The sequence below is a fragment of the Alteromonas sp. Cnat2-8 genome (assembly GCF_022348355.1).
Lineage (GTDB): Bacteria > Pseudomonadota > Gammaproteobacteria > Enterobacterales > Alteromonadaceae > Alteromonas > Alteromonas macleodii.
Genome location: NZ_JAKREX010000001.1, coordinates 1 through 57,671, shown reverse-complemented (window position 1 = coordinate 57,671; position 57,671 = coordinate 1). Strand labels below are relative to the sequence as shown.

At 44.8% G+C, this 57,671-nt stretch carries 48 protein-coding genes and 2 tRNA genes (1 of these 50 running past the window's edge); 24 read left to right on the top strand and 26 right to left on the bottom strand.

Annotation, left to right across the window (positions count from 1 at the left end; all coding sequences use genetic code 11):
* The 3 genes from MHN00_RS00245 to MHN00_RS00235 all read right to left on the bottom strand — a co-directional run.
* Positions 1-903, bottom strand: the 5' portion of a protein-coding gene (locus MHN00_RS00245; RefSeq protein ID WP_156078072.1) for a 2-dehydropantoate 2-reductase. Its footprint begins 39 nt before the window's first position; the window shows 903 of its 942 coding nt (coding positions 1-903); the start codon lies at positions 901-903; its stop codon lies off the left edge, out of view.
* A gap of 92 nt (positions 904-995) precedes the next feature.
* On the bottom strand, positions 996-1,748 hold the full coding sequence (locus MHN00_RS00240; protein WP_101563802.1) for a pseudouridine synthase: 753 nt from the start codon (positions 1,746-1,748) through the stop codon (positions 996-998).
* Entirely contained in the window at positions 1,748-2,314 is a 567-nt protein-coding gene (locus tag MHN00_RS00235) for an Hpt domain-containing protein (RefSeq protein ID WP_239299804.1), read from the bottom strand. Before MHN00_RS00235 ends, MHN00_RS00240 begins: the two co-directional genes overlap by 1 nt.
* A 337-nt stretch (positions 2,315-2,651) precedes the next feature.
* Here MHN00_RS00235 and MHN00_RS00230 point away from each other — a divergent pair, with 337 nt between their 5' ends.
* From MHN00_RS00230 to MHN00_RS20400, 6 genes are all read left to right on the top strand, one after another.
* The gene (locus MHN00_RS00230) at positions 2,652-5,537 is read left to right on the top strand and encodes a pitrilysin family protein (RefSeq protein WP_239299802.1); all 2,886 of its coding nucleotides are present in this window, start codon (positions 2,652-2,654) and stop codon (positions 5,535-5,537) included.
* A gap of 74 nt (positions 5,538-5,611) precedes the next feature.
* Positions 5,612-7,210 (top strand): glutamate--cysteine ligase, encoded by a 1,599-nt coding sequence (gene gshA / locus MHN00_RS00225; protein ID WP_131138032.1) that lies wholly within the window; start codon positions 5,612-5,614, stop codon positions 7,208-7,210.
* Positions 7,211-7,277: 67 nt separating this feature from the next.
* Positions 7,278-7,916, top strand: coding sequence for a hypothetical protein (locus MHN00_RS00220; protein WP_075176194.1), 639 nt, complete (start codon positions 7,278-7,280; stop codon positions 7,914-7,916).
* Between the two features lie 293 nt (positions 7,917-8,209).
* Positions 8,210-8,668, top strand: coding sequence for a hypothetical protein (locus tag MHN00_RS00215; RefSeq protein ID WP_014948755.1), 459 nt, complete (start codon positions 8,210-8,212; stop codon positions 8,666-8,668).
* 98 nt (positions 8,669-8,766) lie between these two features.
* The gene (locus MHN00_RS00210; protein ID WP_014948756.1) at positions 8,767-9,180 is read left to right on the top strand and encodes a hypothetical protein; all 414 of its coding nucleotides are present in this window, start codon (positions 8,767-8,769) and stop codon (positions 9,178-9,180) included.
* 178 nt (positions 9,181-9,358) lie between these two features.
* Complete coding sequence (locus MHN00_RS20400) at positions 9,359-9,484, top strand: hypothetical protein (RefSeq protein WP_012517787.1); 126 nt, start codon at positions 9,359-9,361, stop codon at positions 9,482-9,484.
* Positions 9,485-9,513: 29 nt separating this feature from the next.
* Here the strand turns inward: MHN00_RS20400 and smrB are convergent, their stop codons facing one another.
* Entirely contained in the window at positions 9,514-10,164 is a 651-nt protein-coding gene (gene smrB / locus MHN00_RS00205) for an endonuclease SmrB (protein WP_239299800.1), read from the bottom strand.
* Positions 10,165-10,316: 152 nt separating this feature from the next.
* Between smrB and prmB the strand changes: the two genes are divergently transcribed.
* The 3 genes from prmB (at position 10,317) to MHN00_RS00190 (ending at position 13,730) form a co-directional block, all read left to right on the top strand.
* The gene (gene prmB, locus MHN00_RS00200) at positions 10,317-11,252 is read left to right on the top strand and encodes a 50S ribosomal protein L3 N(5)-glutamine methyltransferase (protein ID WP_039226525.1); all 936 of its coding nucleotides are present in this window, start codon (positions 10,317-10,319) and stop codon (positions 11,250-11,252) included.
* 9 nt (positions 11,253-11,261) lie between these two features.
* Positions 11,262-12,359: a chorismate synthase gene (gene aroC / locus MHN00_RS00195; protein ID WP_014948759.1), complete on the top strand. Its 1,098-nt coding sequence runs from the start codon at positions 11,262-11,264 to the stop codon at positions 12,357-12,359.
* A 153-nt stretch (positions 12,360-12,512) separates the two neighbouring features.
* The gene (locus MHN00_RS00190; RefSeq protein ID WP_202285452.1) at positions 12,513-13,730 is read left to right on the top strand and encodes an MFS transporter; all 1,218 of its coding nucleotides are present in this window, start codon (positions 12,513-12,515) and stop codon (positions 13,728-13,730) included.
* 28 nt (positions 13,731-13,758) lie between these two features.
* Here MHN00_RS00190 and MHN00_RS00185 read toward each other — a convergent pair whose 3' ends face one another.
* The 4 genes from MHN00_RS00185 to sodB all read right to left on the bottom strand — a co-directional run bounded on the left by MHN00_RS00185 (position 13,759) and on the right by sodB (position 19,425).
* Positions 13,759-15,306, bottom strand: a complete 1,548-nt coding sequence (locus MHN00_RS00185) for a SpoVR family protein (RefSeq protein ID WP_239299798.1) — start codon at positions 15,304-15,306, stop codon at positions 13,759-13,761.
* Position 15,307: 1 nt separating this feature from the next.
* Complete coding sequence (locus MHN00_RS00180; protein ID WP_239299795.1) at positions 15,308-16,594, bottom strand: YeaH/YhbH family protein; 1,287 nt, start codon at positions 16,592-16,594, stop codon at positions 15,308-15,310.
* 85 nt (positions 16,595-16,679) lie between these two features.
* On the bottom strand, positions 16,680-18,602 hold the full coding sequence (locus MHN00_RS00175) for a PrkA family serine protein kinase (protein WP_239299792.1): 1,923 nt from the start codon (positions 18,600-18,602) through the stop codon (positions 16,680-16,682).
* A gap of 241 nt (positions 18,603-18,843) precedes the next feature.
* Positions 18,844-19,425 (bottom strand): superoxide dismutase [Fe], encoded by a 582-nt coding sequence (gene sodB, locus MHN00_RS00170; RefSeq protein WP_014948764.1) that lies wholly within the window; start codon positions 19,423-19,425, stop codon positions 18,844-18,846.
* Between the two features lie 349 nt (positions 19,426-19,774).
* On the opposite strand from sodB, the gene MHN00_RS00165 reads away from it, so the two are divergent.
* The 5 genes from MHN00_RS00165 (at position 19,775) to MHN00_RS00145 (ending at position 27,973) form a co-directional block, all read left to right on the top strand.
* On the top strand, positions 19,775-20,125 hold the full coding sequence (locus MHN00_RS00165) for a Grx4 family monothiol glutaredoxin (RefSeq protein ID WP_014948765.1): 351 nt from the start codon (positions 19,775-19,777) through the stop codon (positions 20,123-20,125).
* Positions 20,126-20,459: 334 nt separating this feature from the next.
* Positions 20,460-23,048: a TonB-dependent receptor gene (locus MHN00_RS00160; protein ID WP_039226539.1), complete on the top strand. Its 2,589-nt coding sequence runs from the start codon at positions 20,460-20,462 to the stop codon at positions 23,046-23,048.
* A gap of 82 nt (positions 23,049-23,130) precedes the next feature.
* On the top strand, positions 23,131-23,763 hold the full coding sequence (locus tag MHN00_RS00155) for an RNA polymerase sigma factor (RefSeq protein ID WP_014948766.1): 633 nt from the start codon (positions 23,131-23,133) through the stop codon (positions 23,761-23,763).
* 1 nt (position 23,764) lies between these two features.
* Positions 23,765-24,820: a FecR domain-containing protein gene (locus MHN00_RS00150; RefSeq protein WP_239299789.1), complete on the top strand. Its 1,056-nt coding sequence runs from the start codon at positions 23,765-23,767 to the stop codon at positions 24,818-24,820.
* Between the two features lie 219 nt (positions 24,821-25,039).
* Complete coding sequence (locus MHN00_RS00145; RefSeq protein WP_239300373.1) at positions 25,040-27,973, top strand: TonB-dependent receptor; 2,934 nt, start codon at positions 25,040-25,042, stop codon at positions 27,971-27,973.
* Positions 27,974-28,234: 261 nt separating this feature from the next.
* Here the strand turns inward: MHN00_RS00145 and MHN00_RS00140 are convergent, their stop codons facing one another.
* Complete coding sequence (locus MHN00_RS00140) at positions 28,235-28,429, bottom strand: bacterioferritin-associated ferredoxin (protein ID WP_014948769.1); 195 nt, start codon at positions 28,427-28,429, stop codon at positions 28,235-28,237.
* A 275-nt stretch (positions 28,430-28,704) separates the two neighbouring features.
* Between MHN00_RS00140 and MHN00_RS00135 the strand changes: the two genes are divergently transcribed.
* Positions 28,705-29,310, top strand: coding sequence for a peroxiredoxin C (locus MHN00_RS00135; protein ID WP_014948770.1), 606 nt, complete (start codon positions 28,705-28,707; stop codon positions 29,308-29,310).
* Between the two features lie 73 nt (positions 29,311-29,383).
* On the opposite strand, the gene rnt is transcribed toward MHN00_RS00135, so the two are convergent.
* A complete protein-coding gene (gene rnt, locus MHN00_RS00130; RefSeq protein ID WP_239299786.1) occupies positions 29,384-30,019 on the bottom strand; it encodes a ribonuclease T in 636 nt (211 codons plus the stop codon).
* 341 nt (positions 30,020-30,360) lie between these two features.
* Between rnt and MHN00_RS00125 the strand changes: the two genes are divergently transcribed.
* The gene (locus MHN00_RS00125; RefSeq protein ID WP_014975986.1) at positions 30,361-31,233 is read left to right on the top strand and encodes an OmpA family protein; all 873 of its coding nucleotides are present in this window, start codon (positions 30,361-30,363) and stop codon (positions 31,231-31,233) included.
* Positions 31,234-31,270: 37 nt separating this feature from the next.
* Here the strand turns inward: MHN00_RS00125 and glpQ are convergent, their stop codons facing one another.
* The 3 genes from glpQ to MHN00_RS00110 all read right to left on the bottom strand — a co-directional run bounded on the left by glpQ (position 31,271) and on the right by MHN00_RS00110 (position 33,973).
* Positions 31,271-32,467 (bottom strand): glycerophosphodiester phosphodiesterase, encoded by a 1,197-nt coding sequence (gene glpQ, locus MHN00_RS00120; protein ID WP_239299783.1) that lies wholly within the window; start codon positions 32,465-32,467, stop codon positions 31,271-31,273.
* 133 nt (positions 32,468-32,600) lie between these two features.
* The gene (gloA, locus tag MHN00_RS00115; protein ID WP_014948774.1) at positions 32,601-32,996 is read right to left on the bottom strand and encodes a lactoylglutathione lyase; all 396 of its coding nucleotides are present in this window, start codon (positions 32,994-32,996) and stop codon (positions 32,601-32,603) included.
* A gap of 266 nt (positions 32,997-33,262) precedes the next feature.
* Positions 33,263-33,973 carry an SDR family oxidoreductase gene (locus MHN00_RS00110; protein ID WP_101563822.1) on the bottom strand — a complete coding sequence of 237 codons (711 nt, stop codon included), beginning with the start codon at positions 33,971-33,973 and terminating at the stop codon, positions 33,263-33,265.
* Positions 33,974-34,307: 334 nt separating this feature from the next.
* Here MHN00_RS00110 and MHN00_RS00105 point away from each other — a divergent pair, with 334 nt between their 5' ends.
* Together MHN00_RS00105 and MHN00_RS00100 are read left to right on the top strand one after the other, a co-directional pair.
* Positions 34,308-34,520: a cold-shock protein gene (locus MHN00_RS00105; RefSeq protein ID WP_014948776.1), complete on the top strand. Its 213-nt coding sequence runs from the start codon at positions 34,308-34,310 to the stop codon at positions 34,518-34,520.
* A gap of 168 nt (positions 34,521-34,688) precedes the next feature.
* Positions 34,689-34,868 (top strand): hypothetical protein, encoded by a 180-nt coding sequence (locus tag MHN00_RS00100; protein ID WP_039233139.1) that lies wholly within the window; start codon positions 34,689-34,691, stop codon positions 34,866-34,868.
* Positions 34,869-35,048: 180 nt separating this feature from the next.
* On the opposite strand, the gene MHN00_RS00095 is transcribed toward MHN00_RS00100, so the two are convergent.
* From MHN00_RS00095 to MHN00_RS00050, 10 genes are all read right to left on the bottom strand, one after another.
* On the bottom strand, positions 35,049-36,467 hold the full coding sequence (locus MHN00_RS00095) for a M20/M25/M40 family metallo-hydrolase (RefSeq protein WP_014948778.1): 1,419 nt from the start codon (positions 36,465-36,467) through the stop codon (positions 35,049-35,051).
* 195 nt (positions 36,468-36,662) lie between these two features.
* Positions 36,663-37,385 (bottom strand): endonuclease III, encoded by a 723-nt coding sequence (nth, locus tag MHN00_RS00090; protein ID WP_014975990.1) that lies wholly within the window; start codon positions 37,383-37,385, stop codon positions 36,663-36,665.
* A gap of 34 nt (positions 37,386-37,419) precedes the next feature.
* Positions 37,420-38,112 (bottom strand): electron transport complex subunit E, encoded by a 693-nt coding sequence (locus MHN00_RS00085; protein ID WP_039233136.1) that lies wholly within the window; start codon positions 38,110-38,112, stop codon positions 37,420-37,422.
* 1 nt (position 38,113) lies between these two features.
* On the bottom strand, positions 38,114-38,998 hold the full coding sequence (locus MHN00_RS00080) for an RnfABCDGE type electron transport complex subunit G (protein WP_239299781.1): 885 nt from the start codon (positions 38,996-38,998) through the stop codon (positions 38,114-38,116).
* A complete protein-coding gene (rsxD, locus tag MHN00_RS00075; RefSeq protein WP_061485157.1) occupies positions 38,998-40,080 on the bottom strand; it encodes an electron transport complex subunit RsxD in 1,083 nt (360 codons plus the stop codon). Before rsxD ends, MHN00_RS00080 begins: the two co-directional genes overlap by 1 nt.
* Positions 40,080-42,971 (bottom strand): electron transport complex subunit RsxC, encoded by a 2,892-nt coding sequence (gene rsxC / locus MHN00_RS00070; RefSeq protein WP_239245690.1) that lies wholly within the window; start codon positions 42,969-42,971, stop codon positions 40,080-40,082. The genes rsxD and rsxC overlap by 1 nt, the downstream gene beginning before the upstream one ends.
* Before the next feature lie 5 nt (positions 42,972-42,976).
* Positions 42,977-43,558 carry an electron transport complex subunit RsxB gene (gene rsxB, locus MHN00_RS00065; RefSeq protein ID WP_039226568.1) on the bottom strand — a complete coding sequence of 194 codons (582 nt, stop codon included), beginning with the start codon at positions 43,556-43,558 and terminating at the stop codon, positions 42,977-42,979.
* Entirely contained in the window at positions 43,558-44,139 is a 582-nt protein-coding gene (gene rsxA, locus MHN00_RS00060) for an electron transport complex subunit RsxA (protein ID WP_014975993.1), read from the bottom strand. Before rsxA ends, rsxB begins: the two co-directional genes overlap by 1 nt.
* A gap of 193 nt (positions 44,140-44,332) precedes the next feature.
* Positions 44,333-44,409, bottom strand: a tRNA-Asn gene (locus tag MHN00_RS00055).
* 27 nt (positions 44,410-44,436) lie between these two features.
* Positions 44,437-44,513 (bottom strand) — tRNA-Asn (locus MHN00_RS00050).
* Positions 44,514-45,595: 1,082 nt separating this feature from the next.
* Here MHN00_RS00050 and MHN00_RS00045 point away from each other — a divergent pair.
* The 3 genes from MHN00_RS00045 (at position 45,596) to MHN00_RS00035 (ending at position 50,206) form a co-directional block, all read left to right on the top strand.
* Positions 45,596-46,894, top strand: coding sequence for an MATE family efflux transporter (locus MHN00_RS00045; RefSeq protein ID WP_275444139.1), 1,299 nt, complete (start codon positions 45,596-45,598; stop codon positions 46,892-46,894).
* A 96-nt stretch (positions 46,895-46,990) separates the two neighbouring features.
* Positions 46,991-49,006: an excinuclease ABC subunit UvrB gene (gene uvrB / locus MHN00_RS00040; protein ID WP_014948785.1), complete on the top strand. Its 2,016-nt coding sequence runs from the start codon at positions 46,991-46,993 to the stop codon at positions 49,004-49,006.
* Positions 49,007-49,279: 273 nt separating this feature from the next.
* Entirely contained in the window at positions 49,280-50,206 is a 927-nt protein-coding gene (locus tag MHN00_RS00035; RefSeq protein ID WP_014948786.1) for a LysR family transcriptional regulator, read from the top strand.
* 96 nt (positions 50,207-50,302) lie between these two features.
* On the opposite strand, the gene queC is transcribed toward MHN00_RS00035, so the two are convergent.
* A complete protein-coding gene (gene queC / locus MHN00_RS00030; RefSeq protein WP_014975995.1) occupies positions 50,303-50,959 on the bottom strand; it encodes a 7-cyano-7-deazaguanine synthase QueC in 657 nt (218 codons plus the stop codon).
* A 95-nt stretch (positions 50,960-51,054) separates the two neighbouring features.
* Here queC and queE point away from each other — a divergent pair, with 95 nt between their 5' ends.
* Complete coding sequence (gene queE, locus MHN00_RS00025) at positions 51,055-51,729, top strand: 7-carboxy-7-deazaguanine synthase QueE (RefSeq protein ID WP_239299778.1); 675 nt, start codon at positions 51,055-51,057, stop codon at positions 51,727-51,729.
* A gap of 76 nt (positions 51,730-51,805) precedes the next feature.
* Positions 51,806-52,702 carry an amino acid ABC transporter substrate-binding protein gene (locus tag MHN00_RS00020; RefSeq protein ID WP_014948789.1) on the top strand — a complete coding sequence of 299 codons (897 nt, stop codon included), beginning with the start codon at positions 51,806-51,808 and terminating at the stop codon, positions 52,700-52,702.
* A 67-nt stretch (positions 52,703-52,769) separates the two neighbouring features.
* Here MHN00_RS00020 and asnB read toward each other — a convergent pair whose 3' ends face one another.
* Positions 52,770-54,440, bottom strand: a complete 1,671-nt coding sequence (gene asnB / locus MHN00_RS00015; protein ID WP_014948790.1) for an asparagine synthase B — start codon at positions 54,438-54,440, stop codon at positions 52,770-52,772.
* A gap of 369 nt (positions 54,441-54,809) precedes the next feature.
* Entirely contained in the window at positions 54,810-56,477 is a 1,668-nt protein-coding gene (locus tag MHN00_RS00010) for a M28 family metallopeptidase (protein WP_239299776.1), read from the bottom strand.
* Between the two features lie 70 nt (positions 56,478-56,547).
* Between MHN00_RS00010 and MHN00_RS00005 the strand changes: the two genes are divergently transcribed.
* Positions 56,548-57,417, top strand: coding sequence for a DUF3025 domain-containing protein (locus MHN00_RS00005; RefSeq protein ID WP_239299774.1), 870 nt, complete (start codon positions 56,548-56,550; stop codon positions 57,415-57,417).
* Positions 57,418-57,671: the final 254 nt, after the last annotated feature.

The window sequence follows — 57,671 nt, the reverse complement described above, 5'->3', positions numbered from 1 at the left end:
ATTCTCGGGAACGGGAATACCCTTTTTTGTTGCCATATCTACAATGTAACCGTTGATGGCGTCTATTTCTGTTTGTCTACCGTGAGCAACATCCTGATGCATACTTGAGTAGTTTTCTCCGGTAGCCTTGGCTACAGATAGCACATTTTCATGAACTGACAGTGCATCAAAATCTAGCCCGTAAGCATCCGCTACCTGAGTAAACTCATTGCAAATTGAAATACGGCTTTGTTCAAATTCAGGCTTAGCAATGTGCTTATTTTGGATATTGTGAAGCGCCGTTAGTGGGTTAATCACAACATTAACGGAAAGCTTCGTCCACAATGCTCTTAGAATATTATTTTGGTATTGCACCGGCGGAAGTGCGTTATCTAACGTCGCAATTGCGCTGGCTAGCTGTGGCGCTATTTGTGAGAGGGCGGCCAATGTTTGAGGTGATGGCTTATCTACATTAGGCGCGCCAATTTGCGTTGCGCCAACGCCAGTATACTTAACATGAAAATCGCCGCTCGACGCGCTTACTTTTAACGCGCCATGACTGGTTGTAGCAAGAAGCAACGGATAATCGCCGCCTAGTAAATCTCTTGCGATCTCAAGTCCGCCCATACCGTTGTGAAGCAGCACAACGGTAGGTTGTTGTGTGAGATAGGGAAGCCATTGCAATAGGGCTGCTTTAAGTTGATATACTTTTAAGGGGATTATCAGCACATCACTTTTAGGTAACACGATAGGTGAAGGCTTCGCAGGTTTTAGCGCAGTGGTTTGGCCGTTTTGCCAGTGTGCGCAAGAGGGCATGGTTTTCATGTCTCTGGGGTAGCAGTCATACGGCACGCCATTTTTCTGGGAGCTTGCAGCAATGAGGCTTCCTATGGCACCGCCGCCAACTATATGTAGTTTACCCATTAGCACCTATTAAACATTCAAAGTAGCTTCTATTTTCTTATGACTATTAGCACCTATTAGGTTAGCACCTATTAGGCCGTTCGCGTTTTCCCCTAGCACGCCGGCAGAAAGCGTGCGGGCAGGGAAGGCCATGGATAAGTCTCAGGCGCATTAAGCCCGTTGTACCAAGTCTGCACATCGGCTTCGTTTATGACTTCACCTTTATCGAAAGGTGCAGTAACTGCTAATTCACCAGAAGATAAAGGAAGCTGTAAATGCCATGCATGAAGATACAGCCTGTCTGATGCCTCACCCCCATAAAGTGTATCACCCAAAATAGGTGCGCCAATGCTTTTAAGCGCAACACGAATTTGATGGGTTTTCCCCGAGTGAGGCTTAACGATAAACCCTCGGGTACCGGGCTTAGCCGCGCTACTGAAAAACTGAGTGATAGCCGGGTTTTCTGTGGTTTTTAGCAAAATCCGCTGGCCGCCTCGACGATTTTTCATATCGCCCATTATCATGCCTTGTTTCTTTTTAGGCTTGTGATCACTTAGCGCCAAGTAGTATTTGCTCACACGTCGTGATGAGAAAAGCTCGCCAATTTCTCCGGCTACAGCTGCATTTTTAGCAAGACACAAGCAGCCCGACGTGCCCGTATCTAAGCGGTGGCATAGATGCAGTTCTGTTACGGCTAACTGCTTTTTTAATCGGGTGACAATGCCGTCTATTTTTTCTGGTTCGCCGTTTTTGGCAATATTTTCTCTAACATCTGCCTCATTAGTGGCATCGTGCATAGCAATGCCAATAGGCTTGTTAACAATAATGAGGTCTGTATTTTCAAAGAGAACGGGGATCGGCTGCACTAGCTATTTTCTAACTCTGAAATGGCTTCTTCATAGTCAAGTTCGTCTACCGCATCGATAATAGCCGAGCGCTTTTCTTGTGGTAGGGCAAGGGCATCTAGCCATTCATCCAGTTTGTCCTGGGCGATAAACTCGCTCGCTTTCAGCGCTGTCATTAACTGTTTTCGCGCTTGCTCAGCTGCTGCTCCATTCGCCGGTGCCGGGGCAGAAGCTGTGACTTCTGGCTCTCTGATCAACGCATCAACCGCAGCAATGGTTTCATCAAGTACTGCGATAAAAGCAGGGTATTGTTCAGCAACGCGTTTGTCGTTTCTAAAGCCGCTTTCTACAGGCTTGCTCGCATTGTGCAAAGCAAAAAGCCCTAGGTTTCCTGTCACGCCTTTTAGTGTGTGAACAAGAGAGTAAGCCTCATTAAAATCACCCTTAGCAACATGCGCCTGCAAGTCAGCATCAAGAGAACGGTATTCGTCCGTAAACTTACCAAGTAGGGTGAACAACAGTTTTTTGTTACCACTTAGCTGTGACATTCCAAAATCAATATCGACTACTGTTGTTGACTGATCCATGCAACTATCCTTTTTATTTCGCAACTTCTATTGGGCTATTTCTATTCCAAATGGAAACCGTTTGTCAGTTCATTCGTACCACTTAGCGAATTCAACTGGCGAAAGCCTATTTTACAAAAGACTATGAAGTGTAAGTGTATTTCAGAAATACACAAATTAATACAATCATAGCAAAGTCGAAGCAAGTAAAGCGCTAAAAAGTCTGGTAGTCTTCGAAAATTCGCTTGCGCTATAGAGATAGCAACCTCTGTTTTCACCCAATAAGCCAAGTACCACTCAGTGAATATAGAGTGAAAAGGCAGAGTGAAGAATGTGTAGTAATTTAAAAGGAATCATCATGTCAGGAAAACTGACCCTACGTACCTTCGTTATGACCATAGGCGTCATTGTAGTAACAGCGTGTCAGCACGTACAGGAAGAGAAGACGAATAACCAACTAAACACAGTAGCTGATTCGTCGAACACCGTGTCTATTCCTTACGAAAAGTACACATTAGAAAACGGACTTACCGTCATTCTCCACGAAGACCATTCTGACCCACTGGTTCATGTTGACGTTACCTATCACGTTGGCTCTGCGCGAGAAGAGGTAGGTAAATCGGGTTTTGCTCACTTTTTTGAGCACATGATGTTTCAAGGCTCAAAACACGTTGCCGATGAGCAGCATTTTAAGGTTATTACGGAATCGGGCGGTAACTTAAACGGCACAACCAATACCGATCGCACAAACTATTTTGAAACCGTACCGGCTAACCAATTGGAGAAAGTCCTTTGGCTAGAATCTGACAGAATGGGCTATCTGTTAGAAGCCGTAGACCAAACTAAGTTTGAAAACCAAAGAGAAACGGTTAAAAACGAGCGTGCGCAGCGTGTGGACAATCAGCCGTATGGATTGCGTTTCGAGCTTAATGGTGAAGCGCTATATCCTGAAGGGCATCCATACTCGTGGATGACTATCGGCTATGTAGAAGATTTAGACCGCGTTGACGTCAATGACCTAAAAGCCTTTTTTAAGCGCTGGTATGGCCCGAACAATGCGGTCCTAACTATTGGTGGCGATATCGACGTAACCAAAACCAAAGCGTGGGTGAACAAGTACTTTGGGGAAATCCCATCAGGACCTAAAGTAGAAGAGCCTGAGCCTCAGCCAGTAACGCTAGACGAAACCCGTTATGTAACGTTAGAAGATAAAGTTCATCTTCCGCTTCTGCAAATAACTTATCCTACAGTGTATGGTCGCCATGAAGACGAAGCGCCACTGGACGTATTGGCCGATATTTTAGGCGGTGGAAAAACCTCACTGTTTTACAAAAACCTAGTGAAAGAAGGCATGGCGGTGCAAGCCGTGGTGTCTCACCCTTGCCGCGAACTTGCCTGTGAATTCCAGCTACTCGCTTTGGCTAACCCTGCAAAAATTACCTCACTTTCTACTCTCCAGAACGTACTGAATGAAACCCTAAAAGAGTTTGAGGCACGTGGTGTAACGGCAGATGATTTAGCGCGCACAAAAGGACAAATTGAAGCGCGTACGGTATTTGGCTTACAAAGTGTGTCTGGCAAAGTGTCAGCCCTCGCTGCTAACGAAACCTTTTACCAAACGCCAGATTTGATTGCCGAAGATATTGCGCGTTATAACGCCGTAACTGCTGAAGACGTTATGCGTGTTTACAATAAATATATTAAAGACGCCAATAGCGTTGTATTAAGCGTGGTGCCCAAAGGGCAGGTTCAGCTCGCTGCGGCTAAGCAGACCTTTGAACGTCCGGTGAGAAATATTGAAATCGATACGGTAGATGTGTCTGAAAATGAAGCTGTTACCAGTGCCCTATCTACCAATACCGCCCCTAGCTTTGATAGAAGCGTAATGCCGAAAGCCGGTGAGGCACCGGTTGTGGAAGTTCCTGATTATTGGGAATCTGAACTTGCTAACGGCATTGAAATACTTGGCGTAACCAGCACCGAAACGCCAACGGTAACGCTTACATTAGGTATGGATGGCGGCATGTTGCTAGACCCTGAAGGTAAAGCGGGTACGGCCTACTTAACCGCGTTACTTATGAATGAAACTACAAAGCATTACAGCAATGAAGAATTAGCTAGCGAACTTGCAAAACTGGGTAGCGCTATCCGATTTAGTACTGCAGGTAGATACTCACAGGTTTACGTGTCTACTTTAACCAAGCATTTAGATGAAACCCTAGCGCTATTAAAAGAAAAGCTGTTCAACCCTGCGTTCACTCAAGAAGATTTTGACCGCATGAAAGAGCGTGTTGTACAAGGCTTGCAGCAACAAGCGAAAACGCCGTCTAGCTTAGCCCGCCGCGCGCGTGACCTCGTTTTGTTTGGTGAAGAGAACCGTGTCAGCCTGCCGGATGAAGGCACGCTGCAAACTGTGCAGAATATCACGTTGGAAGATGTTAAAACGTTTTATGCCAATTACTATTCGCCAGATAAAGCGAGTATCGTCGTTGTTGGTAACTTACCGAAAAAAGACATGGTGAATACACTAGACTTTATTGGTCAGTGGAAGGGGAATTCCTATGAATTTGCTGATTACAGCGATTTTCCCAAGTACGAAGAAAACCAAATCTTCCTAGTGGATAGCCCAGAAGCGGTTCAGTCGGTAGTATTTATTGTTGATAGAAGCTTACCTTTTGATGCGACAGGCGATCACTTTAAGTCTCGCCTTATGAACTTCCCATTAGGGGGAGCATTTAATAGCCGCATAAATCTGAACCTTCGAGAAGATAAAGGCTTCACCTATGGAGCAAATAGTGGTTTCGTTGGTGGCAAAACCCTTGGCTGGTTTGAAGCAAGTACCGACCTCACTGCTGCTAACACAGGTGAAGGTATCGCTGAAATTTTAAAAGAGATTAATCGCTACCGCACTGAAGGTGTAACCGAGGAAGAAATTGCGTTCATGCGCAATGCCTTTACGTTAAGCGACGCACTTGAATTTGAAACACCTACCAGTAAAGCGCGCTTTTTAAGGCAATTGCTTAGCTATGGTCTTGATAAAGGCTATCGTGAAGAGCAGCTTGCTATTATCAACAATATTGATAAGAAAACGATGGATACCTTGGCAAAGCAATATTTGAATCTTGATAAGATGCAAATTATTGTAGTAGGCGATAAAGCTAAAATTTTGCCTCAGTTAAACGCGCTATCGATGCCAATTATCGAGTTATCAGTAGAGAGTAATACCCGAGAAACGTTAAACTGATAGATTGATTTTTGTTGAATTTACATTATTGCCCCCCATAACAGGGGGCTATATTGACATAACGGACCACCATTTTGACTGTAGACTCATCCCGTTTTGAAGCGCGCATTGCTGCGCTTAAGTCACCCGAATTTCTCGCTGCGCTAAAAGATATTAAGCGCGGCGTTGAGCGCGAAGCCCTTCGTATAAACCCGAACGGTACGTTGGCACAAACACCCCATCCTAAACCGCTGGGATCTGCGCTAACCCATGATTCAATCACCACAGACTTTTCTGAATCGTTGCTTGAATTCATTACGCCGCCAGAAAACAGTGCTGCCAAAACGATTTCTCAGTTAAAAGATATCCATAAATTCGTTATTGATAATATTGGTGAAGAGCAAATATGGCCGCTAAGTATGCCATGCTTTATAGATGATGAAGCGCACATTCCCATCGCCTATTTTGGTGAGTCAAATGTGGGCAAGATGAAGCGTGTATATCGCATTGGTCTGAAAAACCGCTACGGCAGTATGATGCAGGCAATTGCCGGCGTGCATTTCAACTTTTCTCTTCCCGAAACGTTTTGGAAGCTGTGGGCTGAACTGAACGGAAAAGAACATTCTCAAGAGCAGACTTCAGCCGATTATTTTGGGCTTATCCGCAACTACCGCAGGTTGTGTTGGCTTATTCCTTATTTGTACGGTGCATCCCCTGCATTATGTGGATCGTTTTTAAAAGGAAAGCAGCATGCGTTACCTTTTAAAAAGGTAGGTAAGGGCACGGTATACATGCCATACGCGACATCACTTCGCATGAGTGATTTAGGCTACACAAGTGCAGAGCAATCGTCGCTTAAGATTTGTTACAACAAGCTAGACAACTATGTCACCTTGCTGCGCGATGCGATGAATACGCCGTCATCCCGGTTCAGCCAGTTTGCTGCAGGCGAAGAGGGCAATTATCAACAGTTAAGTCGCAACATCATTCAAATTGAAAATGAACTGTACTCGCCTATACGCCCTAAGCAGCCCACTCAGTCAATGGAAAAGCCAACAGACGCTTTGGTTAGACGCGGTATCAGCTACATTGAAGTGCGCGCTCTAGATGTAAATCCATTTTCGGCAATTGGTATTTCACAGACGCAATTCGATTTCTTAGATGTTTTCTTAGTGGCGTGCTTACTAATGCCAAGTGCAGAACTTGACGAAGCGCAGCTTAAAGAAGCTAAAGAGAATATGAATAAAGTAGTGTTAGAAGGGCGAAACCCTGATTTGCTCCTGCAAAATGGCGGAGAAAATATTTCACTACCTAAATGGTGTGCCTCGCTGTTTAAGTCCTTCGAGCAAGCGGCCGAATTACTCGATTTAGCCAATGATACGTCGCGTTATACACAAGCGGTGAACGTCGAGGCTGAAAAAGTGGCGGATCCGGCGCTAACACCGTCAGGTAAACTACTTGCTACTTTGCTAGAAAGTGACAAAGATAATGGCGTGTTGGGCTTAGAACTGGCACAAGCTTATCAAGCTGAGATGAAGTCTTTTGAATACACGGATACGGATGCTGCTGGTTTTGCTGCCCAAGCTGACGTGTCGTTTGCTGCTCAAAAAGAAATAGAAGCTGCTGATGTTAAAGACTTTGATACATTTATTCGTGATTATTTCGCTGAGGCCCCAGCAAAAAAAAATGCCTGACATAGGTCAGGCATCGAAGGGTTCCAGGGAAACACACATTTTACTAGAACATTAGTTAAGACAAGCTATGAACCAAAAGTTCAAAAAATTGGTTGTTTTTTTATCAACTCTCATAGTTCTTTTTCCGCTGTTTATCGCTGGGTGTGCAACTACGCCTCCTAAAGACATCAGTAATTTGTGCGAAATATTCTACGAAAAGGACGATTGGTATGATGCAGCTGCTGATGCCCGCGATAAATGGGGTGTGCCTATACATGTTCCAATGGCCATGATGTATCAAGAAAGTTCCTTCCGCCACGATGCGCTTCCACCGCGTGACTACGTTTTCTTCGGGCTTATTCCTTGGGGGCGTGTTAGTTCGGCTTATGGCTATTCACAAGCGAAAACACCTACCTGGTCTGACTATATGAGAGAAACAGATAACGGTGGTGCGGATCGTGATGATTTCGAGGACGCTATCGACTTTATGGGATGGTTTATTTACAAGTCGCAAAAAGTGAACGGTATTTCTAAATGGGACGCCTACGCGCAATACCTTAACTATCACGAAGGATGGGGCGGGTACAAACGCAGAAGCTATGATAGAAAGCCGTGGCTGAAGAAAGTGGCGTCAAAAGTTAAAGCGCGCTCGCTGCGCTATGCTACGCAACTTAAAACCTGCGAGGAAGATCTTCAAAAAGGTTGGTTTATGAAGCTGTTTAGCTAAATTAAAGAAGCGAGAAAAAGCGACGTGATAGTCGCTTTTTTTATGCGTCTATGAACGTTGATTAAAATAAGTAGAAAAATATATTGAAGAAAAAAATTGAGGGATAGACGGGCGTCTATCCCTCAGCGACGCTAAGCCAAGACCGTTTTTTACCCAACGTCGAACAGGCATTTACAAGATAGTGTAAATGAGAATGATTTGCAATACCTTTTTGTAAATTAATTCTATCCCTAAATATGCAACAAATTTATCTGGCCCTGATCTTGTTCTATACTTTTCAAGTGGAGGAACGTATGGATATAGACAAGTTTAGTGCGCATGGAGAGGTTCACGCTCATTTTCAAGCAGAGCAAAATATTCTACATATAGACTTAGTAGGTCCGTTTAATCTTGAGTTCATGCAAAAGTATGAGCGTGTGGTTGGCGCACAAAGAAAGAATATTGATACACCGTGTTGGGGAAGCTTAGTAAATGTGCATGGTCTGGCACTTGCGCCCATGGAGGCTACTAACGCTGGGCAAGAAATTGTTAGTAAAGCCGTAGCATTGGGGCTAATTGCCACGGCAGTGGTGCTTCATGAACCAGAAGGTGTGGCAATGCAAAAGAAGTTTTGGTCTCGTGTTTATGAATCTTCAACACTAGCATTCGAATACTTTGACGACACTGCTCAGGCAACACTGTGGTTGAGTGAAAAAGTACTTGCTTGTCTGCAGGCCCACAATGTTAATCAGTTCAATAATGCCAGACGATAGCCATAACAGTCCTAACTAGGCGAACTCGCCATGTCAAAACTGATCTTTGCTCAGTGCTCCACTCTACCAATTGAATGAAGGCATAACAGGAGGTAGCCATGGTAGGTAGTCAGCATCAATACCGTTTTTTCAACGTCAACAATGTTCTATTCGATATACCAAGCAATGTATACGACGATAGCGTTGTCGACGGATGGTTTAGGAATATCGCAAGAGAGGGTCAGAAACTTGATAAGTGGGTAATTCTATCTATTCCCGACAAAAGTTTAACGATTACACATACTGCCGCATCTCAACTTTGCTCACGGCTTCCCTTTCTGAGAACGTATGGGTGTTTGGGTTTTCTTTTGCTTGCGAACCATGTAAACGCCAAAATCTTTCAACACAGTCTACGAGCAACACCCCCAAATTTTGATATACAAGTTAGTGAGTCGATGGAGCAGCTGTGCCGTAATGCGGAGGCCTTGCTTGGTTATGAGGGAAACCTGAACATATTCAATCGTTACAACTAAGTATGGCAAAGCCCCAATTGTGATGGCGCGACAAATATGGGGATTGGTATTAACTGTATGTTGACCTGGATCAAATAATTAGGCCGACAGCTAACGACTAGAAATCGAATTTGATCTGGATCACATCCTCTATCTAACGCCTCTTCTACTATTTACTTAGTTGAAGAGGAGATTACTTATGTTGTGGACTATGATGAAAGACCCCGTAGTATGGGGCTCACTACTCGGTATAGGCATTATTGTAGCGATGATGATGTATTACACTTATTTGTTTATGCACAACAGTGCAGATGAAGACAAATAAGTCACCATGTATGGCTGTCCAGGCGCAAATTAACGCTTGTTGTTTTGAAGCGGTATGTCGATGAGTACCAGTAGTGCTGCTTGTCCACCGTATTCGAGGGGCGCTTGATGAAATGCACGTACGTGTGGGTGCTGAACTAAGTAATGGGGCAGGGCGGCTTTTAGCACGCCCTGACCAAAACCATGCATTACACACACGCAATCTATCAGTTCTTTTCTTGCCGTGTGAATAAGTGCGGCAAGCTCGGCTTTTGCCATCTCTCGGGTAAGGCCATGTAAATCTAAAGTCATTTCTGGCGAGTAGTCGCCACGGCGCAGCTGCTTCAAAATATGCGTAGACTCACCTTCTTGGCAAAAGCGCATGGGCCCTTCTTGCGGCAACGCTGCTTGGTACATATCAGAAAAGTCGAAGCTTGCCGCTGATTGCTTACTGTGTTTTAGGTGTTTACCTTTTACCTGCTGCGACTTCTTAAATAACTCAACTTGCTTATCAGGCTCCACTTTATCTTGTGATAAAGGCGTCACTCCCTGCATTGCATCGGCAAATGAAAAGGTCTCTTCCTCGGTATTCGTAGACATATTTCCATTACGGGCGCCTTCCTGTCTCGCCTGACTGTTATGGCGATGAGGTTCAGAAAGTTGCTTCTTTAATGCTTTGAGTTCTTTTTTAAAGGTTTTCATCAACAACAGCTTGGGTAAATACATTCGAGTTTAACGATTCAAAACGCCTAAATTATAACGAATAGAAAGATTCGGTACGTAGTTAATTATGTGAATCGGTATGAAGTTTGGGTATGATACCAGCTTTGAAATTTTTGATGTACCCAAACGCCATGACCGATAAGTTTTACCTTGAAGAAGCCATTGAAGATCTGCATACCCTGTTAGATATGACACGATGGGCAACCAGCCGTTTTAACGATGCGGCTTTGTATTTTGGTCATGGTACTGACAATGCATGGGATGAAGCGACAAGCCTAGTTATGCAAGCCTTACATTTGCCTCATCCTATATTAGAGCAAGTTGGGGACAGCGTAATGACGTCTCGCTTAACGAAAAGCGAGCGAGAGAAGATTGCAGAGCTTGTTTTAAAGCGCGTGCAAACTCGCATGCCATTGCCTTATATCACAAACGAAGCTTGGTTCTGCGGTATGCCGTTCTACGTAGACGAGCGAGTGCTCATTCCTCGGTCTCCATTTGCTGAACTTATTCAAAAAGAGTTTGCGCCATTTGTAGAATCGACGCCTAACAGTATTCTTGATATGTGCACGGGCGGTGCGTGTATTGCTATTGCGCTTGCTCATGCATACCCAGAGGCGCAGGTAGATGCCGTAGATATCAGCACAGATGCATTGGAAGTGGCCGATATTAATATTCAGGAGCATGGTCTTAGTCACCGTGTTTATCCCATTCAGTCTGACCTGTTTTCAAGTTTAGAAGGGCAGAAATACGACCTTATCGTGTCTAATCCGCCTTATGTTGACGCAGAGGACATGGCTGACTTGCCTGAAGAGTATCACCACGAGCCTGAGCTTGCCCTTGCCGCAGGTGAAGACGGTCTGGAACTGGTTGATATCATGCTTAAAGAGGCGCCAACTTACCTTAATGACGGTGGCTGGTTATTCGTTGAAGTTGGAAATAGCGAAGTGCACATGAGCGAAAGGTTCCCCGGGTTAGAAGTGATTTGGCTTGAATTCGATAACGGTGGTTCAGGTATTTTCGCCGTGCGCAAAGACACACTAGTACAGTATTTTAGTAGTAAGGATTAATAGTTAATTATGTCAGGTAACAGCTTCGGAAAACTTTTCACTGTAACCACGTTTGGTGAAAGCCACGGCATTGCAATTGGCGGTGTAGTAGACGGTTGCCCTCCAGGACTTGAGATCACTGAAGAAGATCTTCAGGTTGATTTAGACAGACGTAAGCCCGGCACCTCTCGTTATACTACGGCGCGAAGAGAAGACGATGAAGTACAAATTTTATCTGGCGTATTTGAAGGTAAAACTACTGGCACCAGTATTGGTTTATTAATTAAAAATAAAGATCAGCGAAGCCAAGATTACGGCAATATCAAGGACCGCTTTCGTCCAGGCCACGCTGACTATACCTACGATCAAAAGTACGGAAGCCGTGACTATCGCGGTGGTGGTCGTTCGTCTGCACGTGAAACGGCTATTCGCGTAGCCGCAGGTGGTATTGCGAAAAAGTACCTTAAAGAAGTGCACGGTATTGAGGTATTAGGCTATTTGTCTCAGCTTGGGCCGGTAACAGTAGATAAGGTTGATCACAGCGTAACCAACACTAACCCGTTTTTCTGTCCTGATGAGTCTAAGCTAGACGCGCTGGACGAGTACATGCGAGACCTTAAAAAGTCAGGCGACAGCATTGGCGCGAAAGTATCGGTTGTTGCGAAGAATGTGCCTGTAGGCCTAGGCGAGCCTGTTTTCGATAGGCTAGATGCTGAAATCGCCCACGCCATGATGGGAATTAACGCCGTGAAAGGCGTGGAAATTGGTGATGGTTTTGATGTTATTAATCAAAAAGGCAGTGAACACCGCGATACGCTTACTCCTGAAGGATTTACATCTAATCATGCAGGTGGCGTGCTAGGCGGCATCTCTACCGGTCAGGATATTGAAGTACACATGGCGCTTAAGCCGACCTCAAGTATTTCGGTTCCCGGTAAAACTATCAATAAAGACAATGAAGAAATCGATATCGTCACCAAAGGTCGTCACGACCCGTGTGTGGGTATCCGTGCTGTACCTATTGCTGAAGCCATGCTGGCACTGGTATTGATGGATCATCTGCTACGCCACCGCGCGCAAAATGCCGGTGTGCAGTCGACCACGAAACCAATTGCGGGTCAGGCATAGCAGTTTTTTAAATCGCAAGACCGCAATGCCAAGACTGCGACGTTAACGCGGATTAAAGATACACGCAGCATGAGCGCATGTTGCGCTAATTAATTTTATCATTCGCCACTGCCGGTTCTGCGCTAGTGGCGTTTTTGCATATGGAGATGTGAATTGTCACCAAATGGCCTAAACGATGCCAACAATACTGCGGCGAGCCCAGCAAGCAGCAAAACCGGCCTCTTTATTCTTGCTATCACCTACTGGCTTTACTTCGGTCAGCTTGGCGTGCTTGTGCCTTATTTAGGTATCTTCCTTGATGGGCGGGGATTTTCCTCTGCCGAAATCGGTGAACTTTTTGCTGTTATAACGCTAGCGCGTATTTTAGGGCCAGGCCTATGGGCTGGCGTGGCCGATAAAACGGGTAATGCCATTGGCGTAATGCGTTTAGGCTGCTTGCTCACCGTACTAACTTTCAGTTCGGTGTTTTACTTCACCAGTTTTTGGGGGCTTACGTTGGCTTTCGGGTTGATGATGATGTTCTGGACAGCGGTGTTGCCTCAACTTGAAGTTATCACGATGAACACGGTGGCGAAAACCAATGCCACGTATGGGCAGGTAAGGCTATGGGGGAGCGTTGGCTTTATTTGTTTGACGGTAGGTGTGGGTAAAGCCCTAGATATTTTTTCTACCGACACGCCAGTGCACGCCAGTATTGGCGTACTCGCGTTACTGTTCATCAGTACCTTGTTCATACGTGCGCCCAAAGAAGCTGCACCTGAAACGTCTACGGCGGGAAGTATTTGGAAATACGCCAAACAAAAACCTTTCGCCATCTTTATATTCGCTTCAGCGTGCTTGCAAATTAGCTTTGGTGCGTATTACGGATTTTTCGCACTTTACATGCGCGACCTTGATTACAGCGGCCAACAAACTGGCATCTTTATCGCGCTTGGGGTACTTGCCGAGGTGGGGATATTTCTTATTGCCCGCCGTCTGATTAGCCAGTTTGGCGTGTGGAATTTATTGTTTGTGAGCATCGCACTGACAGGGCTTCGCTGGTATGTCATGGCGGCATTCGCTGATACCTTTATGGTGATTGTGTTGAGTCAGCTTATTCATGCGTTAAGCTTTGGTTTAACGCATGCAGTATCGGTGCATTTTATCCACCAGTTCCTGCCGAAGGCGTATCAAAGCCGAGGGCAAGCGGTATACATCAGTATAGCGTTTGGATTAGGTGGCGCATTTGGAAACTACTTGGCAGGGCAGCAGTGGCAGCAAGGCACTAACGCATATGAGACGTTCGTTACCGCAGCCGTTTTTGCAGCAATAGGCGCACTGTCACTGCTACTGTGTTCCAGAAAAGAAATGGAAAGTGCAAAGGCGGCTTAAAATCTTGTTCTGATGGCTGACCGCAGGCTTACGCCTGCGGTGCACGTTTACACTCTGATATCACGTCAATACCATCATCACCATTGTCTTGCTCTAAACGTACATCAAATTTCCACAGCCTGTGCAGGTGGCGCATAACTTCATCTTTTGAGTTTCCTAGCGGAATTCCTCGTTGAGGAATATAGCGAAGAGTAAGCGAACGATCGCCCCTCACATCAACGTTATGTACCTGAATGTTGGGTTCTAAATTACTCAAATTGTATTGAGCAGACAGCTTCTCTTTAATAATTTGATAACCCATTTCGTCATGAATAGCGCTCACCGCAATAAAGGGCTTGGTGGTGTCATCTTCAAGGGCGAATAATTTAAAGTCGCGAATAACTTTAGGCGATAAAAACTGACTGATAAAACTTTCGTCTTTAAAGTTTTCCATGGCGAAATGCACGGTCTCAAGCCAGTCTTTTCCTGCGATACTTGGAAGATATTTATAGTCTTCTTCAGTGGGGGACTGACATACCCGTTTAATATCCATGAACATGGAAAAGCCTAACGCATACGGATTGATGCCAGAGTAATAAGGGCTGTTGTACTCTGGCTGCATTACGACACTTGAATGACTGTGCAAAAACTCCATCATGAAGCGGTCGCTGACCAAACCCTCGTCATACATCTCATTTAGAATGTGATAGTGCCAAAAACAGGCCCATCCTTCATTCATTACTTGAGTCTGCTTCTGCGGATAAAAATACTGCGAAACTTTCCGAACAATACGCACAATTTCACGTTGCCAAGGTTCAAGTAAAGGTGCGTTTTTTTCAATAAAATAAAGCAGGTTTTCTTGCGGTTCTTGTGGAAAACGAATTTTTTCTTTGTGTTTGCTATGCGGGCTATTTGGCAGGGTGCGCCAAAGCTCGTTCACTTGCGATTGCAGGTAGGCCTCGCGCTCTTCTTGTCTGTTTTTCTCTTCCTGTAACGAAATTTTCTGCGGGCGTTTGTATCGGTCAACGCCGTAATTCATTAACGCGTGGCACGAGTCGAGCATATTTTCGACTTCATCAAATCCATATTTTTGTTCGCATTTAGCAATGTAGTTTTTAGCAAATACTAGGTAGTCGATGATAGAGCTGGCATCGGTCCAGGTTTTAAATAAGTAGTTACCTTTGAAGAATGAGTTGTGACCGTAGCACGCATGAGCCATAACGAGCGCTTGCATGGTAATGGTGTTCTCTTCCATTAAATACGCAATGCAGGGGTCAGAGTTAATGACGATTTCGTAAGCCAGCCCCATTTGTCCACGACGGTATTGTTGCTCAGTTTGAATAAACTTTTTTCCAAAGCTCCAGTGCGTGTAGTTAAGCGGCATGCCGATGCTGGCGTAAGCATCCATCATCTGCTCTGCGGTGATCACCTCAATTTGATTGGGATAGGTGTCTAACTTAAATTTTTTGGCGATGCGGTCGATGTGTTGCTCATACTCTTCGATAAGTGGAAACGTCCAGTCGGGCCCATCGCTTAATAAGTGGCGTTTTGATGTTTCAGGCTTGCTGTTTTCTTTTGCCATAGCGTCGGTTGTCATATTAGGCTCCTTGCTGCGCATCTTGTTCAGAGCGTTTGAATAGCTCTCTGAACACAGGATAGATGTCGGCCTGTGTTTGTATGTGCTTACATACAAAGTTGTCGTGAGTGGCGGCCACTTTCTCGTATTCTCGCCACAAACTTTGGTGCTGCCTCTCGGTTATTTCAATATAGGCATAGTAACGGGTTGCGGGTAGCAGTTTAGCGGTAAGCAAGTCACGACACTGCGGCGAGTCATCAGCCCAATTATCGCCATCTGACGCTTGTGCTGCATAGATATTCCAATTTCCATCGCTGTAGCGATCGCGAACGACTTCATCCATTAGCTTCAATGCACTTGAAACAATAGTGCCGCCGGTTTCTTGAGAGTAGAAAAACTCGTGCTCGTCTACTTCCTTTGCTTGCGTGTGATGACGAATGTACACCACGTCTACATTTTCGTAGGTTCGCGTCAAAAAGAGATACAGCAAGATATAAAACCGTTTAGCCATGTCTTTGGTGGCTTGGTCCATAGAGCCAGATACATCCATTAAGCAAAACATTACGGCTTTGCTTGAGGGAAGCGGACGCTTGTCATAGTTCTTAAAGCGCAAATCGAAAGTATCAATAAAAGGCACTCGGGCTATTTTGGCTTTAAGTGCTTCAATTTCTTCTTTTAATGCATTTATGGCTAACGTATTGTCGTGCTTGTCTTCTATAAGTAGTGCAAGTTTTTCTTCAAGCTCTCTCAGTTTCTTTCTATCACTTCCGCTTAAGGCAATACGCCTTGCCACAGAGCCTTTGAGTGAGCGAACAATATCTAAATTACTTGGCACGCCATCGGTCTGATAACCTGCGCGATAGGTTTCGTATTGGGTGACTTTATCAAATTGATTTTTCTTTAAATTGGGAAGCGCTAAATCTTCAAAAAGTAGGTCTAAATATTCGTCTTTGGATATAGAAAATACGAACTCATCTTGGCCTTCGCCTTCATTGCTGGCGTCGCCTTCGCCTGCGCCCTTGCCACCGCCGCCTGGCGGCCTATCAATTTTATCACCCGCTGTGAATTGGTCGTTGCCGGGGTGGACAATATCTCTACTGCCGCCGCGGCCGGTATGAAAAATAGGTTCAGAGATATCTCTGGCTGGAATGCTAATTTGCTCGCCAGAATCTAAATCGGTAACAGAACGTTTACCCACTGCATCAGAAACAGCGCGCTTTATCTGCTGTTTGTAACGCTTTATAAAGCGCTGGCGGTTTACCGTACTCTTACCTTTGCTGTTTAACCTTCGGTCAATAAAATGCGCCATACACACCTGCTTGTCTTGTTGTGAACTACAAATACCCGTGCTGAAGCACGCATTACACGCGCTTCAGCACCACATGCGTTTAGCGCTAAGACGCTTTACGCACGCGCAGGTACCATTCACACAGCAACCGAACTTGTTTTTGCGTATATCCCTTCTCGGTCATACGATTTACAAAGTCGTCGTGTTTTTTCTGCTCCTCTGCAGAGCCTTTGGTGTTGAAAGAAATAACCGGCAGTAAGTCTTCCGTGTTAGAGAACATTTTCTTCTCAATCACGGTGCGAAGTTTCTCGTAACTGGTCCATGCTGGGTTTTTGCCGCCGTTATTTGCACGGGCTCTCAAAACAAAGTTAACGATTTCGTTACGGAAGTCTTTCGGATTACTTATTCCTGCAGGCTTCTCTGTTTTTTCTAACTCGGCATTCAGTGACGCTCTGTCGAACAGTTGTCCGGTTTCTGGGTCGCGATACTCTTGGTCTTGGATCCAGAAATCAGCATAGGTTACATAGCGGTCAAACAGGTTTTGCCCATATTCAGAATACGATTCTAAGTAAGCCGTTTGAATCTCTTTACCAATGAATTCCACGTAGCGAGGAATGAGGTAGCCTTTCAAAAACTCCAAATACTTATCAGCGGTTTCTTGAGGGAACTGCTCCCGTTCAATTTGACGCTCCAGTACATAAAACAAATGGACTGGGTTTGCCGCCACTTCTTGATGATCGAAGTTAAAAACCCTGGAGAGAATCTTAAATGCAAAGCGGGTGGATAACCCTTCCATGCCTTCATCGACACCGGCGTAGTCGCGGTACTCTTGATAAGACTTGGCTTTCGGGTCGGTGTCTTTCAGGCTCTCGCCATCATACACGCGCATTTTAGAAAACAGACTGGAGTTCTCTGGCTCTTTCAAGCGCGATAACACAGTAAACTGCGCTAAACACTCTAGCGTGTCTGGCGCACAGGGCGCGCCGTTAAGCTCGCTGCTGTCTAGTAACTTTTTGTAGATCTTAATTTCTTCACGTACTCGCAAACAGTACGGTACTTTTACTATATAGACACGGTCTAGGAAGGCTTCGTTATTCTTATTGTTTCTAAACGATTGCCACTCAGATTCGTTTGAATGCGCAAGTATAAGCCCATCGAAGGGAAGGGCAGAGAAGCCCTCTGTTGGGTTGTAGTTACCCTCTTGTGTAGCAGTTAAAAGTGGATGCAGCACTTTAATCGGTGCTTTGAACATCTCCACAAATTCCATTAAGCCCTGATTGGCCTTACATAGTGAACCTGAATAACTGTAAGCATCAGGGTCGTTTTGTGCATATTGTTCTAAGCGGCGAATATCAACTTTACCCACCAAAGATGAAATATCTTGGTTGTTTTCGTCACCGGGTTCGGTTTTAGCGATACCCACCTGGTCGAGCACTGATGGATAAACGCGAATCACCTTGAACTGGGTAATATCGCCATTGAATTCATGCAGGCGTTTGCGTGCCCACGGCGACATAATGGTTTTTAAGTAGCGCTTAGGAATGCCGTACTCTTTTTGTAAAATGTCGCCATCTTCTTTGACATCAAACAGACAGAATGGATGGTCGTTAACAGGCGAGCCTTTCAGCATGTAAATAGGTACGTGTTGCATCAGTTCTTTAAGTCTCTCTGCCAGAGACGATTTACCGCCACCCACTGGGCCGAGCAAATAGAGAATTTGTTTCTTCTCTTCAAGACCTTGTGCGGCGTGTTTAAGGTAAGAAACGATTTGTTCTATGGCTTCTTCCATGCCATAGAATTCTGAAAAAGCTGGATAACGAGAAATAACGCGGTTTGAGAAAATGCGGCTAAGTGCCGGGTCGTTGGCAGTGTCGATTAATTCAGGCTCACCAATAGCTTGTAGCAAACGTTCTGCTGCATTTGCATAAGCGGTTTGATCCTCTTTACAAATTTCAAGGAACTCCCCAATGGTGAACTCTTCCTGTTTTCGCTCTTCATAGCGACTTTGATAGTGTTCAAAAATACCCATGAATACCCCTTAAATACGGAACCCCGTAATTTCAGCTTAGTAGGTATTTGGGAAAACGATAGTAATTATTGTGTATAGTTTTTAATCTTTTCGTCTAATGAAAAATGCAACTTTAATAAGAATTTAGTGTCACTTAATGAACAATAGTGCATAAAAAAAGCCCCGCTTGGAAGCGGGGCTTTTTATAACTGATACTTTACGCTGTTAAGAGCGCAAGGCGCTTAACGCTTCAGTCTTTGGCTTATGCAAAGTTGCTGCTTGCGAATTCCCAGTTAACCAGCGCCCAGAAATTTTCTAGGTACTTAGGACGCGCATTGCGGTAGTCGATGTAGTAAGCGTGTTCCCAAAGGTCAACAGTAAGCACTGGCGTAAGGTCGTCGCCAGAAATAGGCGTTTGCGCGTTGCTTGTGTTAACGATATCTAGGCTGCCGTCTGCAGTTTTAACTAACCACGTCCAGCTTGAACCGAAGTTGTTAACCGCTTTATCGTTAAATGCTGCTTGGAAGTCTGCAAATGAGCCCCATTTCGCGTTGATAGCTTCTGCTAGCGCGCCTGTTGGCTCACCGCCGCCATTCGGGCTTAGACAGTGCCAGTAGAACGTGTGGTTCCATACCTGCGCTGCGTTATTGAAAACACCGCCATCAGAAGATTTGATGATTTCTTCTAGGCTTTTGTTTTCCATGTCAGTACCTTCAACTAGGCCGTTAAGCTTAGTTACATAAGTAGCGTGGTGCTTGCCATAGTGGTACTCAAGCGTTTCAGCAGAAATATGCGGTTCTAGTGCATTTTGTTCGTATGGTAATGCTGGTAATTCAAAAGCCATGACGGTCTCCATGTTGGTTTAGTATTGTAGTCTAAAGCCCACTTATCTTCGCCTGTTCAATAAGTGCATATTAATTCTATGTTCAATATACTGCTTTAGACGCTAAAGCATATCCCAAATGTGGGGATAAAGTCCTATAACTCAATGACAAAAATGTGAATTTTTTTTCAAAAGTTAAAATGTGACACTAATTTGTATTGCAATGTATGGGTAGATAACGATTCAGAGGTTGAAAAGATCAATTCAGCTATGGGTAATTAAACATAAAATTATGATACCCTTTCCCTTGATAAATCATTCATGCATTCCCATCTAACTGGGAATACACTTTTGTGCTCAGAGGAATCAAATGGATAATACTGAAAATCAATCAACGCTAGATAGAATCAAGCAGCAAATCGAAGAAAACCCAATTTTGTTGTATATGAAGGGTTCTCCTAAACTACCTAGCTGTGGCTTTTCTTCACAAGCATCGCAAGCGTTGATGTCATGTGGCGAACCATTTGCTTATGTAGATATTCTTCAAAACCCAGACATCCGCGCAGAACTACCAAAATATGCAAACTGGCCGACATTCCCGCAACTATGGGTTGAAGGTGAGCTTGTAGGCGGTTGCGATATCATTATTGAAATGTTCCAACAAAACGAGCTTCAACCGCTTATTAAAGAAACGGCTGCAAAGTACAAAGAAGCAGAGTAAATCTTGTTTCCATGTACAAAACTTTAGGTTTGTAAAAAACGATTTAAAAGCCGGCTTATAGTCGGCTTTTTTTATTAAAACCCGCCAAAAATCCCGCACTTTTATTCCCGTAAAAATTATATAGACAGGTCAGAAATTAAAATCCTCTACGGAGTGAAAAAATATTTTTATTTTGTCGAAAAAGGTTTGTTTTTTAATATCTTGCGTTCTATAAAAAACACCATCTGACCGCAAATGAGTCAGTGTTGAAGGTAAAAAATAACAACTACTCTGAGCATTTTTTTAATGTGTTTAAAACGCTGAAGGTGTCTTAGAGAAACTCCGGGAAACCACCATGAATACAACCTTGTCTTTATTGACCAAAAACGTGCGTGGCGTATTAGCCGCATCAGCTGCGTTTTCAGTAATGGCCGCTGCACCTGTTTATGCGCAAGAAGCTGAAGAGAGTGCTAAGGCCGAAGATTTTGAACAAATTGCGGTAGTTGGTTCACGTGCAGCGCCTCGCTCGGTCGCTGACTCAGCGGTGCCAATTGATATTATATCTGACGAAGAGTTTAAGCAGCAGGGTGCCACTGATATGGTATCTATGATGCAGACTGTTGTTCCGTCTTTTAACGTAAACGACCAGCCGATCAACGATGCTTCAACGCTTGTTCGTCCTGCTAACCTTCGCGGTATGGCATCAGACCACACGCTTGTGCTTGTAAATGGTAAACGTCGTCACCGTTCTGCGGTTATCACTTTCCTTGGTGGTGGTCTTTCTGACGGTGCACAAGGTCCTGATATTTCTGTTATCCCAGCAGCGGCATTAAAGCAGGTGGAAGTACTTCGTGATGGTGCAGCAGCACAATACGGTTCTGATGCGATTGCGGGTGTAATTAACTTCGTACTTAACGATGCATCAGAAGGCGGTTCGTTTGAAGCCCGTTACGGCTCTTTCTACGAAGGCGACGGCGACATGATTCAGATGTCGGGTAACGTAGGCCTTCCTCTATCTGATAAAGGCTTTATTAACCTTTCAGCTGAATACCGTACTGCAGACGACACATCTCGAAGTGTACAGCGTGCAGACGCTGCTGCATTGATAGCGGCTGGGAACACTTTTGTAGCAGATCCTGCGCAAATTTGGGGCTCACCTGAAATCAAACACGACATCAAACTTTTCGCTAATGCAGGTATAGAGCTTTCAGCTACCTCAGAAGCTTACATGTTTGGTAACTACGCCGAGCGTGAAGTTGAAGGTGGTTTCTACTTCCGTAACCCACACAATCGTGGTGGTGTGAACGATGGTGGTACAAATGACGATGGCGAGCAACTACTGCTTGTTGGTGATTTAACCGGTGATATGTCAGGTAACTGTCCAACCGACATCGTAGTTGGTGATAACGTACTAGAGAACCCGCGTTATATTAACGAAGTTCAGAACAATCCTGACTGTTGGGCGTTCAACGAAATGCTGCCAGGTGGTTTCACACCTCGTTTCGGTGGTACGGTTACAGATATGTCACTTGTCTTTGGTACGAAAGGCGAACTTGACCACGATATCACGTATGACGTGAGCTTGAACCTTGGCCAAAACGAAGTTGACTTTGCTATTAGCAACACTATCAACCCGTCTTTAGGTCCAGAAACACCTACAGAATTTAGCCCAGGTCGCTATACGCAGTCTGAGCAAACCCTTGATATTGATTTCACTAAGCCGTTCGATGTTGGTTTATATGAACCACTATTCGTGGCAACTGGTTTCCAATATCGCAACGAAAGTTATGAGAGCTTTGCAGGTGATACTGCCTCTTATGAAATAGGTCCGCTGGCGACACAAGGCTTTGGCATTGGCTCAAATGGTTTCCCTGGCTTGGCGGCCAATAGCCAAGGTCGTGTGTCCCGCAACAACATCGCACTGTACATTGACGCAGAAGCGTATATCACTGAAAACTTCATGTTAGCCGGTGCGCTACGTTATGAAGACTTCTCTGATTTCGGTGACACAACGAAAGGTAAGATTGCTTTCCGTTGGCAAGCACTTGAGAACATCGCTTTCCGTGGTGCGTTCTCAACAGGCTTTAAAGCACCTACCCTTGGTCAAAGCAACGTGCGTAACGTAACTACCGCGTTTGGTACAGGTGGTGAACTTATTGACCGTGCAACACTGCCTCCGACAGATCCAGTGTCTCAACTTAAAGGTGGTGAGCAGTTAACGCCTGAAGAGTCAGAAAGTATCACGTTTGGTGTGGTAGCCGATTTCGATAATGGTCTATTCATTACCGCAGACTACTACAACATCGAACTGACTGACCGTATCAGTACTGCCTCTGGTATTGCGCTGACTGAAGAAGACATTGCCACGCTGCTTGAGCAAGGTATCAACGATGCGTCTAGCTTCTCTGAAATCAGCTTCTTTACTAATGACTTCGACACCACCACCGAAGGTGTAGACGTAGTAGCGAACTATTCGATGGATATGATGGGCGGTGAAACTAAGTTCTCACTCGCATATAACTGGACATCTACAGAAGTTGACCGCGCGTCGGACAATATCTCTGATTTCCGTATTCGCATGCTAGAAGATAACCTTCCAGCGGTACGTTACAGTGCAACAGCTAACCACACTAATGGCGACTGGCGCTTCCTTGCGCGAATGAACTACTACGGTAGCATCTTCGAAGATCACCTAGACTCTGCATTGCCGATTGACAAAGTAGGTTCTGAAATTACGTTCGACTTTGAAGTGGCATATAACTTCACTGAAGAGTTCACGGTAACTGTTGGTGCTAAGAACGCGTTTGATGAATACCCTGACGAAAACAACACTGATGCAGGTGGTATCACCTACGCACAGATTGCAGGTTCAGCGTATCCGACAACATCACCAATTGGTATAAACGGTGGCTTCTACTACCTAAGAGGTGTTTACACTTTTTAATAGGTAAGCAATTACCTATAAACCAAACTTTCACTTAATGTTTCAAAGTTAAGGGGGCATTAGCCCCCTTTTATTTTATTAGGTGAAAAAGAACGAAAAAGCAGGCATTATTGATGCCAATGTAAGCAAATCGAAACACACAACATTTAATATTATGACGAGAAAGTCGACAGTAGCTGAAACCTTCTTAAAATACCGCTCAAAGCTAATGCGTGCGGTAGGTTCTATTGTTGGCGCCGACGACATTGAAGACATCGTGCAAGAAGCTTTTATTAAAAGCTACGAAGCAGAGTTAAAACAAGAAATACAGTATGAGCGTACCTATATGCTCAAGACAGCGCGTAATCTAGCGCTGAACCATGTTGCGAAAGCTGAAAACAAAAATAAGCAGCAGCTCGATGACATGGATATTTTGCCTTATGAGCTTGTAGGGCACAGTTTAGAAAAAAATGTAGAAAGCAAAGAGCGTTTTATTCATTTTTGCCGAGCGACAGATACACTGTCTGCTGATGTAAAACGCGTATTTTTGCTGAAAAAAGTATATGGCATGCGACAAAAAGAGATTGCAGAGCTTGTGGGGCTAAGCGAAAGCACCGTTGAGAAGCATGTCGCCAAAGGTTTAATGATGTGCTCTAGGTACTTAGCCGAGCTGTCAAAGGACAGTGCATCCCCCCGTGCCACTGCTAACGCGACTCAGGACATAAGCCGTAGTTAACATGAATAATATTCGCCAGTTTTCAAGCAAAGAAGATATCCAAGAGCAAGCATGCTTATGGATAAGCCGTCTCGATCGCGGCTTAAACAGTGACGAAAAGACGGAGCTAGATGCTTGGTTGTCGGAAAGTAATGCGCATCGTCAAGCTTTGCTCGACGCCGCTAGCTTGTGGGACGACATGTCGGTATTAAATGAATTGAGCGGTTTATTCCCGCAGCCTACCTCACGTCAGTCGTCGAAAAAACGCAATATGCCTAAAACAGCGGTTTGGGGCATTGCGGCCACATTTTTAGTGATGGCAATCGCTGTTGGGGTAGTGGTTCAGCGCACGTGGCTAAATAGCACCCCTGAATTCGCAGCGGTAACACAAAAGGTACAAACCGGTGTTGGCGAACAGAAAAACGTGACGTTAGCCGATGGCTCTAAACTTCATCTAAATACAAACTCTGTCGTTACCGTTGACTTCTCATCAACGGCGCGCAATATCGTTTTATTGAAAGGGGAGGCACACTTTGAAGTGGCTCACGACACGTCTCGCCCGTTCTCTGTGACTGCAGGCAACAACACCGTTACCGCTGTTGGAACTGCTTTTAATATGCAATATGTGGATGATAATGCGTTTGAGTTAGTGGTTACCGACGGAAAGGTATTGGTGAAAGATCGCTTTAAGGCTTCATCCTCAAATGAATCGCTCTTCACTAAACGTCCTGTTGCTGAAGAAGGGCTTCTCATGTTCGCAGGTGAAAAAGCCACAGTGCAAGGTAAAGTTGAAGCCCGTGAAAGCATGTCTCAAGATGACATTGACGACGATTTAGCGTGGCAACAAGGTATGATTGTATTTAAAGGTGAACCGCTAGAGGCCGTATTAGCTGAGATTGGGCGCTATACACCCGTTCGCTTTAACATTTCGGATGAAAGTCTGCGCAAGCGACGTGTAGCGGGCTACTTTAAGGTAGGCGATATAGACGGTTTGTTGTCAGCACTTAAGAGCAGCTTTAACATCAATTACGAGAAAGTCACAGAAACAAGTATTGAGCTTAAGCTAGCGAAAAGTTAAATATTTCTGAAAGATAGGTGCTTTCTACTATTCGTAGTTGGCATCAATTTCTTTAATGTGACAATATAATTAAAATAATAAGCACATCGATTTTATATCTTGCAATACAGCAATTTTGCGATAAGCAGGCAAACCAAAAAGGCAATAGAAAAGCTGCATGCCCTAGCGTGTTCGGCCCAATGCCTTTCGCAAAAAAGAATGTGCAAATTCTCCCGTATTTTGTCCCTCTCGGCACTACACATAGCGTCCGGCTTTTTTCTTTTCATAGCACCAGCGCCAACGCTTCATGCACAAACAGACAGCCCTTCGCAATCACCCGACCAAACCGAACCAAAATTGGGTGCTTACAGCTTTTCAATACCCGCACAAAATGCTAATGAAGCGCTAACCGAACTAGCTAAACAGGCAAATACCACATTGCTTTTTCCTTTTGATTTAGCAAAAAAAGTGAAAACAAACGCATTGGAAGGTACGTTCACACTGAATGAAGCGCTGGCACAGCTTCTTGAAGGAACAGAATTGGCGGTAGTAACCGATGAAAGCGGTGCGGTAAGTATTCGTTCTCGTTCATCGTTAGTGGCGAAGGAAACACAGCCACAAGATACCGAAAAGAAAACAGACGAGGGAGGCAATGGACTTGAAAAAATTGCGGTCGTCGGTACTCGTAACTCGCCTCGAAGTGCTGTTGACTCACCAGTTCCTTTGGATGTGATTGGTTCTGAAACCCTCAACTCACAGGGGAATTCAGACGTGCTTTCTATGTTAAGCGTGATGGTTCCTTCGTTAAACGTAAACGATCAGCCCATCAATGATGCCAGTAGCCTGGTAAGGCCGGCGAACCTTAGAGGCATGTCCTCGGATCACACGCTTTTGCTGCTTAACGGAAAGCGACGCCATCGCTCTGCGGTAATTACGTTTTTAGGCGGAGGTTTATCTGACGGTGCACAAGGGCCTGATATATCGGTTATTCCTGCCTATGCGTTAAAGCAAGTCGAAGTATTGCGAGATGGTGCAGCAGCCCAGTACGGCTCAGACGCCATTGCAGGCGAGATTAACTTCGTACTTAAGGATGCTCGTGAAGGAGGGCATGTTGCGCTGAAAGTTGGCGGATACAGTGAAGGCGACGGCGAACTGTTTCAAGTGCAGTTGAATAAAGGCTTTGCTATTGGAGAAAACGGCTTTTTAAATGCAACGGCAGAGTATCGTCAGCAAAATGGCACGTCGCGCTCTGTACAGCGGATTGATGCGCAGAACTTGATTGACCAAGGGAATGTGTTCATCGCGTCACCGTCCCAAGTATGGGGAGCGCTTGATGTTAACGAAGATATTAAACTTGCGCTAAATGCAGGCGCAGACATTTCGTCTAAATCACAATTTTACAGCTTTGCCACTGCAGCAAGAAGAGAAATAAACGGTGGTTTTTACTTTCGAAATCCGCAAACCCGAGAAGGGGTGTTCAGCCGTACCGACCCAAATACTGGGGAAAGTCGTCTGATTGTAGCCGATCTCGACGGGCTGGAAAGTGGAATTGCTTGCCCTTCTATAACCTTGTCTAGTAATAGCGTATTGCTGGACCCCACGTATCAACTTATTGCAGATAACACAACGGCGCTTGGTGCCAACTGTTTTGCTTTCAACGAGTGGTTCCCTGGCGGTTTCACACCAAAATTTGGGGGGACGATAACGGACGCTTCTGTTGCGATGGGCGTTAAACATGAGTTACCTAATGGCTGGGCGATGGATGCCAGTGCGACATTGGGCTACAGTGACATTGAGTACACCATCTCAAATACAGTTAATCCATCGTTAGGGCCACAAACGCCAACGTCGTTTTCGCCCGGTGGTGTGTCGCAAGTAGAGCGAACGCTTAACTTAGATTTTAACAAACTCATTCAAACTATTTTCGACGATCCGGTTAGCATTGCCGTGGGCTTAGAATGGCGTAAAGAAACCTATTTTCAAAAGTCCGGCGACGAAGCGTCATATATTGCAGGCCCTTTCGCTCTAGAGCCGCCACTTGGGTTGAACCAAGGCTTTTCCATCGGTTCCAACGGTTTTCCGGGGTATCAGCCTCAAAGTGCTGGGCACTGGAGCAGAAGCAATTGGGCCGTGTACGCTGATTTGGAATTTTATGTTACCGAAGCATGGCAGTTTGGCGTGGCCACACGTGTAGAGCATTTCAGTGATTTCGGCTCGACATTTGATGGCAAATTGAGTACTCGCTATAAATTAAATGATATTTTTGCATTACGCGGATCTGTAAACACCGGTTTTAAAGCCCCAACAGTAGGGCAGAGTAATGTTATCAACGTAACTACCGCCTACGGTGTTAACGGTTTGGAAGACCAAGCAACGCTGCCTCCAACTGATCTTATCTCACTGCAACTAGGCGCAACACCACTTACGCCTGAAGAATCGGTGAACTTTAGCCTTGGGCTAGTTATGCAGGCAAGCGAGAACTTTTTTGCAACGCTCGACTATTTCAATATTCGCCTTTCTGATCGCATTAGTACGACATCTGCAATTCCGTTAACCGACGACGACATTAGTGCGCTTATTGCCCAAGGGCGTCCAGATGCGGCGAAATATAATGCTGCAAAGTATTTTACTAATGACTTTGACACAAAAACTCAGGGTGTTGATTTAGTTGTTAACTACAATTTTGCGCTAGCTGATTGGTCAAATTCTTTACTTCTTGCCTTCAACTGGACAGACACACAAGTAGAGCGGGTTACACTTTATCCTGCGCAAGTGGGGGACGAAATACGGCTTCTACCTAATCTAACACAGGCAAGAATTCGCATGCTGGAAGATAACTTGCCTGCTCATCGAGGCAGTATCACGCTGGAGCAATCGAAAGGAAATTGGGCATTTACTTGGCGACTGAACTATTACGGTGAGTTTTATGAAGACCATCTTGATGCGTCCGCAGGCATGGACATATACGGCAATGCGTTAACCACATTCGATGCCCAAGTTGCATGGAAAGTACTGCCTCAAACACAAGTTACCCTCGGCGCCCAAAATCTGTTTGATTCGCTGCCTAATGAAAATCCTTTTCAAGGTGAAGTTGGCGCACTCTACCCACCTACATCGCCTAGCGGTATCAATGGGGCTTTCTATTATGCAGGCATTGAGTACACCTTTAACTAGGGCATGCTTCAGCAAAGCTACGTAGTTAAATGGCGCGCTGCACTCATTGAAAGTAAGGAAATGAGCCTAGCTCTGAGTTTGAAAGGACAACAACCTATCGTTTTAGGTAACGATGTGAATGTTACTTAGGTAATTAAACTAGAATATGACTTAGGTCACTTAAAGGAATAATCGTGATAATAAATATGGTGTTTAAAGTCTAGCCAAGGATGCTAAGAGCGATGACGTTGCGTTTTAAGAATACGCGGGTTGGCTAATTGCCTAGCCAACGTCTTTGAATAGGGACTCATCGACGATAGTTTGGTCAATGATCTGTTGCGCCATGTTGATGCACTTACCGCATTGTGAGCCAAGCTCTAAATGTTGACGTAACTCTCGCATATTTCCCACACCGTTTTCTTCAACCGCTGCGCGAATGCTTTTATCAGTTACCCCATAGCACATGCAAACAAACATTAAACGTACTCCAAATGAATCTGTAAATGATAATAATTGTTATTCTTTGCTTTAGCAAGTGGATAATGACAAATTTAATACAAGGTAATTGAAGAAAGACTGAACAGTGTGGGGGGATGTTAAGCGGTTATTGGTATGATCAGTAAAAAAACTCGTTGTTTAATATTGTTATTTCCATATTCGTACCTATTTTCTTTGAAGGAAATTTCTTATCAAAGTGGTTACGCAACGTAATCACTTCTATTATTACAATCCAAATATAAATGGAGAGACTCATGAGTGTATTAGTTGGCCGTCCAGCACCTGACTTTACTGCAGCAGCGGTACTTGGTAGTGGTGAAATTGTTGACACTTTCACACTAAGTGAAGCAATCAAGGGCAAGAAAGCTGTTGTATTCTTCTACCCACTAGATTTTACGTTTGTTTGCCCGTCAGAGCTTATCGCCTTTGACAAGCGTTTCGACGAGTTCAAAAAGCGTGGTGTTGAAGTGATCGGTGTTTCAATCGACTCTCAGTTCTCACACAATGCGTGGAGAAACACTCCGGTAAATCAAGGTGGTATTGGTCCGGTTAAGTACACCCTTGTTGCCGACGTTAAGCACGACATCTGCCAGGCATACGATGTTGAGCACCCAGAAGATGGCGTTGCGTTCCGTGGTTCATTCCTAATTGACGAAGAAGGTATGGTACGTCATCAGGTAATCAATGACCTTCCACTTGGCCGTAACGTTGATGAAATGCTACGCATGGTTGATGCACTAGCATTCCACCAAGAGCATGGTGAAGTTTGCCCAGCGGGTTGGACTGAAGGTAAAGCTGGTATGGATGCGTCGCCTGAAGGTGTTGCTAAGTACCTATCTGAAGAAGCAGACAAGCTATAAGCTAAACTGTTTAAAGATTATAAAAAAACAGCGCCTTTTGGCGCTGTTTTTGTTTATATCAGTTTGAATAAAACTACTCTTTATTTTCTACAGGCCATCCGCCTAGCGCTTTATAGCGATTTACCATATAGCAAAATAGCTCGGTGGTCTTTTGGGCGTCATACAGCGCACTGTGCGCTTCACTTTGGTCAAATGCGATCCCCGCTGCACGGCATGCTTTTACCAAAACCGTTTGGCCTAAGGCCAATCCAGCAAGGCTGGTGGTGTCAAATGAAACAAACGGATGGAACGGCGTGCGTTTTATATTGCAGCGTTCTATCGCGGCATTGACGAAACTCTGATCGAACGTTGCATTGTGAGCAACAATAACTGAACGTTGGCAGTCTGCATTTTTTTGCGCCTTGCGGATGCCTTTACATAATTCCTTCATGGCTTCGCTTTCTTCAATAGCCCCTCGCAATGCACAATTAGGATCGATGCCATTAAATTCTAAGGCTGCTGGCTCTAGGTTAGCGCCCTCAAAGGGGTCAATGTGATAATGAAAAGTTTGATCAGGATGAAGTATACCGTTTTCATCCATTTTCACCGTTACCGCGGCTAATTCTAACAGGGCGTCAGTGCCTGCATTAAATCCGGCTGTTTCAACGTCGATAACAACGGGAAAGTAACCTCGAAAGCGCTGGGAGAGAAGGGGCGGGTTGGCAGACATAAACACTCTTGTAAGACTCGATTGCGTTAATTGGTTGGTGACTAAAATGCGTACCAACCTGCGAAGCATATTGCGTAAAAGAATTATCGCAAGGATACTCTCGAGTTGCCAGTTGCAATTTATAAACTGTTAAATCAGGGGGCTAGCAAAAGTACAAAACGCGAATGGTATTAAACGCTAAACTTTTCTACAATTTGGACGATAATCAAATTAAGCGTGAAAAAATCATTAGGCACATTTCTTCTTTTTGTGTGAGCTAATTTGATTCATTATGTTCGGTAATTTGTGCACGTAGTGTTGTCTTTTACCTGTGTTAGTCTGATTTTCGTTATGGTGTCGAAATGGTGTCGAAATTAAAATACATCGCTTTATTGGGGATGCTGGGGTCATTGTCTTCCCACGCTGCCATGCGGCAATATTCTGCAACCATAGAAAGCTCCAACTGGCGAATAGACAAAGACACGCGACTTCAGTGTACCTTGAACCACGAACTACCCGGTTATGGCGAAGCCATGTTCACGAGCTCAGCGTCGAAGCAGCTTAATATGGAATTCGAACTGGACATGTATTTGCTGCCAAGCAAATTTGATATGGCCGCTGTTTATTCTGTACCACCTAAATGGATGCCAGGCGTTGCGCCTAAAACCATTGCCGACATGTCTATTCGTAAACAGTACAATGGCGACCTTCCGCAGGATGCGGCTTGGACTATGTTGTCTGAATTAGAAAAAGGCTTTTGGCCCACAATCTATTACCAAGATTGGTATAACAAATACGACCAAGTAAGTGTGGCATTAAACGCTAGCAACTTCTCTGGTGTGTATCGTGAATTTGTGAAGTGTGTATCGAACTTATTGCCCTTCGGCTTTGATGACATTGCCTACACGGTATTGTCGTATCAAAACAACAGTACAGAGCTAACCAAATATTCGCAGAAGCGCTTAACCATGATAGGTGAATACTTAAAAGAAGACAGCGAGCTTGAGCTTGTGCTTCTTGATGGTTACACCGATAGCTACGGCGGTCGCTATAATAATGAACAGTTGTCTATTCGACGTGCTAACGAAGTAAAAAGCTATTTGACGACGCTAGGTGTACCTGAAGATCGAATTCAGTTGACAGGCCACGGTGAGAAACGCCATATTGCGCCAAACGATACACGAGAAAGCCGCGCCCAAAACAGACGCGTGGTGGTGCGACTTTCAAAATCCTAGGCGCTAATTGTCGCGCCTACACTCGCTTTAAAATGCGTTAGTTTAATTTTTCTCGCCACCTTAATACCGGTACTAAATGATCGGTGAAAACACCGTCAGCACCTACCACCTTGTCTAAAACTTCCAAGACTTGTTCTGAACTCATACCTGCTGGTAGTGCATCATGTCGGTAGGTGTAGGGGTGGATTGTCAGGTTATTTTCGTGGGCGTAGGCAATCCATGCCGCGGCTTCTATTTTTCCCTGAGTCATCGCTTCATTATCGAGTAAGTGGCCTAACCAAGGGCCTATGCCATCGGCATACAACGCAACCTGCTGCATGCCTTCCTGAGTGCGCAGCCAGTTATAATCTGTGTCGCTTTCGCCCCAGTCGTTTTCGCCAATCAGCATCACAACTTTGCCTTTATAGCCCAGGGTTTCACGAACGCGCTTAACTTCGTTAAAATCGAAGCATTGCAGGTAGCTATTACCGCTCTCTCCACCAAACCCGTAAGCATTTAAGGCATCTACAACGATTTTACTGGCATCAACGCCTTCTTTAATGTGAAAGGCAGGGGACTTTACTTCAGGATAAACCCCTACAGACGTTCCAAATTGGCGATTTAGCTCGCTGATTAGCTCAAAGTGTTCATTTAACGTGGCCACTTTAAAATTAGCATGCGTGCCGCGGTACCTATCTTTAAAAACTTGCTTCCCGTCACTGTTAGCGCGCTCGTGTACCCGCAGTTGTCGCAGTTCTTCAAGAGTAAAATCACGCGCGTAATAGCGGCCGTCATCGCGATGGCGTGCAGGAAACACATCTTCTACATTGGTGACCGTTTCTAAGTGGATGTCGTGTAGCACAACGGGTATGTCGTCTTTGGTGATAACAACATCTTGCTCAATAAAATCAGGGCCCAGAGAAAAGGCGAGGGTAGCTGCTTCAAGGGTATGCTCAGGTAAATAGCCCGACGCGCCGCGATGGGCTATCACGGTAAAGTGCGTTTCAACATTTTCTTTTGTGTCAGCGTGTGTTTGCGCACTCTCGTTATTTGCAGCCATGGCCGAAAACGCACTGCCAGCAGCAACTGCACCGGTAAAAGCGATAAAAAACGCTGGCAGAATAGCGGCCAGTTTTGCTTTTGGCTGACTGCGCAAGCCTATATTGTGCGCTGCTCGAGGCTTCCGACTTATCGCTGTTCTAGCTTGGCTTTTGTTTTTATCATTTTGCGAAAATAATAAGCGGTTACCTAGCATGTCATATCACTCCATGTGGTTTTTATCGTTTTTTCCAGAGCCGCACGTTTTTAAGTTGATAGTTTGGCGACTTAAGCGTTCAAATCGCTTTGACTACGCTGGCTGCATCTTCAGTTCTTGTTTTTGAGCCATTTCATAGCGAAATGGATTTATTTTGTATGAGTTCTATTGCATACCCATCGGGGTCGCGAACAAAAGCAATAACTGTGGAACCGCCTTTTACTGGCCCCGGTTTACGATATACATCAGCGCCGTTTGTTTCTAAGTTTTCACAAAACTGATAGATATCATCGACCTCAATCGCAATATGACCATACGCGTTACCTTTATCGTAGGTGTTGTCGCCCCAGTTATAGGTAAGCTCTAAAACGGTACTCTCGGTTTCATCGCCATATCCCACGAAAGCTAGCGTGTATTCATACTCTTTGTTTTCAGACTGGCGAAGAAGGCGCATGCCCATGAGTGAGGTATAAAAGTGAAGAGAGGCCTCTAAGTTTTCAACTCGAAGCATGGTGTGAAGCATTCGCATAAGAGATTCCTTTTTTGAGCCATCGGAATTACTCGATGGCACACTGCACTGTGATTGCGTGTTGGCCGTTACTTTTTGTACACATAAATACGATGAGTACTTTATTTGAGTAAACGCAAACGACACGCTTTTATGTTAATTAGGAAATGTTAACGCTTTAAGACAATATTACAATTCTAGTTAAACGTACTATACCTGCGGTAACACGCCGCGATTACGAACATTTTAAGTCTCGCTGAGTGGGTAATTATCTATGCGGACTGGTATTAATAGCCCCATAGGCCGATATTATCAATTTTAAGACGGCGAGGTTGGCTCAATAGGTAAACCACCATGTTGCCTAAGTCTTCATTTTGAATCAGGCCATCGTCCACTTTCTCTGTTTCTGCTTTCTGCGACTGTATCAGTGCAGGGTTTAGGGAATGAACGTGAATACCGTAGGGGCGAACCTCTTCTTGCAACGCTTTTCCAAGCCCCACCATCGCAAATTTTGATGCACAGTAAACGCCTGCATTGGCATAGCCGTTCAATGCCGCCTGAGAAGCGATGTTGATAATGTAGCCTTCCTTGTTGTTAATCATGTGAGGTACGACCTCTTTGCACATGAGAAAAGTCCCTTTTACGTTAGTATCCATTACTTCGTCCCAATCTTCTTCACTGGTTTCCCAGATAAGGGTCTCCTTACCAAAGCCACTGTTATTAATTAGGACGTGTAGCTCGCCAAATGTATCTTTGACCTTTCTAACAAAACTGGCAACATCAGCGCTTTTCGATACATCACAAACTTGGCCAATGACATTACCTGGGAATAGGGCGTCGAACTGCTCTACAGTCTGCTTGACCGCAGTTTCAGTGCGCCCACAAATGGCTACGTTCATTCCTGCTTCTAGTAGAAAGCGAGCGAGAGTTTTACCTAGCCCTTTTCCGCCTCCAGTAACAATGGCTGTTTTACCTGCTAACGCATACGTGTCTGTCATAATTTAAACCTATAGCAAAAAAGCAAGGTTAACCTAGCTTTCAAGTGCCTTGAACAAACATACGTATTCAGCTTCGCCAAAAAAATTTGTAAAAAAGTTGTGTTTTGGTTAAAAAATAAACTGAAAACTAGTGGACATTGCTCGCGATTACCTGTACCTTTCGCATCGCTCTAGATATGTTATTTGCTTTACCTAATACTGCGCTGTACCTCTTTTTTAAATCCTTCAAATTGAAGTTTTATATAGATATACAACTGCTTTACTAGCTTGGAGATGTCTATAGCTATTCGGTGGTTTTCCACCATCACATCAATTTTTTTAAAAGGTTTTTATTATGTCTAATTCTGTAAACGGTACAGTTAAGTGGTTCAACGAAGAAAAAGGTTTTGGTTTCATCACTCCTGAAGCTGGCGGCAAAGACGTATTCGTACACTTCCGTTCAATTGCTTCTGACGGTTTCAAAACGTTGAAAGAAGGCCAAGAAGTTAGCTTCGAAGTTGAACAAGGCCAAAAAGGTCCTCAAGCCGCTAACGTAGTAGTTCGATAAGACCTCTATGCTTATCTAAGGTCATTTCTCTTTTCTGAAGTGACCTCAAAAAAGTGGGCTCTTTCTGAAACGCTATGTTCACGCTAGAGCCTAATTATCGTTTTTCGATTTCTTTACCCAACCTGCGAGGAATTCAAAACAAACAACATTAATAAAGAAGTATTTACTATGCAATTTCAAGATTCTATCTCTACCTTTAATAGCGCCATGTCAGGTGCGTTAATCTCAAATATCTCCATAAATAAAACAACCGTTGCTTTTAAACATGCGAATACGTATCGGCATGTAGAGCTGCCATCAAGGCAAGAGGCGAAGCGATTTGTTGCCCAGCTTATTCAAGCGCAATAAAGCCTGAGTATTTCGGACGAGGTATATTTACCAATCCACATAGATCATTGCCTACTCAGAAGGCGCTGGCAAGTTTGCTAGCGGAGCGTGGGAATGCAGAATGGGTATTAGCAGAGGCGAGGGTAAGCATTGGCCAGCACGAGATGCACTGACCAATGTTTGATGATTACTAACGTGTAACTACTGTTTAGCTTTTAAGTCAACGTCCGAATCGGCTAACAAGTATATACTTGCTGCGTAGGCTGCAATGTTTTGCGCAAGCTCATCGGGGTCAATTTTATCTAAGGTATCATCTGGCGTATGGTGAAGATCAAAGTAATCTCTACCGTTTTGATTTAACCTAATCGTTGGTACGCCTTTCGCTGCTAGCGGAATAATGTCAGGGCCGCCGCCAGCAATGTCTGAACCGCCACGCACTATACCTAGCGGTGATAAAATCTTCGCGATTTCATCGACTAGCACAGTCGCTTCGGGATTCACATTTGACACTACTTGCCAGATAGTTTGCGCACCAAAGTCAGACTCTGTGGCCAGAACGTGATTTTCAAGGTTCTTTTCGTGTTGTTTAGCGTAAGCAAAGGCACCTAATAAGCCCACTTCCTCAGCGCCAAACATGACCACACGAATGGTGCGTTTTGGGCGCTCTGGTAAAGAAGCAATCAACGCAGCCGCTGCCGTGGTAATAGCAACGCCTGCGCCGTCATCAACTGCACCCGTTCCTAAATCCCAGCTGTCTAGGTGGCCGCCAATAAGGATAATTTCTTCGGGCTTCTCACTGCCCACTAAATCCAGTATTACGTTGCCGCTGTTTACTTCGCCTTTCCATTTCGATTCAGAGTGAAGCGACAATGACAGCGGTTTACCTAAGTTATGTAAACGTCGTAAATGGTCTGCGTCTGGGTTTGAGATAGCGACTACGGGGATATCTGCCCAATTATCGCCGTCTGAGCTCATCATGCCTGAGTGAGGGAAACGATGAGAGTCTGAACCTACTGAGCGCACGACCAGCGCTTCAGCGCCGCCGCGTTGAGCATGTTGCCAACCAATACGGCGACGTTGGTTCGCTTGACCATAGCCTGCACCTGTTTGGCTTTTAACCATGGCGTCGCCGTCTACAAATGCAATTTTGCCTTTAAGGGCACCATCTTTAACTGCGGTTAGCGCGTGAATATCTCTGAAATAAACGATGTCTGCATTGATCTCGCTTTCAGAAGGCGCAGCGCCGCCAAGGGCTGTGCCGTAAAGCGGCTGGGCATAAGGCGCCGTGAGTGAAATGTGTAGGTGGCCTCTATCCCAAAATGGCATAGTGAATTCTTCTATGCTGACTTTATCAAAACCTAGGCGCTCTCCTACCACCACGCCCCAATCTCTAGCTCGCTTTTCTGCTTCAGAGCCGCCCAGGCGAGGGCCAATCTCAGTGGTTAGTGATTCAACAATGCTATAGCCTAAATCACTTTTCAGGGCTTTTTGAATTAGTGCTTCCGCATTTTTCTTTTGCTCGTCAGTAATGGGGGAAGTTTCTGCAAAAACACCAAAACTGCATGCACTTACTAATGCACCAAACGCCAGCCTTCTAGCGATAGTATTCAATCGAGACATGTGTTCTCCATGGATTTATTTTTATATTTCTTTTTTATTTGCGCGAGCAAAACTCTAACCCATCCATCATAGCCAATTTGGTTGTCCCTTTCGAGGCAAACCACAAGCGTAAGTCGTGTGTTAGTCGCAAAATTCCTCTTGAGAGAAAATAAATGGAGAATAAAAAAGGAGCCTAAGGCTCCTTTCTGAAAGTTTCTATTTACGCTTCTTCTTAAGCGCCAACTTTTGCTTTTTCTCTTGTTCTTTCAGTACTTCGTTAATAAAACTCTTTCTGCCGAACTCACGTGTGATAACACACTTGTTTAAGTCGAAACCGCGGGCAGGGCAGTATTCTCTGCCATATAGAATGATTTGCAGATGCAAATCGTTCCACCTTTCTTTTGGGAATAAGCGTTTTGCGTCACGCTCTGTCTGCTCAACACTCTTTCCGTTCGACAAACCCCAGCGATACATTAATCGGTGGATATGAGTATCTACGGGAAAAGCAGGAATGCCAAAGCCTTGAGACATAACCACAGCGGCAGTCTTGTGACCCACTGCGGGCATGGCTTCCAGCGCTTCAAAGTTTGCAGGCACTTCACCGTTGTGCTGCTTGATGATCATGTCAGACAAATGCCAAATGCCTTTGGACTTCATGGGAGATAAACCACAAGGACGGATAATGTCTTGAATTTCTTCAATACTCATCAATACCATGTCGTAAGGGTTATCTGCCCGAGCAAAGAGCTTTGGCGTAATTTGGTTAACGCGCTCGTCTGTACATTGCGCCGATAGGAGAACCGCAATGAGTAACGTATATGGGTCTTTATGATCTAAAAAGATAGGAATTTCCGGATAAAGGTCATCCAGTATTCGCATGATTTCTTTTACTTTTTCCTGCTTAGAAAGCGGCTTGGCCGGCTTAACTACATCATTCATTTCTAAATACTTTTTTGTTTTTGATTTTTAGCGTTTAGCTTTCAGCTGTAACGCGTACCCGTTCAGCCTTCACTGCAGGCGATGTTTGCTTAGCGGCTAACTTTGCATCAATACTGTTTTTGATAGCAATGAGAAGACCCATACCTAAAAAGGCACCAGGCGGCAGTATCGCAAGCAAAAACGGATTTTCAGTGTTGAAAAGCGTTATGGTCCAGTTCTCAGCAATTGAGCCAAACAGTCTGTCTGCACCAGCTAGCAATGTACCTGCACCCAATATCTCACGCATACCACCTAAAATGACCAGCACTGCGGTAAAACCCAGTCCCATCATGAATCCGTCGTAGGCAGAGGCGAGCGGCCCGTTTTTCGACGCAAAGGCTTCTGCGCGGCCTATGATGGCGCAGTTAGTTACAATCAGCGGAATGAAAATACCTAGCGCTAAGTAAAGGTCATAGGTGTATGCATTCATTAATAGCTGAACAATGGTTACGAACGCAGCAATGATCATAACAAAAACGGGAATGCGGATTTCGTTTCTTACCACATTACGAACGAGTGAAACGGTAACGTTACTGCCAATGAGTACCAACATGGTAGCAAGGCCTAACCCGAGACCATTGATAAACGTCGCGGTAACGGCCAATAGCGGGCACAAACCTAACAGTTGTACCAGCGCAGGATTGTTCTTCCAAAGCCCTTGTAAAGACAGGTCGCGAAAATCAGTCACGTTATAGCTCCTCTACACTATGAGGTTGAGCCTCATTCACGTTAATCGCATCAATTGTTTCAACGGAATCTGTAATTGCGCAGGTGTTTGGAGCGTTGAAAAGTGCAGATTGGTTGGCCTGTGCGTAAAGCAAGGCTTCGCGTACTGCTCTTACTACTGCTCTCGGCGTGATGGTAGCGCCAGTGAACTGATCGAACTCACCACCGTCCTTTTTGACCTGCCAAGGCGCCAAATTGTCGGGTGAAAAAGGCTTGTCACTGAACTCCGTTATCCAATTGCTAACGGCAAGCTCTATTTTATCGCCAAGCCCAGGGGTTTCTTTGTGTTCGATAACGCGCACGCCAAGCACCCTCATACTGATTCTATTAGTGTTGGGCGCAGAAATATCGGACGCATTCTCGTCTTGCTCAGATGACTTCTGAGGTGTTGAGTCAAGCTCGGCCAACTCCGAGAGCGCTAACGCGGTGATATTGAGATTTTCGCTCTCACAGTCGAGCGAGTCAGTACTCGAGCCGCCTTGTGTGTTTCCACCAACGTGTGCATCCACTTTTACACCAACAACGATATCGATATCTCCACTGTATCCGTCTGGAGCAGTGGCTTCTAATACTAATGCGCTAGGTTGGCCATTTAACGTCGCACGATATATTTTGTGGGCTTTTTTGTTGCCAAGTTCAGGTGCATTGACCTCTGTGCAGTTGGCGTAAAGGGCATTGTCGTGGAATTCGCTAGGCACGACTTCATTAAGTACGCTTAGCAGTTTTTGCTGCATTTGTTGCTCAATTTTATCTTGGGTGCCAAAAAATGTGAGTGCTATTAATGCTGTGGTAACAACGGCAAACGCACCTAACATAAGGCCGTTTTTGGCCAGGCTTTCTTTCATCATTAGTGTTTACCTCGACCTTTAACGTTTTTGCCGTACACGCGAGGACGGGTATAGTAATCAATCAAAGGCACCGCCATATTCATAATAATAACCGCAAACGCTACGGCATCAGGGTAACCACCAAAGGTACGGATTATTACCACCCAAAAGCCAATCGCTGCACCAAATATAATGCGGCCTCTTGGTGTTGTTGATGCTGAAACCGGGTCGGTGGCGATAAAGAAGGCGCCTACCATTACTGCACCGTTAAACAGGTGAAATAGCGGTGAAGCGTAGTAATCGGCGTTTGCTAAATGAAGCAGTGATGCACAAACAAAAACGCTTAGCAGCATACCTCCCGGGATATGCCAGCTGATAACGCGGGTCTTCCAAAGGTAGAGGCCACCAAGTAAATACGCAAGACTCACCATTCCCCACCCTGCTCCAGCAGCTTCGAATACCCCGCCATCGAAGATTGGCTTCGCCAATGACTCTGAGTATGTTACGCCTTGCGTTAGGTCGGTTTTCAATGTGTCTAACGGTGTAGCCATGGTTACACCATCGGCAATGGTTTTGAGTTGAGTGACATCGTATCCGCTAGTAGTAAAACCAGTAAATATAAGTGATACCGAATCAAAGAAACTTGGCGTAATGCCAGCGTGAGTCGCAGGAGGCAGCCATAGGCTCATAGCCGCAGGGAATGAAATAAGCAGCACCACATACGCTATCATGGCAGGGTTGAAAATATTAAAGCCAAGCCCGCCGTAAACCTGTTTAGCCACCGCAATAGCGAAGAAAACACCCGTTACCGTCATCCACCAAGGTAGGGTAGGAGGAATACTAATTGCGATGAGTAAGCCGGTTAATACTGCGCTGTAATCTGTTAATGTGCGCTCGATGGGGCGATTTCTTAAAAATAAAATCACGCCTTCAATGACCAGTGCACTCACTACTGCAATAATGGCTTGAATGAGCATTCCCCAGCCAAAAAAGAAGGATTGTGCAATCATGCCAGGGAGCATGGCATAAATAACCATACGCATGACTTGGCCAGTATCGCGTTTAACCCGTTGGTGTGGTGAACTCGATAAACTTAACTTCATTATGATTCTTTCTCTTGTTCAGCTGCTGCTTTTTTTGCTTTAGCCTTTGCTACTGCAGCTGCAATGCGCGCTTTCTTTTCATCTTGTGCTGTCGGTTGAGAAGGAGCTTGCGTGCTTGTTGCTTGACCTACACGGCTAGACGATTCGCTCTGCTCATGCGCTTTACTACTTTCCTGTTCAGCAGTATTTGATGAGGTCGCTAAATTGCCATTACTGTCTTGAGCAAGTTTCTTTGCTTTGGCCTTTGCCACTGCGGCAGCAATGCGCGCCTTTTTCTCGTCAGCTTCATTTGTCGAGGCAGCGTGGTTAGCATCAGTTTGCTCGCTTCCTTGATGTTCTTCCTGCTTAGCCGCTTTTTTGGCTTTCGCTTTCGCCACCGCAGCAGCAATGCGCGCTTTTTTTTCATCCGCTTCGCTCAAGTTGTTAGCAGGATCTGATGCGCTATCACTCTGAGCACTACTGTTTTGATCGCTGACGCTTTGAAAACTGGCTTCTTCTGGCGAGTTAACGTCTTGATTCTCAATACCAGCCTCGCCATCAGGGCTAGATGCTTGCGTTTTTTGCGAAGCGGCCTTTTTAGCTTTCGCTTTCGCTACCGCCGCTGCGATCCTAGCCTGCTTTTCATCTAGCGGTTCTTTGGAGTGACTGTCTGGTTGCTCATCTAATTGAGTTGGCGCACCTTGCTCTGAAACTGACTTATCAGGCTGCCCGTCTTCGCTATTTTTAGCAGCTTTTTGCGCTTTAGCTTTAGCGATTGCCGCGGCAATACGCGCTTTTTTCTGCGCTTCAGCGTTTAGCTCTGAATTAGCTTCAGTATCGGAAAGTTCGGTATGCTTTTCGCCTTGAGAGCCCGCAGTTTTTTCTGCTGAAGACGCCTCAGACTGGCTAGCTTGCGCGGCCTTTTTTGCTTTTGCTCTAGCGATAGCGGCAGCAACTTTAGCTTTTTTCTCATCTTCTGGTGATGATGACTGGGTACTTGGCTGTTCTGTGGTTGATGGTTCGACAGCGCTTTCATCTTGCGTTTCGTTTTGAGCTTGCGCGGCTTTTTTCGCTTTTGCTCTGGCGATTGCTGCAGCAACCTTTGCCTTTTTATCATCTTCTGGCGATGACGCTTGCTCAACTTGCTTATCCGCGCTTTCAAGTTGAGCTTCATTCTGGGCTTGTGCGGCTTTTTTCGCCTTAGCTCTGGCAATAGCTGCTGCTACCTGTGCTTTTTTATCGTCTGCCGCAGTGCTTGGTTCGTTGGTATTTGTTGTATTACTTTCATCCTTTGCGTTGGCCTGCATAGCCGCTTTCTTTGCTTTCGCACGCGCAAGCGCCGCCGCTACTTTGTCCTTGGCCTCAGTTGCGCCAGCATCAACAGCGCTATTCGCATCCTCGGCTACTGCATTTTCTTCTTTGGCTTTGTTGGCGGCTAATCGTGCTTCTTTTGCTTTTCTATGTTTTTCTTCGCGCTCAAGTTTTTCGCGCTCTAAACGTTCTTTACGTGCTTCAAAACGCTGTTTAGCTTTCTCGGCCTTGTTCTTTTCATCACGCTGAATGCGTATTTCGGATTTAGCCTGGCGGTAGTAATGCACCAGTGGGATTTCACTGGGGCAAACGTAAGCACATGCGCCGCACTCTATACAGTCGAAAAGGTCGTATTCTTCGGCTTTATCGTATTCTTTTGCTTTGGCGTGCCAAAACATTTGTTGGGGGAGCAACGACGCAGGGCATGCGTCGGCGCATGCGCTACAGCGAATACAGGGGCGCTCTGCATTGTCGTCTACCAGCTCTTTTTTTGCAGGAACCAGCAAACAGTTTGTGGTTTTAACCACGGGGATCGTAGCGTCTGATAAGGTAAAGCCCATCATAGGCCCGCCCATAATCACTTTAGGTACTTTCTGTTTTTTCGGGTTGTAGCTTGCTTCATCCAATAGATGAGAGACGGGCGTACCCAACAACGCTCTAAAATTGCTTGGTGATTCAACGGCTTCACCAGTTACGGTAACAACCCGTTCAATCAGCGGTTTGCCGTGTAAAATAGCATCTGCAATGGCATAGCAGGTACCAACGTTGAACATCATCACGCCTACGTCGGCAGGCAATCCATTTCTTGGAACTTCTCGGCCAGTCAGTACCTGAATCAGCTGTTTTTCGCCGCCGGCAGGGTATTTAGTCTCAACGCTAACAACGCGATAGTCTTTCTTATCCTGACAGGCAATATTAAGTGCTTCGAAAGCCTCGGGCTTGTTGTCTTCAACCGCAACTACAATGGCCTTCGGCCCAATAAGGTGAGTAAGAATGTCTAGACCCTGGCGTATTTGCCAGGCGTGCTCACGCATCAATCGGTCGTCAGAAGTAATGTAAGGCTCGCACTCAATCCCATTTAAAATAAGAAACTCAACAGGTTTAGACGTTGAGGTTTTTATATGGGTAGGGAAGCCGGCACCACCCATTCCTGAAATTCCCGCTTGGCAAATAGCTTCTATAAGCTTGTTCTTATCTATGTCGCTATAATTTGCTATTGGAGATAGGTCGCACCATGTGTCTTTACCGTCAGGACGTATCGAAATACACATTTCTGTTAGGCCGCTAGGATGCGCTACAACATGCGGAGCAATCGCAACAACCTCTCCCGAGGTTGGCGCATGAACTGGCACAGAAAAAGGCGATGAGCTTTGCGAAAGAATTTGGCCTTTCAATACGCTATCGCCAACTTCTACGCAACAGATACCGTCTGAGCCAATGTGCTGCCTTAAAGGAACAATCAATAATTCGGGTAACGACGGTTTCTTTATTACTGATGTATTAGATAGAGATTTCTTATCGTCGGGATGTACGCCACCTGGAAATGAGTACATCTTTCCCGCTTCAAGGGTTTCTATAATTGAATCAAAACTTGGATACATCACAATTACGACACCATTTTGATGGGGATATCACCTTTAGGCGATGATTCAAAATCCCACTTCCATGTAGAAGTTGTTTGAGCAATTGGCACCATGTCGATACAGTCGACAGGGCAGGGATCTACACATAGGTCGCACCCTGTACATTCATCAGTAATAACCGTGTGCATGTGTTTGGCGGCACCTAAAATGGCATCGACAGGGCAGGCCTGAATACATTTGGTACAGCCGATACATTCGTCTTCGCGTATAAACGCGACTTTTTTAACGTCTTCTTCGCCATGAGCTGCATCAAGGGGTTTAGGTTCAACTCCCATCAAGTCTGCGAGCTTTTTAATCGTTGCCTCGCCGCCAGGTGGGCACTTATTAATATCATCACCTTCAGCTATTGCCTCAGCATAAGGCTTGCAGCCCGGATATCCACATTGGCCACACTGAGTTTGTGGTAGTACGGCATCTATTTGCTCAACAAGCGGGTCGCCCTCAACTTTAAAGCGAATGCTCGCGTAGCCCAGAACCAAGCCAAAAATAAGCGCAAGGACGCCAATGGCAACAATGGCGAATATAATTGCGGTAGATATCGTCATTACACTTTCACCAGTCCACTAAAGCCCATAAATGCTAGGGACATGAGACCAGCGGTTATCATAGCGATTGAGGCACCTTTAAAAGATACAGGTACATCAGCAGCAGCTAAACGCTCACGCATGGCCGCAAATAACACCAGTACAAGAGAGAACCCCACAGCAGCGCCGAAACCATAAATAAGACTCTGCATGAAATTATGCTGTTCGGTAAGGTTTAATAGCGCTACACCAAGCACTGCACAGTTGGTTGTGATAAGAGGAAGGAATATACCTAACAATCTATATAAGGTAGGGCTGGTTTTGTGCACGACCATTTCTGTGAACTGCACCACCACCGCGATAACAAGAATAAAGGCAAGCGTTCTAAGGTAACCGATGCCCAGTGGAGCAAGTAGATAGGTTTCCACTAGGTAGCTCGATGCAGAGGCAAGGGTGAGAACAAATGTGGTGGCCATAGACATGCCCATGGCAGTTTCAAGTTTGCCAGACACACCCATAAACGGGCATAAGCCGAGAAACTTAACCAACACAAAATTGTTAACCAGTACTGTACCAATCAATAGCAGTAAAAATTCAGTCATGAATAACGCAATTCCTTCGAGGAATTTTGACGGACAATGCCCGCGGATTAAAAAGAAAAACAGATTAGGTCTATTATCCCTTTTTAGAACGGGTTTAACAACTTGATTGAATTAGGGTTATTTAATGTCTAAACGCGTTGTTTTAGGAATTAAAATAGAATGAAGTGGGTGAGGCGATTAAGAGCCAACTAAGTGGCTCCCCCTCCCCGACTCGAACGGGGGACCTGCGGATTAACAGTCCGTCGCTCTAACCAACTGAGCTAAGGGGGAATCGACACCTAAGTTGTTTGCTGAAGTTGGCTCCCCCTCCCCGACTCGAACGGGGGACCTGCGGATTAACAGTCCGTCGCTCTAACCAACTGAGCTAAGGGGGACCTGTGCTTCAACGGAGGCGAATATTAAAGACGTACTTAGGAACTGTCAACAACATAAATGAAATATTTGTGCTGACTGCGCAAAAAATAGCTTTTTACGGCTTTTATGTTCATTTTGTCGTCAATGCTGAGAAAATGATGGTTAATAACTGCACATTATTCCCTCATTGCTTATGAACAAGAGGTTGTTTTAGTAATTGATAGTTTTACCCATCTCGTTTTCTTATATATCTCACTAAAGTTAAAGGGTATAACTAAATAGAATAAAAAAGCGCTTCCATACTGGTATTATGTACAGGCTTTAATAAATCTGTAACCTGTACCTGAGGATTAAAAGGTTAGTCACCACTTACGTGCTGAGAAATTAATCGAGCACGAAATCCCGCCGAATATGGTCTGGCGTTAGTTATCCACTAAATCTGTGGATAACTATGTTGATAGCTTAGAATCGCTGTAGTTATTTACGAGATCGCGTACGTATTGATCTAATGAGGTTATGGCGTTATTGAGTGGATAATCTTTTTAATACAGGGGTTTAGGGTGTTTTTTTTGATCTTGTTTCTCGATCGGAATAGATCGGTTGAACAAAAAGTAGCTTGTGTGTTAATTCAACGAATGCCTAAATGCTATTCAATGAAATCCATCTTAATTCTCAATGCCTTACATTTTGTTAACATTTTTGTGTGTCTTTTAAACGCTCTATTTGGATAGCTAGATGCGCCCGAGACGTTTTGCCTGCATATTAAAAGTGAAACAGGATAGAAATTAAACTGTAATGAACACATACGCACGTGTTTTGATTTATTTTTACAAAAAACTCGTAGTTTTGTGGCGTAGCCAGCGAAATGGTTCATCGCACGTACTTTTGTCAAAAACATCGCTTTTCATACAACCCTCTTATGCTTTGTTTTGTTTGTCGAATACGCATAGCTAAATAGTGTTCACTCTTTTACACTAACGCGCAATTGATGAGGGGATTTTAGTTTGCCGGAGCTCAAGTGATAAAAAGTAACGCTAAACAACGTACTTCCGACTTATTGGAAGGAGATATAGGTACTACGTTAAAGCGTATGACCATTCCCATGATACTGGGAATGGTAATGATGATGAGCTTTGGACTTATCGATACCTTTTTTGTGAGCTTGTTGGGCACCGACCCTTTAGCCGCTATTAGTTTTACCTTTCCCGTTACTTTTACCGTAATAAGCCTAAACATAGGTTTAGGTATTGGTACCTCTGCAATTATAGGCAAGTTACAGGGCAGTAAAGAAATAACCAAGTCTCAACATTATGCGACGGGTTCATTAATGCTGTCCGTTTTGCTTGTGGGTGCATTAGCTGCAATTGGCTTTTTCACCATAGAGCCTGTGTTTAAGTTGCTTAATGCAACAGACAATCTAATGCCGTACATATCTGACTATATGGGGCTATGGTACTTGTCGAGCATCTTTCTTGCTATGCCGATGGTTGGTAATAGTGTGCTGCGAGCGTGTGGCGATACCCGCACACCCAGTATTGTTATGGCGGCAGGCGGCGGATTAAACGCGTTGCTTGATCCTATTTTCATTTTCGGACTTGGACCCATTCCGGCAATGGGAATAAAAGGTGCGGCACTCGCTACCTTTATAGCGTGGATAGTTGGTGCATTATGGATTCTTTATATTTTAGCCGTTCGTCGAAAGTTGATGTTGCCTCGACTGCTGACACTTGCCGAGTTGCGTGATAGCAGCCGTGAAATTCTCAAAATAGGACTACCTGCGGCGGGTGCAAATATGCTTACTCCCGTTGCCGGTGGCGTGATGACAGCTGTAGTTGCTGGTTACGGCGCCGAAGCGGTTGCAGCGTGGGGAGTGGGAAATAGAATGGAGTCTATTGCAAGTATTGTTGTGCTAGCACTTTCCATGACACTGCCTCCATTTATCAGTCAAAACGTTGGGGCAGGCCAAGTAGAACGGGTAAAAACGGCATATTCGCTTACATTGAAATTTGTTCTGTTTTGGCAGTTCGCCATTTTTCTTGTCATGTGGGGACTATCTAGCTGGATAGCCGTCGCCTTTGCTAATGAAGCAGAGGTAAGCGTACTAATACAGCTGTTTCTTATGATTGTACCGCTGGGTTATGGCATGCAAGGCATTATCATTCTGACTAACTCATCGTTGAATGCCATGCATCGCCCAATGACGGCATTAACGTTAAGTGTCATCCGCTTATTTGTTTTCTTCGTACCTATCAGCGTTGCGGGTAGTTTTCTATTTGAACTGAAAGGGTTATTTGCAGGAACGGTCATTGCCAATATTGCAATGGCGTGTGTTTCATTTGTTGTTTTCAAACGTGCGATTACTCAGTTTGAATTAGATAAAGAAACGTCTGAGCACAGCTAATACCAGAGCGGCTATTTAAGGCTGTGCGTTTTTAATGTTGAGTAGTTTGACCGCAAGCAAGATGTTAAGCAGTAAGCTAAAGAAAAGGTTAAGTAAATGAGTAGAGGGTTTGAGCTTCATTCTAAATACAAGCCAGCAGGCGACCAGCCAAAAGCAATAGAAGCTTTGGTGGATGGCCTAGAAAGTGGCTTGGCCGGCCAAACACTGCTTGGTGTTACGGGGTCGGGTAAAACCTTTACCATGGCTAATGTCATCAAAGAAGTGCAGAGACCAACGCTTATTCTTGCACACAACAAAACATTAGCGGCTCAGCTTTACGGTGAGATGAAAGAATTCTTCCCCAATAACGCTGTAGAGTACTTCGTTTCATATTATGATTATTATCAGCCAGAAGCCTACGTTCCAAGTACAGATACCTTTATTGAGAAAGACGCGTCAATCAATGATCATATTGAACAAATGCGACTGTCCGCCACTAAAGCGTTGATGGAGCGCAGAGACGTAGTCATTGTAGCGAGTGTGTCGGCTATTTATGGTTTGGGTGACCCTGAATCCTACATGAAGATGCTATTGCACCTTCGCCAGGGCGACACCATGGACCAACGTGACATTTTACGTCGCCTTGCAGAACTGCAGTACAAGCGTAACGATTTAGCGTTTGAAAGGGGTACGTTCCGTGTGCGTGGCGATGTTATAGATATTTTCCCTGCGGACTCTGAAAAGCAAGCCGTAAGGGTCGAGCTTTTTGACGATGAAATAGATAAAATTAGTCTGTTCGACCCGCTAACCGGGGCTGTCGACAAGTCAGTTATTCGAGCAACGGTTTTTCCTAAAACGCACTATGTAACCCCTCGAGAGAAAATCCTCAATGCTATTGAGCATATCAAGGAAGAACTTGGCGATCGCAAAAAGCAACTTCAAGAGGCGAATAAGCTGATTGAAGAGCAGCGTATTTCACAGCGCACCCAGTTCGATATCGAAATGATGATGGAGCTTGGCTATTGTTCTGGGATCGAGAATTACTCTCGCTATCTTTCAGGAAGAGCACCGGGCGAACCACCTCCAACCTTATTGGACTATTTTCCAGCAGATGGCCTAATGTTTATCGATGAGTCTCACGTAACTGTCTCTCAAGTAGGGGCAATGTATCGCGGGGATCGCTCTAGAAAAGAGACCTTGGTGGAATTTGGTTTCAGGCTGCCGTCGGCGTTGGACAATCGTCCGCTTAAGTTTGAAGAATTTGAACAGATTTGCCCCCAAACCATCTATGTTTCTGCGACGCCAGGCGATTATGAATTAAAGAAAACTGACGGTGAGATAGTAGAGCAGGTTGTGCGTCCAACGGGCCTGCTAGACCCTGTTATTGAAGTACGTCCTGTAGCCACTCAAGTTGATGATGTCCTGTCTGAAATACAAAAACGGGTAGAGCTTGACGAGCGTGTGCTTATTACTACCTTAACCAAGCGTATGGCTGAAGATTTAAGCGAGTATTTAAATGAGCACGGCGTTAAAGTTCGTTATCTGCATTCGGATATCGATACCGTAGAGCGAATTGAAATAATCCGAGACTTGCGACTGGGTAAATTCGACGTGTTGGTAGGTATTAACCTTTTACGTGAAGGTTTAGACATGCCGGAAGTGTCGCTGGTGGCGATTTTAGATGCCGATAAAGAAGGCTTTTTGCGAGCCGAGCGTTCATTAATTCAGACTATTGGTAGAGCCGCGCGTCACGTGAATGGTAAAGCTATTTTGTACGCTGACAGTATTACCAAGTCGATGAAAAAAGCGATGGACGAGACCGAGCGCCGTCGTGAGAAGCAAATGGCGCATAATGAGGCAAATGGTATAACGCCGATGCGACTTAACAAGCCTATTACCGATATTATGGACTTAGGCGACAGCGCGCACCCTGCGTCTGGAAAAGTCAGACTGCGCAAAGTTGAAGAGAAGAAGAAGCAACAGAAAACAGCAAGTGCTACTGAATTAATGGACCAAATCACGGAGCTTGAAAAGCAGATGTTTGAATATGCGCGCGAGCTTGAGTTTGAAAAAGCAGCATCATTGCGTGACGATATTGAAGCACTTCGAAAGCAAGTTGTTACACTCTCTTAAAAATGGCGATGTGCCCCGCTAGCAGAGGCTGTATGTGGGTTCTTTCCGTATAAAACCGGATAACTCACTACAGCACTTTTCCTTTTGATGTAAGAAAATCCCCCTTTTTTCCTGTGGACAATACGACTTGACGTCAGTTTTTGGGTAGCACAAAACTCAAATTTTTAATAAAAAATGAGATGAAAAGCCGCAAAATGTCGTTGTAATAGCACAATTAGTTGAATATAGTTCTAAGTTGAGTATCGATAACTATACCTATAAACAGGTGCTAATATGCTTAATCGTCTTCAGGAGTCAGATATAAAGCTACTGCGTGTGTTTTACGCTGTAGCGAGCTGCAACGGATTTACTGCGGCAGAACCCGTGTTGCGTATGCAACGACCCAACATCAGTGCAGCCATCAAAAAACTGGAAGAACGTTTAGATTTGGTGTTATGTCATCGCGGTCGTGGTGGCTTTCAAATGACAAAAGAGGGTGAGGTGGTTTTCCAAGAAACCAAACGCATCTTTAATGCCTTCGACAATTTTGTCTTCAATCTGAAATCGCTGCATGATGACTACTCAGGCCATATCACTTTGGTCTTAATGGCTGGCCTTCCACTTTCTATGCACTTAGCCGTAAGTAAAGCGGTTAAAAGTACAATGAAGAAATTTGACGATATTCACGTTAATATCCAAACTCGTTTATATAATGAAGTTGAGCATGTCGCTTTATCTGGTGAGTGCCACCTCGTTGTTTCAACCTATGACATGGTCAAACCGGAATCAGTAACTTTTCATCCTGTCGGCATTAAAACTGAAGGGCGATTGTACTGTGCGCCTACACATCCTCTGGCAAAGTATCGCGATACTGATTTACCAGAAGGCGTGAAAATTGGTGATTATCCTGCCATTGGTATTTCTGGATTGTCGTCGGCAAACTACATTGAAGATGAAACCAGATTATCGATTCAAACTTTTTCAGACTCATTTGATGCTGCGATGTCTGCGATTATGACCGGCGAATATGTTGGTTTGCTGCCAGACTATATGGCGAAAGAGCAGGGCGCTGCACTTGGGCTCGTACCTATTGCAAAAGGGAGCTTATTTAAATTTAGTCACGAACTGTTTGTAATGAATGGAAAAAATACGCGATTAAACCCAGTATTACGTCACTGTATTAAAGAATTGAGCTACTTCATTTCAGAGAGTCAAAAGTAGTAGCAGCAAGCACCTGCGATCACACCTCTTATTGTTTATAAATGCTTGGATTAAAGCGTTTATAAACAATAAGAGGTGTTTTTATTTCAGATTACGCTATTCGTATTCTAGAGGATCGACGGCGTTATTTTCCTTGAACGCCTCTAAGCGCTCTTCGCACGCACCGCATTTTCCGCATGCTTTTTCTCTGCCGTTGTAACAGGTCCACGTTTGGCCGTAATCCAGTCCCATTGACAGACCATCGGTCAAGATAGCGGTTTTGCTGTCGTCGATATAAGGCGTCATAATCGTAACCGGTGTATAATTCGCAATGCCGCACACATCATTCATTTTATGAACAAACTCAGGGCGGCAGTCTGGGTAAATGGCATGATCGCCAGAGTGAGCGCCATAGTATACTTCGTTAGCGTCTAAACTGACCGCGTAGCCAACGGCGAGCGATAACAAAATCATGTTGCGATTGGGCACCACGGTTTGTTTCATGCTTGGCTCTTCATAGTGGCCTTCTGGCACTTCGATATCTGAGGTTAACGCTGAACCCCCTATGAGTGTATTTATGGCGCTAATATCTACAATTTTGTGAGGAACGTTAAGCGAGTTACACACGTTGGCAGCATAATCGAGTTCTTTCTTGTGGCGTTGTCCGTAGTTAAAGCTCAGTGCATGAACTTTTTTGCCTGCTTTTAGCGCCTTATGCAGCACTGTGAAGGAGTCCATGCCTCCTGAATAGATAACAACAACGTTTTCTGACATAGTTTTTCGAAGATTTAAGAAATTATGCCCGAATTTTATGTGATCCTTGGTAAAATCCCAACATACAATCGTTAAAGGGTGTCAAATTGTCTGTAATGTCCACATTAAACATCAATGAGATGTTTGAAACTATCCAGGGTGAAGGTGCTCACACTGGTATTCCCTCTATCTTTGTTCGTTTACAAGGCTGTCCTGTGGGCTGTCCATGGTGTGATACAAAACATACGTGGGAAATTAAGCCTGACTTGAGTGTGTCGCCACAAGCTGTGATCACAAAAGGCGAAGAGTCTGAAACCTATTTCATCTCCAGTGAGGAGGCTTTGCTGGCTCAGTTTGGGAAACAAGGCTATGTGGCAAAGCATGTGGTTATTACCGGCGGTGAGCCATGTATGTACGACCTACGTCCTCTGACGAGCCTACTTCACGACAACGGATACACAACACAAATAGAGACCAGCGGTACTTTTGAGGTACTTTGTGACACGCGTACGTATGTGACGGTTTCTCCTAAAATAAACATGAAAGGCGGATATGACGTCTTAGTTAGTGCCCTTGAAAGAGCGAATGAAATCAAGCACCCCATCGCAATGCAAAAGCATATTGACGAGCTTGATGCGCTGCTTGCTAATGTATCGTCATTAGACGGAAAACAGGTTTGTTTACAACCAATTAGCCAGCAAAAGAGAGCCACAGAACTTGCAGTGCGTACTTGTATTGAACGTAACTGGCGGCTATCTTTACAAACACATAAATACATTGGTATTGAATAAGTGTTTGAAATGCGCCGCCTTTGTGGCAAACACGTCTTGCGCTTAAGTAATCAAATTAACAAAGGACATGAAGAAGATGCATAGCTTTAATCTGCTAAAAAAAGCCGTGATAGCGGCCGTCGCTTTATGTTCTTTTACTGCTGCATCAATGGTTGAGGCCGCTACTTGGACAATTACTTATCCGCGTCCGATTGACGACTCAGATGCCCGTGCTCAATATCCGATAGCACTGCTTAAACTTGCGCTCGATAAAACCGGCGTAAATTATGAGCTACGCCCTTCTGATCGTATATTGCTGACGGGCAAAGCGATGCGTCAGCTGCGTGAAAACAGAGAAGTTAACGTAGTATGGAGTATGACGGACAGCCAGCGCGAGAAGGAACTGACCCCCATTCGTATTCCAATCGCAAAAGGGCTTATAGGTCTTCGTGTTTTCGTTATTAACGAAAATAAAAAGACGAAGTTCGACGATGTATTATCGCTGACCGACATGCGTAAACTTATACCCATTCAGGGTGAAGAATGGCCGGACACCAAAATTCTTCAAGCCAACGGGTTTAACGTGTTTACTGTGCCTGAGTTTCGCGAAGCGTATGACATGATTAAACAAGGTAAAGGGGACTTTTTTCCTCGTTCTGTTATGGAAGTGGACGCAGAGCTGGAGGTGGAAGGTCGTCGTAACAACCTTTACCTTGAGCCTTCAATGGCGCTGTATTACCCCACCGCTATGTATTACTTTGTAAGTTCAAGTAACAAGACGTTAGCGAATCTCATTGAAACAGGCCTTAACAGAGCCATTGAAGATGGCTCTTTTGATGCGTTATTTGAATCTACGTACGCCCCAATCTTAGCGTCTTTAGGGGTTAATGAGCGTAAAATTTTCACTCTCGAAAACCCGTTATTACCCATTGAGACCCCTCTTACTAATTCTGCTTTATGGTATAAACCAAAAACAGAAGATTCAAAAGAATAAATAGACAATAAAAAACGCGGCTTAGGCCGCGTTTTTTTAATGTTAGCTCTGCTTGTACGATTGTCTATTAAGACTCGCCAGCGTGGACGCCTTTCATCGAACGGCCAGAAGGATCTGCGTTGTTTTTAAAGCTCTCATCCCACTCAAGTGCTTCTGCTGTACTACACGCAATAGATTTACCGCCTGGCACACAGCGCGCCGCACTTTCCTGAGGAAAGTAGCTCTCGAAAATAGTGCGGTAGTAGTAGCCTTCTTTGGTGTCTGGTGTGTTAACTGGGAAGCGGAATTCCGCTGTTGCAAGTTGCTGATCAGTCACTTCGTTTTCAACGAAATCGCGAATTGAATCAATCCACGAATAACCTACACCATCACCAAACTGCTCTTTTTGACGCCAAAGTACTTCTGCTGGAAGGGTTTCGCCGTTATCAAACGCTTTACGAAGGATCCACTTCTCCATTTTTCCATCTAGACACATTTTGTCTTGTGGGTTTAAACGCATAGCTACGTCAATGAAGTTCTTATCTAAGAATGGTACACGAGCTTCTACACCCCATGCTGATGTGGCTTTGTTAGCACGCGCACAGTCAAACATATGTAGACGATCAAGTTTACGTACCGTTTCTTCGTGGAATTCTTTGGCGTTTGGCGCTTTATGGAAATATAGGTAACCACCAAAAATTTCGTCAGAACCTTCACCCGATAGCACCATTTTAATGCCCATCGCTTTAATCTTGCGTGTCATTAAGTACATTGGAGTAGCGGCGCGGATCGTTGTTGTATCGTAGGTTTCCAAGTGATAGATAACATCGCGGATGGCATCTAAACCTTCTTGAATGGTAAAGTGAATTTCATGGTGTACGGTGCCAATCATGTCGGCCACTTTCTTCGCTGCCTTAAGGTCAGGTGCTCCTTCAAGACCTACAGCAAAACTGTGCAGGCGAGGCCACCATGCATCTGTCTTGTCTTCGTCTTCAACGCGCTTTGCAACGTACTGCGCAGCGACAGCTGAAACCAGTGAAGAGTCTAAACCGCCCGATAGAAGTACAGCGTAGGGAACGTCAGACATCATGTGTGACTTCACAGCTTTCTCGAATGCTACACGTAGCTCTTCTAGGTTGCTGGTGTTGTCTTTTACGTTGTCGTATTCCATCCAGTCGCGTTTGTAGTACTTGGTGATTTTACCTTCTTTGCTCCACAGGTAGTGGCCAGGAGGGAACTCACTGATTGTCTTACATACGCCTGCTAACGCTTTCATTTCAGATGAAACATAGAAGTTACCGTGTTCATCGTAACCGGTATAAAGCGGAATAATACCAATATGGTCGCGGGCAATAAGGTAAGCGTCTTGTTCTTCATCGTATAGAATGAACGCAAACATACCCTCTAGTTCATCGATAAAGTCGATGCCTTTTTGCTGAAAAAGCGGAAGAATAACTTCGCAATCAGAACGGGTTTTAAATGGGTACGGCTCATCTAGATTAGCAGCAAGTTGCTTGTGGTTGTAAATCTCGCCGTTAACGGCAAGAATTTGTTTATCGTTTTGGCTGATAAGAGGCTGCGCCCCTGTATCAACGTCGACAATCGCCAATCTTTCGTGACAAAGAATGGTATTGTCATTATTCCAGATACCCGACCAGTCAGGGCCACGGTGGCGCAAAAGTTTTGATAAATCGAGGGCTTGGGTTCTGAGTTCAGACACATCGGTTTTGATATCAAGGATACCGAAAATACCACACATATAACGGATTCTCTCTGTTCACTTGTTGAAAAAAATAATAGAAGTTTTTTCTGTCGGTACTCGCGTACGAGTGGGCGATGATTTGTTGTTATTCTTATTCGCGTGCCCCTGAATGTGCCAGTCTGACAGGAAATTGCAAGTACATTATGATGAGAAAATGGAAATTCTTATTCCATTTATCCCAAAATAGCCGTTTATTAACATTTTTATCCTAATTCCATGCAAAGGTAAGCTTATGAATGCGGTAAGCAGTGCTTAATATAGAGGGAAGTAAATTAATGCGGGTCAATAAAAAAGGGTTTCACGAAGAAACCCTTTATTAACGATAAAGAAGACGCGGCCTTCTTTGCGTTTTTACGTCAAGGTGATTTAGTTTTGGCGCTGGAACTCGCTTGCTTCATTCCACTTCGGCCAAGCCTCTGCATTTGCAACACCTACACCCACATCAAACAGCATTTGCGTGTCTTGTACGATACCGCTTAAATCCCAATCCTCACGATACTGATCGCACACTTGGTGATAGCAGCCAGTAACAATAACATTCATACGTTTTCTGTATTTGGCTGTCTCTTCATCTGCTGGTTCATTTCCGCCTTCAGCGTACAGTGCTGGAACACCTTGCTTGGCAAAGCTGAAGTGATCTGAGCGGTAGTAGTACCCAGCTTCTGGTCTGTCTTCCTGAGTCAGTGTACGGCCTTGCTTAGCCGCAGCGGCTTCAAGATAGTCTTCCATTTCTGACTTACCCATGCCTACAACGGCAACGTTTTTGGTTTTACCTAATACGTTCATTGCGTCCATGTTAATATTAGCAACCGTATTTTCAATCGGAATAACAGGATTGCTTGCATAATATTTACTGCCTAACAGCCCTTGCTCTTCAGCAGTTACTACTAAAAATGATACCGAGCGTTTTGGTGCAGGCGTCAACTCTGAGTATGCTTTGGCCATGGCTAGAATAGCCGCAGTGCCCGTCGCATTATCATGAGCGCCATTATAGATTTGGTCGCCTTCTTTGCTCTCATCTTTACCTAAATGATCCCAATGTGCCGTGTAGATAACATGCTCATCAGGAAACTCTGCGCCCGGCAGAGTCGCGATAACGTTGTTGCTCTCTGACTTTTTGAAGGTGTTGTTAACCGTAACCGATGCGTTGATATCCATCGCTTTGCTGTAAGGACCTTGCATGGCGTTTGCTTTCTCTTGGTCAAAGTCGAGCCCTGCATCAGCAAACACTTTTTTCGCTGCATCTAACGTTAACCAACCTTCAACAGCCACACGACTTGCTCCTTTGTCGGCGCTTACAAGGCCGTACTGCGGACCACTCCAACTGTTAGCAACAACTGACCAGCCGTAAGAGGCAGGGGCAGTTTCGTGAACAATAATGGCGCCAGCAGCGCCCTGACGGCTCGCTTCTTCATATTTGTAACTCCAACGACCGTAGTAGGTCATCGTTGTGCCTTGAAACTTACCACTTTCTGGATTTTCAAATCCCGGGTCATTAATTAGCATGACGACTGTTTTGCCTTCAACATCTAACCCTTCGTAGTCGTTCCAGTCGTACTCTGGTGCATTCACACCATAGCCAACGAAGACTAATTCTGAATCTTCGAGCGACACTGAGCTCTGTTCACGCTTGGAAGAGGCAACCATTTGCTCTTTATATGCGAAGTTGTTGTCGCCAATAGTCATGGTCATATCTGGGTCAGCCGTAATTTCCATAAGGGCTACTTTTTGTAAAAAGCTATCGCCATTACCCGGTTTAAGCCCCCCTTTGGTAAATTCATTAACCAAGTATTCAATGGTTTTCTTTTCGCCTTCAGTCGTCGGTAAACGGCCCTCAAACTCATCTGAAGACAGTACCTTTAATGGCTCGCGAATATCGGCGTCTGAAATATTGTTGTAAACACTGTCAAAGTTAGACGCCACAGGCATCTCTTTTTTCGCAGACTGATCTTGTGACGCGCTGTCGTTGTTAGGTGTGCAAGCACTTACGCCCAGAAGGGTAGGTACAAGCAATGGCAAAAACATTTTTTTCATTGTTAGTCTCTGTTTGCTCTACAATACTTGCTCAGTATAGAGAAAACCCCAGAGCGAACCAATAGTTGATATGCAATCAGACTCAATCCCTTTCTGTAAAGACTACTTAAAAAAACACGCAAGTTATCCTGTAACCATTCTTTTAGATGAACTCGGTTTAATGAGTCATAGTAAGTTTCCATCTCCTGATGTGCTTAATGAACTTACATCTAGATATCACAAGCAATGGACGGGGCCTGTATTTAAAGGACAGAGCCAGTTTTCAGAAGATGAACAGCGTTACTATGAAACGATTATTAGTGAAGATGGGGTTGTCCCTACCAGAGAGCAAAGCTGGCACGATTTGTTTAATGCACTAATCTGGCTGCAATTTCCCAAAACAAAATCCTTATTAAATGAACTGCATATAAGCGATATCGAGGCGTACGGCGTAAACCCTCGCACCGCACGTCGCAATCGGATTACCCACTTTGATGAGTGTGGCGTGGTGCTGGCGATAGAAGAGCCCAGACCAAATGCCGTTGAATCCCTAGAAGGTTTCCTACAGCAACTGGCCACCCATGAATGGGAGCAGGTATTTCTTGTAAATCGAGGGCGTTGGCATGCTGAAGTAACGCCCTATGTATTTGGGCATGCGAATTTAGAGATGATGCTGAACCCGTTTATTGGGCTCACTGGGAAGTGGCTCGCGGTTTCAGTACCTCAAAGATTTAGTGAGCTCGATCAATGGCAACAACGCGCCGTACTTGACGATGCAATGTCAGCCCGAATTTCAGCACTCGATGCTTTTCAGATTACACCGCTCTTAAAGCCCCTTCCTTTGTTAGGCGTGCCTTTATGGCATTCACCGCAGGATGCGAAGTTTTATCAAAATAAAGATTATTTCAGGCCGTTACGACAAGGGGCTAAGCCAACTAAACAGCTGCCGCTGTGGGTGTAATACCAATCCGCATAGATCATTGCCCACTCAGAAGGCGCTGGCAAGTTTCCTAGCAAAGCGTGGGAATGCAGGAATGGCCGTTCCCTTTCAAATTTCCAGAATGAAGCTAGGAAGCTTGCCAGACCTTCCCGAAGGGCGAGTTTAAAATGTCCGTACTCTTTGTTGTGTCACCTTGATGTAGAACCACTATACCTGCGGTAACACGCCGCGATTACGAACATTTTAACTCTCGCTGAGTGGGTAATGATCTATGC

Bases quoted from the DNA above. Each gene is read 5' to 3' on its own strand.
- MHN00_RS00235 (WP_239299804.1), bottom strand. From the start codon at position 2,314: ATGGATCAGTCAACAACAGTAGTCGATATTGATTTTGGAATGTCACAG.
- MHN00_RS00230 (WP_239299802.1), top strand. From the start codon at position 2,652: ATGTCAGGAAAACTGACCCTACGTACCTTCGTTATGACCATAGGCGTC.
- MHN00_RS00220 (WP_075176194.1), top strand. From the start codon at position 7,278: ATGAACCAAAAGTTCAAAAAATTGGTTGTTTTTTTATCAACTCTCATA.
- MHN00_RS00215 (WP_014948755.1), top strand. From the start codon at position 8,210: ATGGATATAGACAAGTTTAGTGCGCATGGAGAGGTTCACGCTCATTTT.
- MHN00_RS00210 (WP_014948756.1), top strand. From the start codon at position 8,767: ATGGTAGGTAGTCAGCATCAATACCGTTTTTTCAACGTCAACAATGTT.
- MHN00_RS20400 (WP_012517787.1), top strand. From the start codon at position 9,359: ATGTTGTGGACTATGATGAAAGACCCCGTAGTATGGGGCTCACTACTC.
- smrB (WP_239299800.1), bottom strand. From the start codon at position 10,164: ATGAAAACCTTTAAAAAAGAACTCAAAGCATTAAAGAAGCAACTTTCT.
- prmB (WP_039226525.1), top strand. From the start codon at position 10,317: ATGACCGATAAGTTTTACCTTGAAGAAGCCATTGAAGATCTGCATACC.
- aroC (WP_014948759.1), top strand. From the start codon at position 11,262: ATGTCAGGTAACAGCTTCGGAAAACTTTTCACTGTAACCACGTTTGGT.
- MHN00_RS00185 (WP_239299798.1), bottom strand. From the start codon at position 15,306: ATGACAACCGACGCTATGGCAAAAGAAAACAGCAAGCCTGAAACATCA.
- MHN00_RS00180 (WP_239299795.1), bottom strand. From the start codon at position 16,594: ATGGCGCATTTTATTGACCGAAGGTTAAACAGCAAAGGTAAGAGTACG.
- MHN00_RS00175 (WP_239299792.1), bottom strand. From the start codon at position 18,602: ATGGGTATTTTTGAACACTATCAAAGTCGCTATGAAGAGCGAAAACAG.
- sodB (WP_014948764.1), bottom strand. From the start codon at position 19,425: ATGGCTTTTGAATTACCAGCATTACCATACGAACAAAATGCACTAGAA.
- MHN00_RS00165 (WP_014948765.1), top strand. From the start codon at position 19,775: ATGGATAATACTGAAAATCAATCAACGCTAGATAGAATCAAGCAGCAA.
- MHN00_RS00160 (WP_039226539.1), top strand. From the start codon at position 20,460: ATGAATACAACCTTGTCTTTATTGACCAAAAACGTGCGTGGCGTATTA.
- MHN00_RS00150 (WP_239299789.1), top strand. From the start codon at position 23,765: ATGAATAATATTCGCCAGTTTTCAAGCAAAGAAGATATCCAAGAGCAA.
- MHN00_RS00140 (WP_014948769.1), bottom strand. From the start codon at position 28,429: ATGTTTGTTTGCATGTGCTATGGGGTAACTGATAAAAGCATTCGCGCA.
- MHN00_RS00135 (WP_014948770.1), top strand. From the start codon at position 28,705: ATGAGTGTATTAGTTGGCCGTCCAGCACCTGACTTTACTGCAGCAGCG.
- rnt (WP_239299786.1), bottom strand. From the start codon at position 30,019: ATGTCTGCCAACCCGCCCCTTCTCTCCCAGCGCTTTCGAGGTTACTTT.
- MHN00_RS00125 (WP_014975986.1), top strand. From the start codon at position 30,361: ATGGTGTCGAAATTAAAATACATCGCTTTATTGGGGATGCTGGGGTCA.
- glpQ (WP_239299783.1), bottom strand. From the start codon at position 32,467: ATGCTAGGTAACCGCTTATTATTTTCGCAAAATGATAAAAACAAAAGC.
- gloA (WP_014948774.1), bottom strand. From the start codon at position 32,996: ATGCGAATGCTTCACACCATGCTTCGAGTTGAAAACTTAGAGGCCTCT.
- MHN00_RS00110 (WP_101563822.1), bottom strand. From the start codon at position 33,973: ATGACAGACACGTATGCGTTAGCAGGTAAAACAGCCATTGTTACTGGA.
- MHN00_RS00105 (WP_014948776.1), top strand. From the start codon at position 34,308: ATGTCTAATTCTGTAAACGGTACAGTTAAGTGGTTCAACGAAGAAAAA.
- MHN00_RS00100 (WP_039233139.1), top strand. From the start codon at position 34,689: ATGCAATTTCAAGATTCTATCTCTACCTTTAATAGCGCCATGTCAGGT.
- MHN00_RS00095 (WP_014948778.1), bottom strand. From the start codon at position 36,467: ATGTCTCGATTGAATACTATCGCTAGAAGGCTGGCGTTTGGTGCATTA.
- nth (WP_014975990.1), bottom strand. From the start codon at position 37,385: ATGAATGATGTAGTTAAGCCGGCCAAGCCGCTTTCTAAGCAGGAAAAA.
- MHN00_RS00080 (WP_239299781.1), bottom strand. From the start codon at position 38,998: ATGATGAAAGAAAGCCTGGCCAAAAACGGCCTTATGTTAGGTGCGTTT.
- rsxD (WP_061485157.1), bottom strand. From the start codon at position 40,080: ATGAAGTTAAGTTTATCGAGTTCACCACACCAACGGGTTAAACGCGAT.
- rsxC (WP_239245690.1), bottom strand. From the start codon at position 42,971: ATGTATCCAAGTTTTGATTCAATTATAGAAACCCTTGAAGCGGGAAAG.
- rsxB (WP_039226568.1), bottom strand. From the start codon at position 43,558: ATGACGATATCTACCGCAATTATATTCGCCATTGTTGCCATTGGCGTC.
- rsxA (WP_014975993.1), bottom strand. From the start codon at position 44,139: ATGACTGAATTTTTACTGCTATTGATTGGTACAGTACTGGTTAACAAT.
- MHN00_RS00045 (WP_275444139.1), top strand. From the start codon at position 45,596: ATGATACTGGGAATGGTAATGATGATGAGCTTTGGACTTATCGATACC.
- uvrB (WP_014948785.1), top strand. From the start codon at position 46,991: ATGAGTAGAGGGTTTGAGCTTCATTCTAAATACAAGCCAGCAGGCGAC.
- MHN00_RS00035 (WP_014948786.1), top strand. From the start codon at position 49,280: ATGCTTAATCGTCTTCAGGAGTCAGATATAAAGCTACTGCGTGTGTTT.
- queC (WP_014975995.1), bottom strand. From the start codon at position 50,959: ATGTCAGAAAACGTTGTTGTTATCTATTCAGGAGGCATGGACTCCTTC.
- queE (WP_239299778.1), top strand. From the start codon at position 51,055: ATGTCCACATTAAACATCAATGAGATGTTTGAAACTATCCAGGGTGAA.
- MHN00_RS00020 (WP_014948789.1), top strand. From the start codon at position 51,806: ATGCATAGCTTTAATCTGCTAAAAAAAGCCGTGATAGCGGCCGTCGCT.
- asnB (WP_014948790.1), bottom strand. From the start codon at position 54,440: ATGTGTGGTATTTTCGGTATCCTTGATATCAAAACCGATGTGTCTGAA.
- MHN00_RS00010 (WP_239299776.1), bottom strand. From the start codon at position 56,477: ATGAAAAAAATGTTTTTGCCATTGCTTGTACCTACCCTTCTGGGCGTA.
- MHN00_RS00005 (WP_239299774.1), top strand. From the start codon at position 56,548: ATGCAATCAGACTCAATCCCTTTCTGTAAAGACTACTTAAAAAAACAC.